General features: G+C 67.7%; 56 protein-coding genes (2 of these 56 cut by a window edge). 11 read left to right on the top strand and 45 right to left on the bottom strand.

Annotation, left to right across the window (positions count from 1 at the left end; genetic code table 11):
• Positions 1–195, top strand: partial view of an inositol monophosphatase family protein gene (locus ACIP5Y_RS18445; protein ID WP_400351450.1) — the end only. 597 nt of this gene lie to the left of the window's left edge; 195 of the gene's 792 nt are visible here — the last part of the coding sequence; its start codon lies beyond the left edge, outside the window; its stop codon occupies positions 193–195.
• A gap of 114 nt (positions 196–309) precedes the next feature.
• Here the strand turns inward: ACIP5Y_RS18445 and ACIP5Y_RS18440 are convergent, their stop codons facing one another.
• The 19 genes from ACIP5Y_RS18440 to ACIP5Y_RS18350 all read right to left on the bottom strand — a co-directional run bounded on the left by ACIP5Y_RS18440 (position 310) and on the right by ACIP5Y_RS18350 (position 19,180).
• Positions 310–708, bottom strand: a complete 399-nt coding sequence (locus ACIP5Y_RS18440) for a PPOX class F420-dependent oxidoreductase (protein ID WP_400351449.1) — start codon at positions 706–708, stop codon at positions 310–312.
• Between the two features lie 142 nt (positions 709–850).
• Positions 851–1,228, bottom strand: a complete 378-nt coding sequence (locus ACIP5Y_RS18435) for a cupin domain-containing protein (protein WP_400351448.1) — start codon at positions 1,226–1,228, stop codon at positions 851–853.
• A 228-nt stretch (positions 1,229–1,456) separates the two neighbouring features.
• Complete coding sequence (locus tag ACIP5Y_RS18430) at positions 1,457–2,401, bottom strand: alpha/beta hydrolase (protein WP_400351447.1); 945 nt, start codon at positions 2,399–2,401, stop codon at positions 1,457–1,459.
• Between the two features lie 28 nt (positions 2,402–2,429).
• Positions 2,430–3,098: a LuxR C-terminal-related transcriptional regulator gene (locus ACIP5Y_RS18425; protein WP_400351446.1), complete on the bottom strand. Its 669-nt coding sequence runs from the start codon at positions 3,096–3,098 to the stop codon at positions 2,430–2,432.
• A 121-nt stretch (positions 3,099–3,219) separates the two neighbouring features.
• Positions 3,220–3,948 (bottom strand): 4'-phosphopantetheinyl transferase family protein, encoded by a 729-nt coding sequence (locus tag ACIP5Y_RS18420; RefSeq protein ID WP_400351445.1) that lies wholly within the window; start codon positions 3,946–3,948, stop codon positions 3,220–3,222.
• A 13-nt stretch (positions 3,949–3,961) separates the two neighbouring features.
• Positions 3,962–4,840 carry a hypothetical protein gene (locus tag ACIP5Y_RS18415; RefSeq protein ID WP_400351444.1) on the bottom strand — a complete coding sequence of 293 codons (879 nt, stop codon included), beginning with the start codon at positions 4,838–4,840 and terminating at the stop codon, positions 3,962–3,964.
• Positions 4,841–4,844: 4 nt separating this feature from the next.
• A complete protein-coding gene (locus tag ACIP5Y_RS18410; RefSeq protein WP_400351443.1) occupies positions 4,845–5,099 on the bottom strand; it encodes an acyl carrier protein in 255 nt (84 codons plus the stop codon).
• Positions 5,096–6,403 carry a type III PLP-dependent enzyme gene (locus ACIP5Y_RS18405; protein WP_400351442.1) on the bottom strand — a complete coding sequence of 436 codons (1,308 nt, stop codon included), beginning with the start codon at positions 6,401–6,403 and terminating at the stop codon, positions 5,096–5,098. The genes ACIP5Y_RS18410 and ACIP5Y_RS18405 overlap by 4 nt, the downstream gene beginning before the upstream one ends.
• 13 nt (positions 6,404–6,416) lie before the next feature.
• Entirely contained in the window at positions 6,417–7,790 is a 1,374-nt protein-coding gene (locus ACIP5Y_RS18400) for an ATP-grasp domain-containing protein (RefSeq protein WP_400351440.1), read from the bottom strand.
• Positions 7,791–7,826: 36 nt separating this feature from the next.
• Positions 7,827–8,765 (bottom strand): 3-oxoacyl-[acyl-carrier-protein] synthase III C-terminal domain-containing protein, encoded by a 939-nt coding sequence (locus ACIP5Y_RS18395; RefSeq protein WP_400351439.1) that lies wholly within the window; start codon positions 8,763–8,765, stop codon positions 7,827–7,829.
• 98 nt (positions 8,766–8,863) lie between these two features.
• Positions 8,864–9,943, bottom strand: coding sequence for an alcohol dehydrogenase catalytic domain-containing protein (locus tag ACIP5Y_RS18390; protein ID WP_400351437.1), 1,080 nt, complete (start codon positions 9,941–9,943; stop codon positions 8,864–8,866).
• Positions 9,940–11,814 (bottom strand): beta-galactosidase trimerization domain-containing protein, encoded by a 1,875-nt coding sequence (locus ACIP5Y_RS18385; RefSeq protein WP_400351436.1) that lies wholly within the window; start codon positions 11,812–11,814, stop codon positions 9,940–9,942. The genes ACIP5Y_RS18390 and ACIP5Y_RS18385 overlap by 4 nt, the downstream gene beginning before the upstream one ends.
• The gene (locus tag ACIP5Y_RS18380; RefSeq protein ID WP_400351435.1) at positions 11,811–12,992 is read right to left on the bottom strand and encodes a DegT/DnrJ/EryC1/StrS family aminotransferase; all 1,182 of its coding nucleotides are present in this window, start codon (positions 12,990–12,992) and stop codon (positions 11,811–11,813) included. Before ACIP5Y_RS18380 ends, ACIP5Y_RS18385 begins: the two co-directional genes overlap by 4 nt.
• 38 nt (positions 12,993–13,030) lie before the next feature.
• A complete protein-coding gene (locus ACIP5Y_RS18375) occupies positions 13,031–14,323 on the bottom strand; it encodes a glycosyltransferase family 4 protein (protein ID WP_400351434.1) in 1,293 nt (430 codons plus the stop codon).
• Complete coding sequence (locus tag ACIP5Y_RS18370) at positions 14,320–15,306, bottom strand: NAD-dependent epimerase/dehydratase family protein (protein ID WP_400351433.1); 987 nt, start codon at positions 15,304–15,306, stop codon at positions 14,320–14,322. Before ACIP5Y_RS18370 ends, ACIP5Y_RS18375 begins: the two co-directional genes overlap by 4 nt.
• Positions 15,299–16,606, bottom strand: a complete 1,308-nt coding sequence (locus ACIP5Y_RS18365) for a nucleotide sugar dehydrogenase (protein WP_400351432.1) — start codon at positions 16,604–16,606, stop codon at positions 15,299–15,301. The genes ACIP5Y_RS18370 and ACIP5Y_RS18365 overlap by 8 nt, the downstream gene beginning before the upstream one ends.
• A gap of 9 nt (positions 16,607–16,615) precedes the next feature.
• On the bottom strand, positions 16,616–18,169 hold the full coding sequence (locus tag ACIP5Y_RS18360; protein WP_400351431.1) for a class I adenylate-forming enzyme family protein: 1,554 nt from the start codon (positions 18,167–18,169) through the stop codon (positions 16,616–16,618).
• 1 nt (position 18,170) lies between these two features.
• Positions 18,171–18,437: a phosphopantetheine-binding protein gene (locus tag ACIP5Y_RS18355; protein WP_400351429.1), complete on the bottom strand. Its 267-nt coding sequence runs from the start codon at positions 18,435–18,437 to the stop codon at positions 18,171–18,173.
• Entirely contained in the window at positions 18,434–19,180 is a 747-nt protein-coding gene (locus tag ACIP5Y_RS18350) for an NDP-sugar synthase (protein WP_400351428.1), read from the bottom strand. The genes ACIP5Y_RS18355 and ACIP5Y_RS18350 overlap by 4 nt, the downstream gene beginning before the upstream one ends.
• A gap of 216 nt (positions 19,181–19,396) precedes the next feature.
• Here ACIP5Y_RS18350 and ACIP5Y_RS18345 point away from each other — a divergent pair, with 216 nt between their 5' ends.
• Complete coding sequence (locus tag ACIP5Y_RS18345) at positions 19,397–20,800, top strand: aldehyde dehydrogenase family protein (RefSeq protein ID WP_400351427.1); 1,404 nt, start codon at positions 19,397–19,399, stop codon at positions 20,798–20,800.
• Positions 20,801–20,856: 56 nt separating this feature from the next.
• On the opposite strand, the gene uvrA is transcribed toward ACIP5Y_RS18345, so the two are convergent.
• From uvrA to ACIP5Y_RS18320, 5 genes are all read right to left on the bottom strand, one after another.
• Positions 20,857–23,646, bottom strand: coding sequence for an excinuclease ABC subunit UvrA (uvrA, locus tag ACIP5Y_RS18340; RefSeq protein WP_400351426.1), 2,790 nt, complete (start codon positions 23,644–23,646; stop codon positions 20,857–20,859).
• Positions 23,643–26,966: a condensation domain-containing protein gene (locus tag ACIP5Y_RS18335; protein ID WP_400351425.1), complete on the bottom strand. Its 3,324-nt coding sequence runs from the start codon at positions 26,964–26,966 to the stop codon at positions 23,643–23,645. Before ACIP5Y_RS18335 ends, uvrA begins: the two co-directional genes overlap by 4 nt.
• A gap of 143 nt (positions 26,967–27,109) precedes the next feature.
• Positions 27,110–28,108: a hypothetical protein gene (locus ACIP5Y_RS18330; RefSeq protein ID WP_400351423.1), complete on the bottom strand. Its 999-nt coding sequence runs from the start codon at positions 28,106–28,108 to the stop codon at positions 27,110–27,112.
• A gap of 39 nt (positions 28,109–28,147) precedes the next feature.
• On the bottom strand, positions 28,148–28,588 hold the full coding sequence (locus ACIP5Y_RS18325; RefSeq protein WP_400351421.1) for a hypothetical protein: 441 nt from the start codon (positions 28,586–28,588) through the stop codon (positions 28,148–28,150).
• 48 nt (positions 28,589–28,636) lie between these two features.
• Positions 28,637–29,530 (bottom strand): Scr1 family TA system antitoxin-like transcriptional regulator, encoded by an 894-nt coding sequence (locus ACIP5Y_RS18320; protein WP_400351420.1) that lies wholly within the window; start codon positions 29,528–29,530, stop codon positions 28,637–28,639.
• A gap of 165 nt (positions 29,531–29,695) precedes the next feature.
• Between ACIP5Y_RS18320 and ACIP5Y_RS18315 the strand changes: the two genes are divergently transcribed.
• Both ACIP5Y_RS18315 and ACIP5Y_RS18310 read left to right on the top strand, forming a co-directional pair.
• Entirely contained in the window at positions 29,696–31,138 is a 1,443-nt protein-coding gene (locus ACIP5Y_RS18315) for a hypothetical protein (RefSeq protein WP_400351419.1), read from the top strand.
• 320 nt (positions 31,139–31,458) lie between these two features.
• Positions 31,459–31,992, top strand: a complete 534-nt coding sequence (locus ACIP5Y_RS18310; protein ID WP_400351418.1) for a hypothetical protein — start codon at positions 31,459–31,461, stop codon at positions 31,990–31,992.
• 37 nt (positions 31,993–32,029) lie between these two features.
• On the opposite strand, the gene ACIP5Y_RS18305 is transcribed toward ACIP5Y_RS18310, so the two are convergent.
• Positions 32,030–32,848, bottom strand: a complete 819-nt coding sequence (locus tag ACIP5Y_RS18305) for a sugar phosphate isomerase/epimerase family protein (protein WP_400353795.1) — start codon at positions 32,846–32,848, stop codon at positions 32,030–32,032.
• Positions 32,849–32,928: 80 nt separating this feature from the next.
• Here ACIP5Y_RS18305 and ACIP5Y_RS18300 point away from each other — a divergent pair, with 80 nt between their 5' ends.
• Positions 32,929–33,669, top strand: a complete 741-nt coding sequence (locus ACIP5Y_RS18300; RefSeq protein WP_400351417.1) for an MBL fold metallo-hydrolase — start codon at positions 32,929–32,931, stop codon at positions 33,667–33,669.
• A 2-nt stretch (positions 33,670–33,671) separates the two neighbouring features.
• Here the strand turns inward: ACIP5Y_RS18300 and ACIP5Y_RS18295 are convergent, their stop codons facing one another.
• Positions 33,672–34,616 (bottom strand): amidohydrolase family protein, encoded by a 945-nt coding sequence (locus tag ACIP5Y_RS18295; RefSeq protein ID WP_400351415.1) that lies wholly within the window; start codon positions 34,614–34,616, stop codon positions 33,672–33,674.
• Positions 34,617–34,698: 82 nt separating this feature from the next.
• Here ACIP5Y_RS18295 and ACIP5Y_RS18290 point away from each other — a divergent pair, with 82 nt between their 5' ends.
• Positions 34,699–35,187, top strand: a complete 489-nt coding sequence (locus ACIP5Y_RS18290; RefSeq protein WP_400351414.1) for a MarR family winged helix-turn-helix transcriptional regulator — start codon at positions 34,699–34,701, stop codon at positions 35,185–35,187.
• Positions 35,188–35,234: 47 nt separating this feature from the next.
• On the opposite strand, the gene ligA is transcribed toward ACIP5Y_RS18290, so the two are convergent.
• Complete coding sequence (gene ligA, locus ACIP5Y_RS18285) at positions 35,235–37,226, bottom strand: NAD-dependent DNA ligase LigA (RefSeq protein WP_400351412.1); 1,992 nt, start codon at positions 37,224–37,226, stop codon at positions 35,235–35,237.
• Positions 37,227–37,329: 103 nt separating this feature from the next.
• On the bottom strand, positions 37,330–37,806 hold the full coding sequence (locus tag ACIP5Y_RS18280) for a TetR/AcrR family transcriptional regulator (RefSeq protein WP_400351410.1): 477 nt from the start codon (positions 37,804–37,806) through the stop codon (positions 37,330–37,332).
• Between the two features lie 21 nt (positions 37,807–37,827).
• On the opposite strand from ACIP5Y_RS18280, the gene ACIP5Y_RS18275 reads away from it, so the two are divergent.
• Positions 37,828–38,064 (top strand): hypothetical protein, encoded by a 237-nt coding sequence (locus ACIP5Y_RS18275; protein WP_400351409.1) that lies wholly within the window; start codon positions 37,828–37,830, stop codon positions 38,062–38,064.
• A gap of 102 nt (positions 38,065–38,166) precedes the next feature.
• Positions 38,167–38,862: an alpha/beta fold hydrolase gene (locus ACIP5Y_RS18270; protein ID WP_400351407.1), complete on the top strand. Its 696-nt coding sequence runs from the start codon at positions 38,167–38,169 to the stop codon at positions 38,860–38,862.
• Here the strand turns inward: ACIP5Y_RS18270 and ACIP5Y_RS18265 are convergent.
• The 13 genes from ACIP5Y_RS18265 to ACIP5Y_RS18205 form a co-directional block, all read right to left on the bottom strand.
• A complete protein-coding gene (locus tag ACIP5Y_RS18265) occupies positions 38,842–40,140 on the bottom strand; it encodes an acyltransferase family protein (RefSeq protein WP_400351406.1) in 1,299 nt (432 codons plus the stop codon). The two genes, ACIP5Y_RS18270 and ACIP5Y_RS18265, sit on opposite strands and share 21 nt — an antisense overlap.
• Complete coding sequence (locus tag ACIP5Y_RS18260) at positions 40,137–41,045, bottom strand: SGNH/GDSL hydrolase family protein (RefSeq protein WP_400351405.1); 909 nt, start codon at positions 41,043–41,045, stop codon at positions 40,137–40,139. Before ACIP5Y_RS18260 ends, ACIP5Y_RS18265 begins: the two co-directional genes overlap by 4 nt.
• 18 nt (positions 41,046–41,063) lie before the next feature.
• Positions 41,064–41,444, bottom strand: a complete 381-nt coding sequence (locus tag ACIP5Y_RS18255) for a hypothetical protein (RefSeq protein WP_400351404.1) — start codon at positions 41,442–41,444, stop codon at positions 41,064–41,066.
• Between the two features lie 77 nt (positions 41,445–41,521).
• The gene (locus tag ACIP5Y_RS18250) at positions 41,522–42,442 is read right to left on the bottom strand and encodes an SGNH/GDSL hydrolase family protein (protein ID WP_400351402.1); all 921 of its coding nucleotides are present in this window, start codon (positions 42,440–42,442) and stop codon (positions 41,522–41,524) included.
• A gap of 93 nt (positions 42,443–42,535) precedes the next feature.
• Positions 42,536–43,156 carry a TetR family transcriptional regulator gene (locus ACIP5Y_RS18245; protein ID WP_400351401.1) on the bottom strand — a complete coding sequence of 207 codons (621 nt, stop codon included), beginning with the start codon at positions 43,154–43,156 and terminating at the stop codon, positions 42,536–42,538.
• A 32-nt stretch (positions 43,157–43,188) separates the two neighbouring features.
• Complete coding sequence (locus ACIP5Y_RS18240) at positions 43,189–44,190, bottom strand: NADP-dependent oxidoreductase (RefSeq protein WP_400351400.1); 1,002 nt, start codon at positions 44,188–44,190, stop codon at positions 43,189–43,191.
• Positions 44,191–44,217: 27 nt separating this feature from the next.
• The gene (locus tag ACIP5Y_RS18235) at positions 44,218–45,453 is read right to left on the bottom strand and encodes an acyl-CoA dehydrogenase family protein (protein WP_400351399.1); all 1,236 of its coding nucleotides are present in this window, start codon (positions 45,451–45,453) and stop codon (positions 44,218–44,220) included.
• Between the two features lie 42 nt (positions 45,454–45,495).
• Positions 45,496–46,605: an acyl-CoA dehydrogenase family protein gene (locus ACIP5Y_RS18230; protein ID WP_400351398.1), complete on the bottom strand. Its 1,110-nt coding sequence runs from the start codon at positions 46,603–46,605 to the stop codon at positions 45,496–45,498.
• Positions 46,602–47,795 carry an acyl-CoA dehydrogenase family protein gene (locus tag ACIP5Y_RS18225; RefSeq protein WP_400351397.1) on the bottom strand — a complete coding sequence of 398 codons (1,194 nt, stop codon included), beginning with the start codon at positions 47,793–47,795 and terminating at the stop codon, positions 46,602–46,604. Before ACIP5Y_RS18225 ends, ACIP5Y_RS18230 begins: the two co-directional genes overlap by 4 nt.
• Positions 47,792–48,832 carry a phosphotransferase family protein gene (locus ACIP5Y_RS18220; RefSeq protein WP_400351396.1) on the bottom strand — a complete coding sequence of 347 codons (1,041 nt, stop codon included), beginning with the start codon at positions 48,830–48,832 and terminating at the stop codon, positions 47,792–47,794. The genes ACIP5Y_RS18225 and ACIP5Y_RS18220 overlap by 4 nt, the downstream gene beginning before the upstream one ends.
• Before the next feature lie 15 nt (positions 48,833–48,847).
• A complete protein-coding gene (fabG, locus tag ACIP5Y_RS18215; protein WP_400351394.1) occupies positions 48,848–49,609 on the bottom strand; it encodes a 3-oxoacyl-ACP reductase FabG in 762 nt (253 codons plus the stop codon).
• A gap of 81 nt (positions 49,610–49,690) precedes the next feature.
• On the bottom strand, positions 49,691–50,443 hold the full coding sequence (locus ACIP5Y_RS18210; RefSeq protein WP_400351393.1) for an SDR family oxidoreductase: 753 nt from the start codon (positions 50,441–50,443) through the stop codon (positions 49,691–49,693).
• Positions 50,444–50,631: 188 nt separating this feature from the next.
• Positions 50,632–51,459 (bottom strand): SDR family oxidoreductase, encoded by an 828-nt coding sequence (locus ACIP5Y_RS18205; RefSeq protein WP_400351391.1) that lies wholly within the window; start codon positions 51,457–51,459, stop codon positions 50,632–50,634.
• A 235-nt stretch (positions 51,460–51,694) separates the two neighbouring features.
• On the opposite strand from ACIP5Y_RS18205, the gene ACIP5Y_RS18200 reads away from it, so the two are divergent.
• Positions 51,695–52,627 carry an alpha/beta fold hydrolase gene (locus ACIP5Y_RS18200; protein ID WP_400351389.1) on the top strand — a complete coding sequence of 311 codons (933 nt, stop codon included), beginning with the start codon at positions 51,695–51,697 and terminating at the stop codon, positions 52,625–52,627.
• Here the strand turns inward: ACIP5Y_RS18200 and ACIP5Y_RS18195 are convergent, their stop codons facing one another.
• The 3 genes from ACIP5Y_RS18195 to ACIP5Y_RS18185 are packed head-to-tail and all read right to left on the bottom strand — an operon-like array spanning position 52,628 to position 54,240.
• Positions 52,628–53,131 (bottom strand): thioesterase family protein, encoded by a 504-nt coding sequence (locus ACIP5Y_RS18195; RefSeq protein ID WP_400351388.1) that lies wholly within the window; start codon positions 53,129–53,131, stop codon positions 52,628–52,630.
• Positions 53,128–53,754, bottom strand: coding sequence for a TetR/AcrR family transcriptional regulator (locus ACIP5Y_RS18190; RefSeq protein ID WP_400351386.1), 627 nt, complete (start codon positions 53,752–53,754; stop codon positions 53,128–53,130). Before ACIP5Y_RS18190 ends, ACIP5Y_RS18195 begins: the two co-directional genes overlap by 4 nt.
• A 6-nt stretch (positions 53,755–53,760) precedes the next feature.
• Positions 53,761–54,240: a universal stress protein gene (locus tag ACIP5Y_RS18185; protein ID WP_400351384.1), complete on the bottom strand. Its 480-nt coding sequence runs from the start codon at positions 54,238–54,240 to the stop codon at positions 53,761–53,763.
• 123 nt (positions 54,241–54,363) lie between these two features.
• Between ACIP5Y_RS18185 and ACIP5Y_RS18180 the strand changes: the two genes are divergently transcribed.
• The gene (locus ACIP5Y_RS18180; protein ID WP_400351382.1) at positions 54,364–55,083 is read left to right on the top strand and encodes an alpha/beta hydrolase; all 720 of its coding nucleotides are present in this window, start codon (positions 54,364–54,366) and stop codon (positions 55,081–55,083) included.
• Here the strand turns inward: ACIP5Y_RS18180 and ACIP5Y_RS18175 are convergent.
• Complete coding sequence (locus tag ACIP5Y_RS18175; RefSeq protein WP_400351381.1) at positions 55,058–55,909, bottom strand: alpha/beta fold hydrolase; 852 nt, start codon at positions 55,907–55,909, stop codon at positions 55,058–55,060. The genes ACIP5Y_RS18180 and ACIP5Y_RS18175 overlap by 26 nt on opposite strands.
• A 166-nt stretch (positions 55,910–56,075) precedes the next feature.
• Here ACIP5Y_RS18175 and ACIP5Y_RS18170 point away from each other — a divergent pair, with 166 nt between their 5' ends.
• On the top strand, positions 56,076–56,846 hold the 5' portion of the coding sequence (locus ACIP5Y_RS18170; RefSeq protein ID WP_400351380.1) for an alpha-amylase family protein. It continues 678 nt past the right edge of the window; only the first 771 of its 1,449 coding nucleotides appear in the window; the start codon lies at positions 56,076–56,078; the stop codon falls past the right edge of the window.

Raw genomic sequence — 56,846 nt, 5'->3', positions numbered from 1 at the left:
GACCTGCGCGACAGCGTGCATTTTGCAAGCGGAATCGCATTGTGCGAGGCCGCAGGATGCGTCGTCACCGGTTTGATCGGCCAGCCGATCGACGCGCCACCCTACGGTCTGGTAGCGGCAGCAGACGCGAAAACCCATGCCACGCTGGTCGAAATCATCGCCGGTCAGCTGGGCAGCAAGGCCACCACCCGCTGACCTCAGCGCATGACGGTGATATCCGAGATGGTTTCCGGGCGCCGCCTGCGCACCTCCGGTTTGCAGCACCGATACCGCCATCGCAGCAGTCAATGGCGTGCCCGCGAAGCGTGGCTATTCGGCGCCGCGACTGGTGAATTCGAAGGATTCGCTGTCGATACCCCAGGAGATAACCTTTTCGGGGTGGATTCGGATGATCGCGCGTTCCTGGGGCGGGAACGGCGGCTCCTCATCGTCGAGGGCCTCGGCCGTGCCGCGTACCTCGATGCCGCGAATCACGTACGGCTCCAAAGAAACCTGCTGATCGATAACGAACGACACCCGGCTTCCCGCCTCGACATTGCGGTACTTCCGGCTGCCACGCATCCGCATGCCTCCGATGTCGATCGTGCCGTCGGCGTTCACCCGATAGCTGGTCGGGTTGTTCTGCACAACGCCGTCGGGCGATACCGTGGCCAGTCGACCGATCCCGGCCTCCGCAAGAAACTGCAGTTCGTTAGCGGTGAAGGTCATGTCGATTACTCCTCAGTGAATCCGATATCCCTGGATTCTAGCGCCGCTAGAATCTGGAGCAAAAGTAACACCATCCCGCTACCTTGTCTAGCGTTGCTAGATTTCAGATCCGGCTACTCCGATGAACTCGAGCGGGCCGGGATCACTGAATCCACGGCGGGGTGGCGCCTGCCGCGCCGCCCGGGACGCCCGCCTTCGCTCCCGCGGGGGCTGTGACAATCGCGGAGAATCCGAGGATCGGGTCGCCGGCTACCTTCCGCGGTGCACCGGCCGGCATGACGACGGTGTCGCCCGCGGTGACGGACACGGTTTCGCCGCCGAGTTCGATGGTGGCGCCGCCCTCGACGAAGACCCACACCTGCTCGACGTCGAATACGTGCAGCGGCCCTGCGATATTCGCGCCGACGTCCACTCGCCAGAGCGCGCTGCCTGCGCCGCCCAGGGTGGGCGAGGCGAAGGTGGTCATGACGCCGGCGGCGGTCTCGGAACGGCGGGTTTCGGTGGAACGAATGACGGGCATGGAAGAAGTCCTCTCTGAGCTGAGCCGAGCTCAGCGACCAGCGGTGCGGGAAGCACTGGTGTGATCCCCGGATGAGTGTGCGAGACCCCGCCGTCAGAAGCGATTACGTGCGAGGTAACGAGAATGGTCATGACGGGTTGTCAGTCCGTCATGGCCTGAATACTGTCCGCCCGCGCTGGTATCGCACTGTCAGCCGCTGCCAGTGGTCCGAGGGTGCACCGGTCCGTATCAGTGGACGGGATCGGCGACGACTGCGGATCGGATTGTGGCGCAGATATTCTCAGCTGCTTCGCGGCCACCAGGGAGGAATTCGGTCATGGCGAAGAAGCTGTGGAACAGGCCCTCGGCGCGGTAGAGGTGCGTGGGGACGCCCGCCTCGGCGAGGCGGGCGGAGTATGCCTCGCCTTCGTCGCGCAGGGGGTCGTATTCGGCGGTGAGCACCATTGCCGGGGGTAGGTCGCGCAGACGCGGGGCACGCAGTGGGGAGATGTCCGGATGTGCTGCCGTGGCGAGGTTTCCGAGGTACTGGCGCTGGAACCAGTCGAGGTGGGCGGCGGTGAGGTAGTAGCCGTCGGCGTTCTCGTGGCGCGATGGCAGTTCGGACAGGAAGTCCAGCCAGGGGTAGACGAGCAGTTGGAATGCGATGGGCGGTCCGCCCTGATCGCGCACTCGCAGGCAAGTGACGGCGGCGAGATTGGCTCCGGCGCTGTCGCCGGCGAGGACCAGGCGTTCCGGATCGCCGCCGAGGTCGTGGGCGTTGGTGTGGGCCCAGTCCAGAGCGCGCCGTGCGTCTTCGACGGCAGCCGGGTACGGATGTTCGGGTGCGAGCCGGTAGTCGACGGCGATGACGATCGCGGGGACTCCGGCGGCCAGGGTGCGGCAGAACCCGTCGTGGGTGTCGAGGCTGCCGAGGACGAAGCCGCCACCGTGGAAGTAGACGATCACCGGGTGTGGCGCGGATTGTGTTCTGGGCCAATAGATCCGCACCGGCAACGGTGACGCACCCGGGATGGTGCGGTCTTCCACGCGCGGCAGCGGCATGGCCGGCGGCTGCTTCACGCGCGCGAGCAGTCGCCGGGCTTCGGCCGGATCGGTGACCGTGGCGCCGATATCGGGGTAGGCGGCCGTCATCAATTGCAGTACCGCTTCGGTCTGCGGATGCAGTCCGGTCATCGCTGCCTCCGATCGTGTCGCTGAGTTGTCAATGGCATTCGATGAGGCCATATTTCATCGCCGTGACGACCGCGGTGGTCCGATTCGGCGATCCGAGTTTGAGCAGAACACTGCCTACGAGCCGTTTCACGCCATGCTCGGATATCTTGAGCCAGCGCGCGATCTGTTTGTTACTCAAGCCCTGTGCGAGCAGGGTGAGCGTTTCGTTCTCGCGGGCGGTGAGGGATACCGGGCGCAAATTGTCGCCCGGTGCGGCGCGGCCGAGCAATTGCCGGGCGAGGGTGGCGGGCATGGGTATTTCCCCGACGGCCATCCGGTGCAGCGCGTCGTGTAGCGCCCGGGTGGAGAGTTCTTGCCGCAGCAGGAATCCGTCGATGGGCAGGGTGGCGAGCGGCCCGAGATTGGCGGCCTGCGGTTCGTCCAGCAGCATGAGTACCCGGGGCCGGGAGATGCTGCGCCCCAGGGCCCGTAGGCGTGGCGCTGCCGCGGCGGTGACGATCAGGACATCGATGCGTCCGGTGCGCAGGCGTCGTTCCAGTTCGGCCCAGTCCGCGCAGTGGTGGATGGCGCCGATGCCGGGTGCGCGACGCAGTGCGGCGCCGAGTTCGCGGCTCAATACTTCATTGTCGACGAGGAGGGCGTGAATTGTCTGGCCGCCCAGCGCGGGCCTGGTGTATTCGACGAAAGCTTCGGTCACCGTGATCCCCTATCCGCATTTTTCGCTGAATTTCAATTTAACAGCGGAACGGGGTGCCCGACTCTGCATAAATCTGTGCCGATCGGGACCGGCTGACGGCAGGACACTGCCGCCCGGAACGTCACGATCGTGCCAATTGTACGAATTGACTTGCGGATTCGGGCCCGGGTCGCCATGCGCGAGAAATCACGGTAGCGGGCCGCAGGCCGGCCAGTGCCACAGCGGCGGTGTACCCGCCGGGGACGTTCAGGTCGATGACCGTCCACACACCGGGGACGACCTGCCTCGGATCGCGCACGATAACGGTCCCGCCCGTACCAGCGACAGACAGCCGAAGCCCTTGAGCCAGGCGCACTCCGGCGGCCTTCACGCAGGCTTCCTTGCGAGTCCACAGCCGCGCGAACACCGGATACGCCGATCGCGCGGTGCGCACCAGCTCGGCCTCGGCGGACGGAAAGTAGCGGGCAGCGAAGGCGACCGCCGGAAATCCGCTGCGCGGAGCCTCGAGGTCGACGCCGACCCCGCATCCCCCGGTCACCGCCAGCAAGGCGAACTCTCCGGAGTGCGTGAGGTTGAAGCTCAGCACGCCCGCGCAACCATCGATCTCCGGTTTACCGGACTGTTCTGTGCGCCACAGCAACCGACGTGGCGGCAGATCCAGATAGGCCCCGAGGATGCTGCGGGTGGCCACCCGGGTCAGGATGAAGGTCTCCCGCCGGGTGACCTCCCCCAGGGCGTCCGCGCGTGCTCGCTCGTAGGCGGGTAGCGCGGCACGCAGTTCCTCGGTGGACCGCGCCGCACCCAGCGCGATGGTCCAGAGATGAACCTCACCGTCCGGCGGGGCGGACATCGTCTGCGCCGGTTCAGGATTCGGCCCCGCCGCCCGGCACCTCGATAGTGCACAGCGACAGATACCGCAGCACGGGGTCGTAGTCGATGAGCTCCACCCGCTGCCCGGTCTCCCGCCACTCCGGCAGCTGCTCGGCGAAAGCCGTCCACAACCCGGTGCAGGGCAGATCCGCTGCCGCCCAGCGCAGTTGCCCTCCCTCGCCGATACGGGCGTCCACGCCGGCTCCGGCGATGGTAGTGGTCGGGATCCCGGTGGCAGCCACGTCGCGCAGCCGGGCATCGACCAGTTCACGCGCCTCGGCCGCTCCCACATCGGCGAGATTGCGCGTCGTCACCGGCCCGAGCGCACCGCCCGGTTCGAGTACCAGCACCACCGCGGCGTCGCGCCCCGGCATCCGGGTGCCGACCGGCGGTTGCGCACTGGCGCCATTCCACAGGAAGCTCTGATCCAGGATCATCACCAGCCCGCGCCGAAAAGAGCTGTCGCGCGCGTATTCACGCGTCAGCTGCAATGCGGTGAACGGCGCGGTGACCCCTTGTTCGGACAGGGCGAAGGACAGTGTGTCGCCGCTCAAGGCCTCTGCCAGATAGCAAGCCGGGCGTGTGGGTTTGGCGTCGGGCGTGGTGTGCGCGATGACGGCGAGATCGTAGGCTTCACCGGGATATGTTGCGGCGGAGAGAATATCGGTCGCCATGGCGGTGAAGGAATTCGGCGCGGCCTGGGCGAAGTAGTCCGGGTGATAGGGCTGACCGAACTGCCCGGACAGATCTTCGAAGTAGTCGAGGAATTCGGGACTGTAGGGTTCGCCGCGCCCGAAGTGCCGGACTTCGATGCGCGCCAGCCCGAGTGGCGGCGCGCCGGTGGCGGTGGCGTGGGGCTTCGCGAGGTACACGCGGTTATCCGTCCAGTTGGTCGAGGGCGTAGCCGACCAAGGAGCTCACCGTTTCGAAGTGGTGCTGTTCGAGGGTGTCCTGGTCGAATTCGATGCCGGTCTCGTCCTCGATCTTCATGAGCAGTTCGAGTGCGCTGGTGGAGTCGAGTCCGAGGTCGTCGAAGAGCCGGGTGCCGGGTTCGAGGGTGTCCGGCTCGCGGTGCACCATCCCCGCGAGAATGAGGACGACCTTGTCCGCGATCGTGGTCTGCTGGCTCATTGTTCGGTTCCTTCGCTGGTGGGTCCGGGCACGGCGCGGGCCGTCAGGTCGTGCAGGTACTGGGGGCGCAGCAGGTCTTCGGCGGTGTCGCGCTCGCGGATCCGATACGCCCGCCCGTGGTGGACCAGCACTTCCGCGGGTCCGCCGTGTCCGAGGAAGAGCACCGGTGAGGCGGTGGGCCCGTACGCGCCGGACCGGGTTACGCCCAGCAGATCGCCGGGCCGCAAGGGCGGCAACGCCGCGTGTTTGGCGAGGGTGTCGTTGGGCGTGCACAGCGGTCCCGTCACGGTCCAGCTCTCGACGGGACCGGTTTCACCACCGGCTAGCACGCGCAGCGGAAAGTCCCGTTTGACGAAGGACCCGATGCCGACCGCCGCCATATGGTGATGCGTGCCGCCGTCGGTGATCGCGAACTGCTGTCCCAGTGAGGTTTTCACATACCGCACCCGCACGGCATAGGTGCCGGCGAGGGCGGTGAGGTAGCGTCCGAGCTCCATGACGAGCCGGGTCTCCGGATGCGCGGCCGTGAACTCGGCGATGATCGGTTCGAGTCCCTCGCCGAGCAGCGCCGGGTCGAGATCGCGCTCACCATCGAAGTAGGCGACCCCGAGTCCCCCGCCGATATCGACCATCTCGAGCGCGAATCCGAGCCGCTCCGACAGTCGTTGCGCAAGCGCGAGAATGCGACGAGTGTTCTCGGCGATCACCCCTTCGTCGAGAATGCGGGTGCCCATATACGCGTGGATCCCCATGAACCGCAGGTTTCGGTACCGGTGCACGAGGTCCGGAGCCGCGTCGAGCTGTACTTCGTCGATCCCGAATTGGCGTGGTTTGCCGCCCATGGTGAGCCCGGAGCCCTTGACCGCGAAGGCGGGATTGACCCGCAGCGCGACGGGCGCGATCAGCCCGCGCTCCCCCGCGATCCGATCGAGCAGGTCCAGCTCGCCGAAGGATTCGCAGATGATGGCGTACACCCCGGTGTCGAGGCACGCGGTGAGTTCGGCGGGACTCTTGCCGGGACCGGGAAAGATGATGTCGCCGGGTGCGACGCCCGCGCGAGTGGCGGTGACCAGTTCGGCGAGCGAGCACACCTCCGCCCGCGCGCCCAGCGAGTGCAGCAGCGCGCAGAGGCTGATATTGGGATTTGCCTTGAGGGAGAAGAAGATCTCCAGCCTCGGGTGCAGATGTTCGCGCAGCCGCCGGTATTGGGATTCCAGCACATCGCCGTCATAGACGAACAATGGTGTGCCGTGCTCTCGGGCCAGGTCGGCGAAGGTGAGGCCCTGGATCTCGGTGTCGCTCATCGGTTCTGCCTCTCTACAGCGCCGCCAGGCGGATGCTGATCTCGGTGTCGATGGCCGCAAGCTGATGCGGGTCACGGGCCAGCACCAGTCCGTAGAGCCGGCCGTCGTACCCGCCCGCAGGCATGTCCCCGGCCGGTGCGGCGGCATTGACGGTGGCGAAGTTATTGATCAGCAGCCCGCTGTCGCTGTCCCGTTCGAGCAGTACGCCTTTCAGGGCGCGGCGCAGGTCGGCGAAGGCGAGCGGGGCGCGCAACCGCACCGGATAGTGCCGGGCGAGCACCGGATTCCCGCCCGTGCCGAGGGTCTCCTGGATACGGGCCTGATAGGTGGACATATTGTTGCGGGCGTTGATCTCGATCATGGGATACAGCCCGCCGTCGGGGTCGAGCAGGGCGTCCACACCTGCCACGCCGAAGTAGCCGTCGGCCGCGAGCGCCGCGCCGATACGCTGGGCGCTGTCGCGCACCCCGGCTTCCTGGGCCGCGGTGAGCCCGGCCGGGAACCGGTGTCCTTTGTGCACACCGGCTTCGGTGATCGCCTCCTTGACGAAGTCGAAGTGCACGGCGCCGTCGCGGCCGATCGTGAACTGGTAGTTCAGGTCCGTGTGCTTGGCGACCCATTCCTCGACGACGAGTCCCGCGCGCCGATGTCCGGCGCGCTCGGCACGGCGAATCGCCATGCGCTGCAATCGATCGAGGCGTTCGACGGTGGCCACGACGGCGATCCCGCGCCCGGACACCCCGTAGGCGTCCTTGACCACCACGGTGTGCCCGGCGGCGAGCAGCAGCCGGGCCCGCCCCACGGCCTCGTCGAGTTCGTCGAGGGTCTCCGCGGCCCATCCACGCGGGCGCCGCAAATCCAGTTCCTCGGCCAGCCGACGACTGTAGATCTTGCTGTTGACCCGCTTGCAGACCGCGGCCGCCGGTGCGGCCAGCGGTATTTCGCTCGTCTCGGCGAGTTGTTCTTCCAGGTCCGAGACACCGTGCGGGAACAAGCGGGCGCCGCCGCGCGCGAGCCGCCCCAGCGCGGTCCGGATGGCCGGATCGGCGAGGATATCGGCGGTGACGGTGCGCTGCGGGTCCTGGCGGCCGATCGCGAGGATGCGCGGCGGAGTCAGTCCGAGTTCCCCGAGGTAGCTCAGATACCCCGGATCGGGTGCGGCCTTGAGCACGACATGGTCGTCCGGACCTGCCAGTAGCAGCGTGAATTCGTCCATCCGGTTCACCACGGCCCGTCCCGCGGGGAAGCTCACCCCGGGCAGGCCGGGTTCGCCCATGGCCCACCGGTCTTCGATCTCGAAGTTGCCGAGAAAGACCAAGGGAGTGCCGGGTGTGCCGGTGACGGCGACCTTGAGCCGGGTGCCGAAATCGTCGGGCTGTGCGCGCATGGTTCGTCCTGGCCTGTTCTCGAGGGCGGAAGCTGCTCAGTGGCGGAAGACCATGGCGGAGAAGGTCGCTCCGAGCCCGACCGACGCCATCATGTAGTGGTCCCCCGGCCGCAGCCGCCCGGTCTCACACGCGGTGCGGTAATTGAGGAACGGGTCCGCGCAGAAGCAGTGCCCGGTGACGGGCAGGTTCTCGAGGAAGATGCGCCCGATCGGAAATCCGATCTGCTTGGACAGCCGCTTCCACGAGTTCTGATTCACGTGGTGCGGCAGGATCAGCGCGATATCGTCGAGCGTGAGCCCGGCATCGTCGACGGCGGCCCGCAGGACTTCCGCGAGGGCCTCGGGGTAGAGCCGGTCGAATTCCCGTGCCAGTTCGTAACTGAGCCAGGGCGCCTGATTGAACTGCCCGTGCGTGCGGGTGGCGTAGGACAGTATCCGGTCGTGATCGCCATTGCGCCGCACCAGGATCGCGGCCATGCCCTCACCCATGACGGCGGTGTCGACGATGAACTGCTGCGAGTAGGCGTTGTAGGCCTTTTCCCCGGTGAAGACCAGCGCCAGGGCCTCGGGATCACTGTCCGCGGCAAGTAGCCTGCCGCACACGTCGAGGGCGAGCAGTCCGGTGGCGCAGGCGTGCTGGGTCAGGCAGAAGGTGGCGGCATGGTCGAGCCCGAGTGCGCGGCGCACCTCGTGCACGGGATTGGTCGGGTAGGGCGCGGCGACGGGCAGGGTGAGGGCCTGCACGATGTAGCGGACCTGTTTCTCACGGCCGCGCAGTTGTTCTTCGAGTCCGGCCGCGGTGCTGAGCATCTGGTCGGCCAGCCGGGCCTGACCGTCGCGGCGGATGTGGGAGAAGCCGTAGAAGCGCCGGAACAGGCGGATCTGCGTGTCGCTGACGTCGAGTCCGGCCAGGGCCTCGTCGATGGGGATGCTGCGTGGCGGCAGATAGGTGGCCACCGCTTCCAGGCAGGTCATCGCGTGTCATCCTGCTTTCTGGGCTCGAAGGGTCTGGGAGAGAGGATGATTCGACTATCACCGATGGCGCGCGGCCGGATAAGACTCCGACGGGCGCCTCATCGGCCCGATCGAACGGTCATGCCCGTTGGGCCGGTGTCCGCGTCGGCGGTGAGGACCACCTTGAAGGCCTCGCGCCGGTCGAACAGGTCGTAACCGTGGCGGGCCTGGCTCAGGGGCAGGCGGTGCGAGATCAGGCGTGCCGGATCGATGACGCCGGTGCGCATGAGCTCGATGGCCTTGTCCCGGTGGCGAATCGGGTCGCCGACGGTGAACCGGAGGGTCAGTTCACGGGTGAAGGCGAGTCCGCTGGGAAAGGGCATGGCGGTGGCACTGTGCGCCCCGACAACGGCAATGGTGGCGCGAGGTCCCGCGCTGTGCATGGCGCATTGCAGGGCGGCGTCGGTGCCGACGGCTTCGAGAACGGCCCGCGCGCCGTACCCGGGTGCGGCCTCGTCCAGTGCGGCAGCCAGTCCGGTCGGGGCGACCGCGCGGATGCCCAGCGCCTCGGCGGTGGCGCGCCGGGCCGGATCGGGATCGGCGATGACGACGTGCGCGGCGCCGAGGGCGCTCGCGCACAGCGCGGCGAGCAGCCCGACCGGTCCCGCGCCCACCACACCGGTCACGGCGCCGGCCTCGATGCCCGCGTCGGCCGCCGCGGCATACGCGGTGGTGAGCACGTCGCCCGCGAACAGCGCTTGCTCGTCGGTGAGATCATCGGGCGTGCGAGCGAGCACCGTGTCGGCGAAGGGAATTCGCACGAATTCGGCTTGCCCGCCGGGCACGGGCGCACCGACGACAGTCGAGTAACCGAACAGGCTGGCGTGCGCGCAGTGATAGTGCCACCCGCGCGCGCAGATCGGGCAGCGACCGCACGCCACGAGATCGGAGGCATACACCCGCTCCCCCGCCGCGAACGGTACCTCGCTCCCGGCATCCACAACGACACCGGCGAATTCGTGGCCCAGGATGGTGCCCGGTGCGAAGTCGGGAATCTCGCCCCGGTACGGGTGCAGGTCCGAACCGCAGATGGCGCTGCGGGTCACCCGCACCACCGCCGCGCGCGGCCCGTCCACGCGCGGCATGGGCACCTCGTCCACGCGGACCTGATAGGGCCCTTGGTACACAACGCCTTTCATCGGCGCTCCTCGTCGCTGTGCGGGTGCAGGATCGTCCAGTCCTTCGGCCCCAGCTCGATCCGGTCCTTCTGTTCGCTATCGCTGTCCCACCGAATATCGGTGACGCGTGCGGTGTCCCCGTGGTTGATCACGATCAGCCGGTCGGTGTCGTGATCACGGATGAGTTCGAGGTCCGGATCGTCGCAGTCCGCGGTTGCCGCGATCCCCGCCAGCGCGGCGATGCGCCGGTAGAACTGCTCCCACGGCGCGGCGGCAAGTCGTCCGGGCCGGTCCAGCTGACGTTCGAAGGGTGTGTTGGTGAACAGGACCCGCCCCTCGCCGATCCGATTGCAGACCAAGGCCGGAGTGCCGTCGCGGTAAGAGCCGAGCACCTCGGCGGCGGTCGCGCGCAGCGTGGTGGCCCGGGTGGGCGCGGCGCTCCAGTCGATCTCCCACTGCTGGCCGTCCCATTCGAAGGCGGTGTGCCCGGCGGAAGGCGGTGCGTAGTCGATGATCTCCGCGCCGACGAGATCCGCGCCCGGGAACCCGTGCAGATGATCTCCCAGCGAGCAGTACACGGTGCCCCCGCGTTCGGCGACACCACGCAGAGCACGCTGATCGGACAGCGTGAGGTGGGCCGGTGAGGGGCACAGCACCAGGTCGTAACCGTCGAGATCGCCTGCCGCGATCTCGAAGTCGAGGTGCGCGCGCGTGAGCAGCAGATGGCAGAAGAACGCGCCCAGCGTCGCGACACCCGTGTCGAGGTAGGAAGCACTCGCCTCGCGCCCGCGCCGAGGTAGATACACCGCGATCCGGGGACGTCTCCGCGTACCGGTGCGGTCGTCTGCCATGCGGGTGCACGAGCGCGTCACGGCGAGCTCACCTGCGGCGCGAGCGATCCTGCGGAACTCGTGCATGGCGGGTTTCTCGGAGCCGTCGAGCCGGCGCAGTCCGGCGCCCCGCTCGCCGGGCCGATCGAGGTACGGCGCGGTCTCGGCGGCAATGTCCTGCCAGCACCATACGAACAGGCCATTGGCGCCGTTGGCGATGGCCGAGGCCGCGGCGGCCCGCAGATAGGCCGCGGCGGTATCGTCGGCGACGCCGTAGCTGCCGAGTTCATCTACCAGCGGAACACCGTATGCCGCAGCATATTTCACCAGGAAGGCAGGCAAGGTGGTGGCCTTGTATGACAGTGTGGATTCGATCGATCCCGGTGCCCACAGCGGGAATCCATGGATGCCGATCAGGTCGAGCGGTTCACTGTTGTCGGGCCCGAACGGCGACGGACCGAGCACGCCGGAGGCGTCGTTGGCCTGCAACACCAGCACATCGGGCGCTTCCTCGCGCAGTGCGGCGGCCAATCGCACCTGCCAGCAGGCGATATCGTCGGCGGTCAGGGCGGCGGCCTCGGCGGGATCGATGCAGCCGATCTCGTCGCCGAGATCGAAACCGAGCAGACTCTCGCGCCGCCCGACCGCACGGGCGACGGTGCGCGCGAATTCCTCCTCCCGGTCGAGCATGCCGGGATCGCGCCAGAGGCTGCGCCCCTCCCGCCACGACAGGTCCAGGCGCTGCCCGTTCATCCAGATGGTGAACAGCGAGACCACGCACACCAGTCGCGCACGCTCGGCCGCGGCGAGGACCGCGTCGAGCCGATGCAGCATGACCGGATCGATATGACCCGCCGCGGGTTCGAAGTCCCGCCAGAACACGAACAGCCGCACGGTGTTCAACCCGGCCGCCGCCATGCGGGTGAAGTCGGCCTCGATGGCGAGCGGATCCCAGTCCGTCCAGATCCGGCACCCCGCGACCGACGGGTGATAGTCGACGCCGACGGCGAGGAAGGGTCGACCGTTGCGATGCAACCCGCCGTCACGCACAGCGAAACTCATGAGACGGTCCTCCCACAGGCGCGCAGCACGCTCTCGGCCAGCGCATCGGCCACGAACGCGGGATCGTCATCGGTCATCCGCGCGTGCAGTGGCAGCGACAGCAGCCGAGTGGCGATGGCGTCGGTCACCGGCAGCGGCCGCCGATCCGAGCCGAAACGTGCCCGGTAGTAGGAGAATTGGTGAGTCGGCGGATAGTGCACGGAGGTCTGTATCCCCGCATCGCGCAGGCGTGCGCGCACGATGTCCCGATCGGCGCGCACCGGCAGGATCACCGCCATCAGGTGCAGTCCGGTGTCGTCGTCGTAATCGGCGAAGGGCACGATCAATTCGGGAATCCGGGCCAACCGGTCGCGATATCGGCCGATGAGCGCCCGGCGACGGCGCCGCTCGCCCGCGAGCTTGCGCAATTGGATACGCCCGATGGCCGAGCTGATCTCGGTGGGCCGATAGTTCAGGCCGACATCGGGCACGTCATAATCGGCGCGCCCGCTGCGATCACGATCCCAGGTGCCGGCGGACAGGCAGTGCGAGCGGGCGGCCCGCACCTGTCCGAGCAGCACCGGGTCCTTGGCCACCACCATGCCGCCTTCGCCGGTGGTGAGGTTCTTGGTCGCGTAGAAGCTGAAACAGCCGATATCGCCGATGGTTCCGAGCATGCCGGTCCCGGGCGCGCGCACGATCGGCGCGTGGGCGGCGTCCTCGATCAGCGCCAGCCCGTGCTCGCGTGCGATACCCGCCAGGGCGACGAGGTCGGCCGGGTAGCCCCCGTAGTGCATGGCCACGATCGCCTTGGTGCGTGGCGTGATCAGCTTGCGCACATCACCCGGATCCACGGTGGGATCGCTGCCGGAGCGGACGTCGGCGAAAACCGGTGTGCCGCCTGCCAATACGGTCATGGCGGCGGCGGACACGAAGCTCAGCGCCGGCATGATCACCTCGTCACCGGGCCCGATCCGCAAGGCGCGCACTGCCAGGTGCAGGGCGGCCGTTCCGCTGCTCACCGCGACCGCGTCCGGGCACCCGAGCACGGTGGCGAAGTCCTGTTCGAAGGCGCGGGTGCGTGGTCCGGGTGACAGCCAGCGCGAGCGCAGTACCTCGGTGACCGCGGCGATCTCCTCCTCGTCGATGGTGTTGTCGGCGAGGGTGACCTTCCACTCGGGTGGTGTCGGGGTGGGCATCGAAGCCTCCTTGTGGTGAGTGGCGACCGGCTGACCGGTCAGGTGGTACCGCGAATCTCGGCGTACCCGGCGGCAACCCGCTCGGCGACGCGATCCCAGGTGAAATCGGCCCGGACCCGCGTCTGCCCGGCGCGGCCCATGGCCCGCCGGGCCGGTTCGTCGGTGAGCAGCCGCACCAGCGCGGCGGCGATCTCGGTGGGCCGCGGCGTGACGACCAGCCCGTCGACCCCGTCGGCGACAATGTCGTGCACCCCCGGGAAATCGCCGGTGACCACCGGTATTCCGGAGGCCCACGCCTCCAGGAACACGAGCGGGAACACATCCGCACTGGTCGGCAGGCACAGCACCGCCCCGGCGGCGAGGACGTCGCGCTTGGTCGGCTCGTCGACCACACCGAGATCCAGGATCCGCGGATCGGCATGCGCCCGAAAGGTTTCCGCGGCGGCGGGATCGCCATCGGGCCCGAGGAACACGAACCGCGTTTCGGGCAGCGTCCGCCACACCAACGGTGCCGCGCGCAGCAGTTCGGCATATCCCTTCGAGGGAATCCGCCGCCCGGCGAACACGACCACCGGCCCGCCCAGGCACAGCCGATCGCGGATCCGATCCGGCTCCGGCTCGCCGCACAGATCGGGTGCGTGCGGAATCTGCCGTATGCGTGCGGATTCCGCGCCGAATCGCCGCAGTTCCCCGGCTTCGGCCTCGGTCAGCGCATAGATGATCCCCGCGCGACGGCACGCGATGCGCCCGAGCTCGCGATCGGGCCACAGCTCGGGCGCGGTGGCCGGAGTGAGCGCCAGCCGCGCACCACAACGCCCGGCCAGCCGCAGCGCGCTCGCGATGTGCCGGGGCTTGGCCAGGTCATAGGCGTGCACGATATCGGCTCGCCAGGCCCGGTCCGGGTCCTCCCCGCTGTACCGGGAGCCTGGGAAACGCTGCCCCCGCTCGCCGAGATCGGCGCGAATCGACCTGGGATCCACCTCGCCCTTGCCACGATCGGTGCGCAGCGACCGCGGATCCAGATCGTTCTTGCCGCGATCTGTGCGCGGCAACCGCGGGCCCGCATCGCCCGCACCCCGATTCGTGCGCGGCAATCGCGGATCCGGGTCACCGCCGCCGCGATCGGCCTGCACCGGCCCCGGGTCCAGCTCGCTCTCGTCGCGGTGAATGTGCACCAACGCCGGGTCCAGGTCGTCGGGCGGCCGGGAGTCGGTGAGTGCGTGTACGCAATGTCCTTGTCGCGCCAGGTGTTCGCTGGTCCGCCAGGCCATTCGCTCGGCCCCGGCGTGGGTACCGGCGTAGCCGCCGAAGGTGACGAGTACGGCGGTCATCGTGGCCCGGCCTCGGTGCCGGCGGGGCGATGGCGGGCGTACCAGTCGAAGGTTTCGCGCAGCCCGGTGTCCAGGTCGGTCTTCGGTTCATAGCCGAGAACAGTGCGCAGGACCGACAGTTCGGGCAGCCGCCGATCGGGCGACCCGGGCGGTGGCCGGTGGACGGTGATCTCGGGCCGGGCCGCGGCCAGGTCCAGCACCCGCTGCGCGAGGTCGCGGATGCGGATCTCCTCGCGGTCGTTGCCGATATTGGCGATGATCGGTTCCGCGCCGCCCAGGCGGGTCAGCCCGGTGGTCGCGTCGACGGCGTCGTCGATGTAGCAGAAGGCGCGCGTCTGCGCGTCGCCGTAGATGTCGAAGGGATTCGCACCGGACAGGGCGCGTTCGATGAATTCCGGGATCACGTGCGAGCGGCCCATGCGCGGTCCGTAGATATTGTGGTAGCGGCCGATCCGTACGCGCGCGCCGGTGTCCTGTTGCAGGAACAGGGTTTCGGAGACGATCTTGCTCAGCGCGTAGGACGAGCGCGGCGCGCGGGGATCCGTGAGCACGAACGGCAGCGCCTCCGGTGACGGGAAGGCGGACAGGCCCGCACGGAGGGCCCCGTCGGCGACCTCGCTGGTCGAGCTGAGGAACAGCGCGCCCGGTGGGTGGGCGCGACACCAGTCGAGCAGATTCAGGGTGGCGAGCAGATTCGTTCGCAATACCCGTCCGGGCTGTTCGTTGGCGCGCTGCACGCCGACCACCGCCGCCAGATGGTAGACGGCATCGAAGTCCTTGCCGGGCAATCGGTCCGGGAGCGGTGTGGTCAGGTCGTGGGTGACGACGACCGCATGCCGCCGGATCTCCGCGAGGTCGGCGTCATCCGCGCCGCGTGAGAAGTCGTCGAGCAGCACCAGGTCCGCGCCGTCGCGCAGCAATCGGCGCGCGAGGTGCAGGCCGACGAATCCGGCGCCGCCGGTGATCAGGACGCGTTCAGGCACGGCCGAGCCTCCGATACTCGATGCCGGGAACCCCGGACAGTGCACTTTCGAGCAGGCCCCACATATCGAAGACGATGGCGGGCTTGCGCATTCGAGTCAGCAGGAACTCCGCGTCGAGCACGCCGTAACGAGGGTGATCGACCAGCAGCAGCAGCGCGTCGGCGTCGGTCAGCCCCTCCTCGAGACTCATGGGCTGCGCACCTATCTGCGTGATCCGCTCCGCGCCGACCACGAAGTCGTGGCCGCCCAGCACCGCCACCTGCCCGCGCAGATCCGCGACGATCTCGACGGCCGCCGACCCGCGTACATCATCGGTCTCCGGCCGGCCCTTGTACGCGATCCCGCCCAGCAGGATCTTCGCCGACTCCAAGGATCGTCCGTGCGCGGCAAGGGTTTTCACCACGGTATCCAAGGCATGGCGGGGCACCGCTTCGTTGACGGCGCGGGCCGCCGCGACCATGGGCGGCGCATACCCGGCGTGCTCGGCGCTGTGGATGAGCAGGTAGGGATCCTTGATCAGGCAACTGCCGCCGACGAATCCGGGCTTCGAGAGATCCGGCCGCGGATAGCGCAGGTTGGCGGCCGCGATCACCTCATTGGCGTCGATGCCCAGCGCCGAGGACATGAGCGCGATCTCGTTGCCGAACCCGTAGATGAGGTCGGTGTGCGCATTGCACACCAGTTTCACCATCTCCGCGGCTTCCAGGTTCGACACCGTCACTTGGTCGGCCGCGATCGGCTTCAGCAGTCGCCGAGTACGTTCCAGCGAACGTTCGTCCAGCGCGCCGATGATCTGCGGCAGTTCCTCGAGCTCACGCAGCGCCTGCCCCTGAATGATCCGTTCGGGGCACATGGCCAGCAGCGGCGCCTCGACCCGCCGGCGCAGCAGCGGCAGCACCACATTCCGGCAGGTGCCGACGGGCACGGTGCTGCGGACGACGACGAGCGTCTCCGGCGATATATGCTCCGCGACCAGGGTCGCCGCCGCGACGAGGTGGCGCAGATCGGGCTCATGAGTCTCCGCGTCGACCGCGGTGCCCACGCAGATGATGATCTCCCGCGGCGGTTCGTCGGGCAGCCGGTCGGTCACGATGAACTGTTCGGGCCCAACGGATTCGAGCAACTCCGGAAGTCCCGGCTCCAGAAATCGGGGCGCCCCGGCCGCGAGCGCGGCGCGCACGCCGGGATCCACGTCGACGCCGATCACCCGCCGGCCGGCGCGAGCCAGCGACAGCGCCAGCGGCAGGCCCACATAGCCGAGTCCGATGACCGCCACGGTGTCGTTCACAGGCTGGTTCATATTCCACCTTCACTGAGGGTCCGGGCGGGCGGCCGCACGGTCGGCGGCGGTGCCACGAAGAAGTTGGCCGAGCGAGACCTTCCCGAGCGCGCTGCGCGGCAGCTCGGCGACGACATGTACCCGATGCGGAATCTCGTACGGCAGCAACCGGGTCCGGCAGAACCCGACCACCTGCTCGAGATCGGCATCCCCGGCGAGCACCACGGCGGCATGGATCTCCTGCTCGGCATCGTCGTCTCCGCCGCCGTAGACGAATATCTCGCTGACACCGGGACATTCGCCGATCAGCCGCTCGACCCGGCGCGGGTTGATCTTGCGTCCACCGACATTGATGAAGGTGTCCTTGCGGGCCAGGACGAACAGATTCCCGTGCTCGTCCACTCGCACGAGATCGCCGGTGTCGTGAAAGCCGTTGCTGTCGTGTGGATCTCCACCTTCGCCGAAGCCGTCGAACATGGTGCCGGTACGCACGCGCAGCCGCCCGACGGTGCCGTCTACGCTCGTCTGCGCTGCCGGAGCGCCCGGTTCGGCGACGGCGGTGTCGTCCGCGGTCCCGGCCGGGGCGGACGCGTCCACCCGCCATTCGACACCGGGCGCGAAGGTTCCCACCGATCCTTCCGGCCAGGGTTCGGGCCGCTCGTAAGTGCAGGCGACGAGCCCGGTTTCGGTACTGCCGTAGATCTGGTGGACACGCACGCCCAGCCGCTGCCCCGCGGCGGTTGCCACTCGCTCCGAGAGCGGGCCGCCCGAGGACAATGCCACCCGCAGCCGATTGCCGCCGGTGCCCGGGGCCGAGGCGATGAGCTCGTAGCCCAGCGGGGTGCCCAGCAGCACGGTGGCGTCGCCCAGACCCGCCAGCAGCACACGCAGATTGAATTGCGTGAGCGTGCGCAGCCGCGCACCGGAGACGACGGCGGCCGCCAATCCCCCGACCAGGCCGAAGGAGTGCGCGAGCGGAATGCTCACGAAAACCGTGTCGTCCGTGGTCAATCGGTGAATATCGCGGTAGATGCGCCCGCCGCGCACGATATTGTCCGCGCGGTGACGTGCGATACGTTGCTCGCCGGTCGATCCGGAGGTGAGCTGGTCGATCGATGCGGGCGGCGCACTCTCCGCAAGCGCCGCCGCCGGTCCGGCCGTGAGTGTCCGGAACTCCATATATCGCAGGCGATCCGAGACCTGGTCCGCGAAATCCGCCGGTCCGATCACGCAGCGCGGCGCGGCGGCGACCACCGCCGACGCCTCATCGCCGAGATATGAGTTGGGCCATTCGACCAGCAGCAGTTCGATCCCCGCGGCAGCCAGCCCGATCAGCACCGCGACGCACTCCACGGTGTTGTCGACAACGACCACCACCGGCCCGCCACCGGGCACAGCCGACCCGGCACCACCGGGCAGTACCGGTGTGCGGCCCGCCACCGTTTCGGCCAGTTCGCGCAGCTGCGACCAGCTCACCGAGGTCCAGCCCTGTGGCGCACCGGAACTCACCGCGATCGCGTCGGGAGCCCGCTCGGCGTGCCGGCGCACATGGTCGAGGAGTGTGGCTTCCCGTTCCGTGCCCATGTCAGTACCGTCCGAATACGATGGCCAGCGCCTGCGGGGTCCCGGTATCGAACATGGCCAGCACCAGCTCCTCGTGCAATCGGTCCGCGAGCTCGGTGTCGCGGGGGCGGTAGCGGTCCAGCAGTTCCGCGACGACCTGCATGGCGCGATGCGAGTCCCCGCCTTCGCGGAAGAAGTCCTCGGTCGCCGCGAGCGGGGATCGCGTCAGCGCCCGGCCCATGAATCGGCCTATCGTCGTGAGGAGATCGGTCATGGTCGTCTCGCTCATCGGGCCTCCAGGACCGGGTGTCCGTCGCGCGGCCGGTCGGCGGCGGTGAGGTAGTGCTCCGGATCCGCCAGGAATTCACGTTCGGCGGCCGCGTAGCCGGCGGGTGTGCCGATGTCGTGCCAGGCGTCGGCGAAGCGGTAGGCGTACACGTCTTCGCCACTGTCGATGAGCGATTCGATGAGGTCGGGCATGTCGACGGTGACGCCCGCGGGAATGAGTTCCCGCACCACGGGGTCGATCACGTACATGCCGGAGGACACGTCGACCGCCAGCGTGGGCTTCTCCCAGATGGCGCGCACCTGCCCGGCGGCGACATGCAGCACTCCCAGGTCCATGGGCACCTCCCGGCGCCGCACCGCAACCGACAGCAGACAGCCACTCTCCACATGGATGCGATGCAGATGAGCGAAGTCGACCGCGGTGAGGATGTCGGCGTTCATCACCACCGCCGGCGTATGCCAGTCCGGCACCTGCCGCAGCGGGGCGGCCGTCCCGCAGGGCGGCTCGTCGATGCAGTAGTCGATGGCCAGCCCCAGCCGCGCGCCGTCGCCGAATTCGTCGCGGATCATGTCGCCGAGGTGCGCGATACACAGTGTCGCGCGCTCGAATCCGCACGACCGCAAGCGCCGGAGCAGGATTTCGAGGATGGAATACCTACCCAGCGTCATCAGCGGTTTGGGCCGGTTCCGGGTGTAGGGCAGCAGCCGCGATCCCCTACCCCCGGCCAGAATGATGGCGTGCACAGTCTCTCCTGCCCCGGAACTGCTGGAACGGTGTCCCGAATTCTTTTGCAGTGCACCGAGTATCGGCAGTAGCGACGCCGGCCGGTAAGTCCCGGACGCGCGCGCGACCGACCTGGAAACACGACCATGCTCGAACGGTCAGCGACCGTGGACGGGGACGAGGGGCACTTGCTACCAAGGAGTCGGGGGAATTCGCTACCACCGGTGGAGCCGTGCATGGAAACGACACAGATGACGATCGGCGGCCGGAAGGCCGCGGTCATCGATACCCTTCCCGTCGAGAATCCCGCTGACGCCGAGGTTTTCGCGACCGCCCCGGCGGCGACGGCCGAGCAGGTGGAGGCCGCGGTCGCCGCCGCGCGGGCCGCGCACCGGCGCTGGGCGGCGCTGGGGATCGATGCGCGCCGCGCGCACCTGCGCAAGTGCGGCGCGGCGTTGAGCACGGCGACCGATGAGGTTGCGGCGCTATTGACCCGCGAGCAGGGCAAGCCGCTGGCCAAGGCCCGGGCCGAAGTCGAGTTGTCCGCGACCTGGTTTTCCGACACCGCCGGGCAGGACCTCGCCGTCGAGGATCTCGGTGACGCCGACGCCGATATCCGGCTGCACCACAAGCCTTTCGGTGTGGTGGCGGCGATCACCCCGTGGAACTATCCGATCATTCTGGCCGTATGCAAGCTGGCGCCGGCCCTGCTGGCCGGCAATACGGTCGTGCTCAAGCCGTCGCCGGAGACCCCGCTATCGTCACTGCTGATGACCGAAGTGCTGTGCGAGGTGCTCCCACCGGGCGTGCTGAACGTGGTCGCGGGCGCGGGCCCGGTCGGTCGTGTTCTGGTGGAACACGCAGGCGTGGACAAGGTTTCGTTCACCGGCTCGGCGCAGACGGGCCTGGCTATCGCGGCGGCGGCAGCGCGGCGACTCCAGCGCCCGACCCTGGAGCTCGGCGGCAATGACGCGGCCGTGGTGCTATCGGACGCGCCCATAGCGCAGATCGCCGAACGCCTCTTCTGGGCCGCGTTCGAGAACAGCGGCCAGTACTGCACCGCTGTCAAACGCATCTACGCACACCGCACCGTGTATTCCGACCTGATCGAAGCGCTGCGCAGCCACGCCGAACAGGTCGTGGTCGGCGACGGCATGGACCCCGCCACCCAACTCGGCCCGCTGGTGAGCGCCCGACAGCGCGATCGGGTCGCAGCCCTCGTCGAAGACGCAGTGGCAGGCGGCGGGCGAATCGTCACCGGTGGAAGCCGCCTCGATCGCCCCGGCCACTTCTACGCACCGACCATTGTCGCCGGCGCAGCGGCGGACAGCCGCCTGGTACAGGAGGAACAGTTCGGCCCGGCCTTACCGATCCTGCCCTACGACGACGTCGAAGTGGCAGTGGCCCAGGCGAATTCGACCTCCTTCGGTCTCGGCGGATCGGTCTGGGGCACACCCGAGCGCGCGACCGAGGTCGCGGCCGAACTCGATTGCGGCACAGCGTGGATCAACACCCACGGCGAGCTGCGCCACGGCGTCCCCTTCGGCGGCTACCGATACTCGGGGGCGGGCGTGGAATACGGCGCCCTCGGCCTGCTGGAGTACACCCGCCCGCGAGTCACCCACGTACGCCGGTCATAAAAGTCATCCCCGCCGCGCCGGGCGTGCGGACCAGCCGCACACGCCCGGCATGCGGGTCACCCACGCACTCCCGGTGCGAGGACCGCCGGCGCGCGACGCAGATACGGGGCGAGCGCGCTGGCGGGATCGTCCGCGATGTCCTCCGGCGTGCCCTGCGCGACGAGCTGCCCGCCCGAGTCGCCACCGCCGGGCCCGAGGTCGATGACCCAGTCGGCGGCCGCGATCACGTCCACATTGTGCTCGATGACCACGACCGTATCGCCGCGGTCGACCAGCCGGTGCAGCAGGTCGATGAGCAGTCCGACGTCGGCGGCGTGCAGCCCGCTGGTGGGTTCGTCGACGATGTAGAGGGTGCGGGCGGCGTCGATATCGCGCAGTAGTTCGCGGGAGAGCTTGAGCCGCTGGGCTTCTCCGCCGCTCAGGGTCGCGCAGCTCTGCCCGAGCCGCAGATGCCCGAGCCCGACCTCGTCGAGCATGCGCAGCGCCCGCCCGATCTTGGGGCGATCGCCGAGGACGTGCATGGCCTGGGTCACTTCGAGATCGAGCACCTCGGCGATGGTGACACCGTCGAGCCGGACCTCGAGTACATCGGCGTTGTAGCGTCTGCCCCCGCAGACTCCGCACGGCACCACCACATCGGACAGGAAGTGCATCGGCATCGACAGTTCGCCCGACCCGCGGCAGGTCCAGCATTGCCCGGCATCGGCATTGAAGGAGAAGTGCGCGATGCCCCAGCCACGCTGTACCGCCAGCGGCGCCCGCGCGAACAGCTTGCGAATATCGTCGAAGATGCCGATATAGGTCGCGGGTATCGAGCGGTTCGACCGGCCCATCGGGTCCTGCGCGGCGCCGATCACCCGATCGAAGACCTCGTGGCCCCGCAGTCCGCGCAGTACTTCCGGATTCGCCGGTTCGCCTTTGAGCGCCGCGGCCACTTCGGGTTCCAGGATGCCTTTCACCAGTGAGCTCTTACCGCTGCCGCTCGGCCCGGTCACGCAGGTCAGCACATCCCGGGGAATGGCCACGTCGAGATCGCGCAGATTGTGCAGCCGCGCCCCGGTGAGCACGATCTGCGCATCCGGTGCCGGAATGCGCCGCCGGGGTTGCCGCCCACCCGGCACGAACTCCCCGCGCAGGTACCGCGCCGTCGCCGACAGCGGCTCCGCCGCAACCACTTCGGGTGGTCCGGCCGCGACCACCCGGCCCCCGGCATCGCCCGCGCCCGGCCCGATATCGATGAGATGGTCGGCGCTACGCATGATGTCGGCGTCATGCTCGACGACAACCACGGTATTGCCGCTCTCCCGCAGCCGCGCCAAGCTCTCGATGAGCCGGCCGGTATCCCGCGGATGCAGGCCCACCGACGGCTCATCCAGCACATACACCACCCCGACCAGCCCGCACCCGAGCTGCCGGGCAATGCGCAACCGCTGCCCCTCCCCCGCCGACAGCGCGGGCATCTGCCGATCCAGCGACAGATAGTCCAGGCCGACCTCGCTCATATGCGAAAGTCGTTGCCGCAGTTCGGCAATGATCTCCTGCGCGGCCTCGGCCACCACGTCGGGCAACGCCAGCCGCGATACCGCATCCAGCCACGCGGGCAGCTCGGCGATCGGGAGCGCCGAGACCTCGGTGATATCCAGTCCTTCCAGCCGGACGGCGCGCGCGTCGGCGTTGAGCCGCGCACCGCCGCACTCCGGGCATGGGGTGGCACTCATGAGCTGGTGATAGTTGTGCCGCCGGTCCTCGGAGGCGGCCGCGCGCGCGAGCCGATCGATCTGCGGCACCAACCCCGCATCGGTGCGGCGCGGCAGATAGGCGGCGACGTCACCGGGCACCGAATGCGACGTTTCGCCATAGATCACAATGTCGCGCAGCGCGATCGGAAGGTCGCACCAGGGCGTATCGAGGGTGGCGCCGAACAGCTCGAGCAGCTTCGGCACATCCCGCACCGGCCAATAGGTCTTCTTGGGTTCACGACGGCGATCCCCATAGAAGGCCAGCGCCCCCGCCCGTATGGAGGCGTTCGGATCGGCCACCATCCGCGCCGCGGAGACCGTGATGCGGGTACCCAATCCCTCACATTCGCGGCACATTCCGTCCGGTGTGTTCGCACTGAAATACCGCGCCGAGATCGCCGCGGCCTTGCGCCCGCAGTCCGCGCACACATGCCCGGTCGCCAGATACAGCGGATGCGTCCCCGCCCGCTCGATGACGAGGACCCGATCGTCTTTGGGCCGCACCGCCTTGACCCGAGCCCGAAGCCGCCGCGCGACGGACTCGCCACCGCCCCCGGCCTTGCCGAGCGATTCCACGTCGACCGCGTAGTTTTCCCCGAGCGGGGCCACGCCCTCGCCGACCGGCAGCGCCCACTGCGGGACCAGGCCCGCGCGCATCGCGTCCCCGGCTGCGGTCGTGGCCTGTTCCAGCAGCTGGTCGGTGCTGCGCCCGACCACATCCGCACCGCAGTAGCGGCAGGTGTGTATCCCGGCGCGTGCGAACAACAGCCGCAGCAGATCTCCCGCCTCGGAGACACTACCCACCGTGGAGCGCGGATTACGGCCCGGTACATGCTGTTTCACCGCGATCGTGGGGCCGAGCCCGGTGATGGTGTCGACCTTGGGCCGGGGCAATCGTTCGAAACCGCGCCGCAGATACGGCGACAGGCTCTCCTGGTATTGGCGCTGGCCTTCCGCGTAGAGCGTGCCGAAGGCCAGGGAGGACTTCCCGCTGCCGGAGACACCCGTGACGACGGTGAGCGCATTGCGCGGGATCTCGACATCGATCGATTGCAGATTGTGCTCCCGCGCGCCGCGTACCCGGATCACCTCGGGCTCCGGGCTCACGCTGTCGCCCCGCGCACGGCCACATGCTCGGCGGCGCCGCGCAGCGTCGGCCGCATGAGGAATTGCGCCAGGCCCAATTCGACCCCGAACTCGCGCAGCACCGCCGTCAACATGGTGGTCACCGCGAGCGAATCCCCGCCCAGTGCGAAGAAGTTGTCCTCGGGCGCGGCGAGTTCACCGTGCAGTACGTCCGACCAGATCTTCTGCATGCGTCGCTCCTCCGAGGAGATCTCGTCCGCTCCCTGCGCCCGTGCCGTCTCGTGCCGGGCGGCCTGCGCGGCCACCGCGGTGCGGTCGAGGGTGCCGTCCGGGCGCAGCGGAAGCGTATCGATGACGGTCACCCGGCTGGGTACCATGTAGGAGGGGATGCGGTACTGCACCGTCGAGCGCACATCGTCACCCGAAAGCCGTTCGCCCCGTTGCGGAACGACCGCGGCCAGCACCCGGTTCCCTGCCGGTGAGGGTTCGCTCCAGGCTACCGCCGCCGAAACTCCTTCCGCCGCACGGAGCATCCGTTCGACATAGCCGAGCTCGACCCGGCACCCGCGCACCCGCACCTCCCGGTTCGGCGGCCCGGCGGACACGAATTGCCCGGTGGCGGCGAGCCATCCGAGGTCTCCGGTGTGCCGGCGGCCATCGCCGCCCGGACCCGTACCGACCGGTGTTCCCGCTACGACCAGTTCGCCGATCACCCCGGTCGGCACCGGTTCACCGGCATCGTCCACCACCAAGATCCTTGCGCCACCGATCGGCCTGCCGATGGGCACATCCGCCGGACCGGAGTGCGTACTGACGTCGGCCCACGCCGCGTCCGTTGTCACTGCGGACGCACCGTAGAGATTGATCAGCCTGCACTCCGGCAGGGCCGCTCGTGCCGATGCCAGCAGGTCGGCATCGAGGGTCTCGTCACCGAAAACGCACACCCGCACGGTGGCCAGCGCGGCGGACGCATCGGGGACGGTGTGCAGCACCGTCCACATCATCGAGGGCGTCACGCGCAAGCGGGTGCCCGCGCAGCTACGAACCCACGCCGTCAACGCGGCTGCGTCCAAGACCGATGCAACCGGCAGCGGAGCGAGCGCGGCACCGGCCAGCAGCGGAGCGAATGCCGAAGTGACAGTGTTGAATCGGCCGTGTGCACCGGCGGTCACCACCACCTCTCCCGTCGTACCGAACGTCTCCGATTCCCAGGCCCAATGTTCGAGAATCGCGCGATGGGTACCGGTGACGACGCGGACGGCACCCTGGCTGTCGGTGACAGCGGCAAGCCAGGCGGGATCGCCCGGTGATCGGTGCACCGCCGCGGCCGGTGATTCCGCAGCTGCCGCAACGTCTTCGGCGGTGATGACCGCCGGTCCCGATTCCGCGACTTCGCGCACCCCACCGACCATCACGGTTGCCCCGCAGGCGCGGATCTGCCCGGCGGGTCCTGGTTCGGTACGCGTGTCGATCATTGCCACGACCGCGCCGAGGGACCAGGTCGCGAGCATCGCAGCCAGCGACAGCGCCGAGAGCTGCGCATCCACCGCGACCACATCACCCGGTCCGATTCCGTAGCGGCGCAAGCAGGTCCGGATCCGATCACGCCGGCGCGCGAGATCCCGGTAACTCGATCGGCCGCCGGGTTCGTGCAGCGCGACGGCGTCCGGCTGCCGGGCGGCAACGACCTCGAACGCCGCGCACACACCGAGGTTCACGGCGCCGCCCCGCACCGGGGTGTTGACCTCGCGCAGGAGCGCCAGTTCGGCCGGGTCGGGCCGCACCAGCTCGCGCAGTGTCACCGCCCCGTCCTCGGGCAGCGCGCGAGCGATCCGCTCGAACCCTGCCGCGATATCGGCCGTTTCCTCGGCCGTCAGCACCTGCGTGGCGTACTCCCAACTCAGGTGCAGGATTCCCGACACCGCGATGGCTTCGAGCATGAGGTCGAACTTGGCGGTCCCGGTGTGCATCCACAGCGGCTCTGCCACACAGTCATCGAGCATCAACGGCACATCGTCGTTGTTCTGCAACACCATGACCACGTCGATCAGGGGCGTGCGCGACGGATCGGGCGCTCGGCGCGTGCGCACCGCGAGTTCTTCCAGCGGCACGCCCTGATGCGTGAAGACATACCGCCATTCGTCCCGCAGCACGGCGATGAGGTCCTGCAGCGTGGAATCCGGTGTGGCGCCGACCCGCACGGGCACCGTATTGGTGAAATACCCGACGGTCTCGTGATCCTGCGGCCGGCTGCGCCCGGCCACGACGGTGCCGATCAGCGCCTCCCAGCGCCCGGTCCGGCGCGCCAGGCTCACATGCAGAATCGCCAGCAGCACAACGAACAACGAGGTACGCGCCGCCGTGGCCAGACCGGTCAGCTTCGCGGTGATCTCCGGCGGCAGATCGGTGTAGAGCACCGTCCCCTCGAGGTTGCGGGTGGGCGTGCGCCGGCGACCGTCACCGAGATCGATGCGATCCGGCAGCGGCAGCAGCCGTTGTGCCCAGTTCTCCGCCTCCGTCTCGACACCCGCACCGATCCGCTGCCACTGCGCGAAGTCCCGATAGTCGGCGGTTTCGCCACGCCCGGGATCCGCGCCCGCGTAGAGGGCCGCGAGCTCACGGTAGATGATGTCCATCGACCACCCGTCGATGGCGATGTGATGGAAGACGAACTGCAACAACCATTCCCGCTCCCCGGTGCGATAGGTACGCAGCCGCAGCAGCCGGCCGGCGGTCAGGTCGAACGGAACCTGAATATCCTCCTCGGCGAGCTGCTCGGCCTGCGCCCAGGGCATGCGTGCCCGGTGGTGGATGATGTCGACCGGGGCGACGACCGGGGTCGCGGGTTGGACCGCGGGCCGATCGGCGGCGTAGCGAGTCCGCAATGCCGGATGCCGGGCGACCAGAGCCGTGACCGCCCGATCGAGTACGTCGAGGTCGAGCGCTCCGACCACCCGGAATCCGCCCACAGTGTGGTACGTGGACCGCTCGCGCTGATACTCATGCGCCATCCACAGCCGTTCCTCACCGAAGGACAACTCCCGCGACACCGGCGCGGCCGCCACGGTGACGGCCTCCTCGGCGAGCGAGTCGACCAGCATCCGGGTGAGTGCCTGGGCGGTCACACCGTCGAGCAACGCCTCCAGCACACTCCCGTCCACCGCGGCCGCCGTATCGAATTCGAAAGCGATCCGCCCGGCCACCTTGAGCGCGCGCAACGAATCACCGCCGAGTTGATGGAAACTCGCGCCGGGATCCACATTCCCGGCGCCGAGCACCTCCGCCATGATCCGCTGTACGGCCTCGAGCGCGTCGGATTCGGTCAACGCAGTATCTGTCATGCCCAGCACCCACCGTCGTACGTTCGAGCGAACTTCCCGATCCGTCGAGTATCGAAGCGGCCACCGTCCCCGATAAGCCTCGGACGAGCGCCCCATCGACCTGGATGAACGGCTATGGCCTTGCGCCGCCCCGCATTCCGCGCTCAGTGCTGCCGCGCGTTCACCACCGCGCCGATCGCACTGCCCAACCGCGAATAGGTCGGTGCGAGCGCCCGCAGCACCGCGGCGGCGCCGGCATCCTCACCCACAACGAGTGCGCGCTGCAATGACCCGATGAGCCGCGCCTGCTCCCCCACGATCCCCGCCGCCTCCCCATACCCGGCCCGCGCAAGACAACTCGCCGCATCGGCGGTCCGCCGAGCGCCCGCCCGCACCGAAAACCCGGTCAGCAGCCCCCGCAACCCCGGATCGCACCCACTATCGAGTGTGCGCGCCAGCCCGAGCGCCGCACCGGCGTCGGCATTCTCCACCGGCTCAGCGGTCAGCCGCCGATGCGCCGCAGGCAAACACGCCGTCACCGCCTCCGCCTCACCCACGTCGCGGACGCGCACGAAGTCGGTATACATCGTGAACGGCTGTCCATAGTCGATACTTTCGGCCCGCCAAGCCGCAACCAGATCCCCGAGAGCAATGCGAGTAAACGGATACCCCTGCGGATCGTGCGCTGTCACGCCTTCATCATCGACCTCGAGCACAACAATGTAATGATCCGCGCCGATCGGCCCGTTCATCCCCGGCTGATGCCGCAAATGTCCCATCTCCAACGGCCCGATCACCACCGGCCCCCGCCCGCACGCCTCCCGCAGCCGCGCAACCGCCTCGGCCTCCGGGGCCCCCGAGGTCTTCGTCACCGTCCACCCGAGCGCATCGAGCGCCTCATCGATCCCGATCTCGGGCGTCCACCCGTTGGGGTCGAAAAACAGTGCGTCACCGAGGATCTGCATACCGAACGGACTACCCGTCACCGTCTCGAGCAACCCGATCGCGGGCGCCCCCTCCCCCATGGCCATCGCCACACTGTTCGCATAGCAATAGGGCCCCGACCCCAAATACGTTGCCGGAGTATTCACCTCGCGCGTCACCGGTTCGCTCTGCATGAGCCCACGCTTCCAGCCCTCGCCCGCGAACACCACCACCGACACGGCATAGCCCCGGCGTGTCCGACTTCCGGGCGTGCCGCACTATCGTTCGAACTCGTAGTTCCCGACCGCCTCCACGAAGGCCCGGTACTCCGCACGGTCGAACAACAGCCTGGCGCTTCCGGCCGACTCCCGGCGCGCGGGCGCGGCGCTGAATTCATAGCATCCGTCGGATTTTTCTGTGATGACCAGGAATTCGCCGACGGGTGCGCCCGCGCGTAGCGATTCCTGAATGGCCTCGAACTGGTCATGCTCGAAGCTCAGGCATTGCCCGAGCGGCACAGCGGTGCCGGCGGATCGGCCGGCGGCGAGTTTGTCGTCCCAGAGCAGCGTGCGGTGGTCATCGCGGTAAACCATTACGCAGGCCTGCTGGGGTGAACTGGCTGCCGCTTTGCGGAACTGACCGATTATCGGTGTCGACAGCATGGGGTGGATCCTTTCGAACTGCGCCGGCGCGCTGGCAGACGCATCCTGCAGCGACACATGTGTCATCGCGATATGACTGCCGGGCGCAACCGCGTCGCGCAGACGCTAGCGATGAACGGCGGGCCGACTGCGCAGACCACGCGCGAGGTGCTCCATGAATTGCCGTGAATCGGCGGGATCGAGCGCAGTCATGCTGAGCCGGTTGAAGATTCGATCGCGGATGGCGACGGCGGGCTTGTCGTCGATATAGCGGATCTCCCCCTGCGCCTCGATCACCACCATCTCGAGATCCCCGGCCGCCCCGGGCGATGGAACCCGCACGAGAATGTAGCGATCCTCGGTCCCCGCCCCCGGCGCCTGATGGGTGAAGGGCATGATCTGGATCAGGATATTGGCGCGCTGGGACAATTCGATGAGGTGATCGATCTGGTCGAGCATCACCGCATTCCCGCCATAGGTCCGCCGCAGGCACGACTCGGACAGGATCGCGTGGAATTCCGGCGCGCCGCGCTTGAACAGGATCTGCTGGCGCGCGATCCGGGCCTCCACGTAGTCATCGACGGTCACGGCGTCCGGATCGTCCGGATCGGGTTGCAGCGGTTCGTGCAGTGCTCGAATGTAGCTGGGGTGCTGGAGCAGACCGGGAACGATCTCGGCGCCGGTCTCGCGCAATCGATCGGCGACGTCTTCGAGATCGACCAGCAGGCGTAGCTCGTCGATATAGGCGCGCCGGTAGCCGGAACTCCAGTAGCCGCGGCGATGATTGTCCTCGCGGAGATCGAGCAGGATCCGGATGTAGGCGTCATCGCAGATGCCCAGTTTGCGGGCGAGTTCGTCGATGGCGGGCGCGGTGAGATTCCCGGTGCCCGCGATCGCCGCCGCGATCCGGGACTGACTGACTCCGATCAGTTTTCCCGCGTCGGCCTGAGTGGTCCGCGCCCGCCGCAGGATTGCGTCGATTTCCCGTCCCAACAGCACTTTTCGTGCGGTTCTCGCCATGGCTCCCCACCATATCGGGCGATGCTCGCACCCTTCGGTGTTCCGCAACCCTGATTATCAGGATAGATTATCAGCCACGATTATCGGACGAAGCGGACCACGCGGAATGCGTACCGTGTTCGCCCCGTTGGGATTTCGGCGAACTGCAGAAGGGCGGGGCCGCTCATGGACCTCACCGGCCCGGACAGTGAACGACGCGGCCCGCACACCGGCGCCGCCGACGACTGGGGCTCGCATCTGCGCAGCTATCGCCGCACCCAATTAGGGGTGAGCCGTGGCGATTTCGCCGAGTTGATCAACGAACAGGCCCGCCGCCAGCGCATCAATGTCTCCTGCTCGGAACGGCACGTCGCACGCTGGGAGCTCGGCGAGGTGCGCAAGCCGAGCAAGACCTACCGCCGGCTTCTCGTCAGCATCGGGGCGCCCGATCCCGACGCCGATATCGCTGCCGGGGCGGCGATCTCGAATGTCATGCCCGATGTCATCCCCGACACCGGGTACACATCGGCAATCGCCCACCGTTCCGACAGCCGCGGTGTCACCCTGCTCGAGGCCCTCGCCGCCGCCATCGTCGGTTCTCCGGACATCCTCGCGAGCTGGCTGCCCTACCCCGAGCCGGACGCACCGCGCCGCGGGACCCGCCCCGATCTGGACTTCGTGCGCAACGCCACGGTCAGAATGCGTGAGATCGATCAGCACCACGGCGGTTTCGCCGTCGCGCACGCTGCCGCCGAACTGCTCAGATCATCGACGGCCACGCTGGGACACGACCGCGGCCAGCACGAAGACCAGATGCTCATCGCCTGCGCCGATCTCGCGCGGCTGGCCGGCTGGGCCTACCACGACGTCGGCGACCAGCAACGCGCGCGCCGATACGCCACCATGGCACTGGTTTTCGCCCGTCGCGCCGGCGCCGACAGCCTGGTCTCCGCCAGCATGTATGTACTGGGCAGGATCAGTCTGATCGAACGTGATCCGCGCACGGCACTGCGGATGTTCCAACTCGGGCAACTCCCCGCCCAGGACTCGGCCAGCGGCGGCGAATCCGCGCGCCTGTATGCCAATGAGGCCTGGGCACACGCCATGATGGGCAACGCCGGCCGGATGGAGTCGGCGCTCGCGCGCGCCGAGGAGGAAATCTCCCGCGTCGGCGAACGGATCGATCCCTGGACCCGGGTCTTCTTCACCCCCGGTGAATTCACCGGCATCCAGTCGGTGATCTACCACGAGTACGCACTGACAGCGCCCGGACCGGCCGCCGAACGCTACACCACCGCGGCGGTCGAGCGGGCCCGCGCCTCGGTGTCCGCCTCCGAACCGGGCCGCCCCGCACGCAGTGTGCTGTTCGACAACATCACCATCGCCACCGCGGCCTTCCGGCTCGGGCAAATCGATGACGCGGTGTCCTTCGCCGGCGCCGCACTGGAATTGAGCAGCCACGTCGTCAGTGCGCGCGCCGACGGCCGACTACGCGCGATGATGCACACCGCGACACTGTCCTCACCCCGCTCGGATGTGCGCGACCTCTGCCACGCCATCGGGCAGGCCCTCGACGCCGGGGCGCATCCGACGCGTTCGGCGATCCGCTACGAACTCGCGACCGCATGAAAGACCACCCTGACATCGCACGGTCGCGATTCGTGACCCGATGTCAGGTTCGAGCGCCGATTCGGGCCGCAACTGCCATGCCCGATGTCATTGCCGCAGCGCGTGTTCAACGATTGACTCACCACGAAGCCGGATGATCCAGAGGTGTCTCACCACCGCAGATCCCACCGGCTCCCGCAGATATCGACGTTCGACCGAACCGGCCAGGGGCTCTTTCGCATGTGGTTGCCGCACAATCTCCCGCTCTCGACGAAGACCGGACGCCCGGCCACCGCACGCCGCCCCGATATCGCCCCGGACAGCCCGCTATGAGGGCACCGATGCGCACCGCCTGCACCCCTCTCACCACCATGGACGACACCCGCGACGGTATGCACACCTACGGCACCGAAGGCCTCCTCGAAGCGCGCCAACTCATGCTGGCCATAGCCGGAAACCTTTCCGGCCGTTCCCCCCTCATCGAATGGGCCCGCGAGCTCGCCGACCTGCACGCCACCCTCATCACCGCCTCGGTCTCGATAACCCGCCGCCCCGCCGACTTCGACGACACCACCACCCGGGCCCGGATCCGCACCGTGATCGCCCTCATAGACGAATGGTCGGCCCGCCACCTCCCCCACCCCACCACCGGCCGCCGCCACACCCACTCCCTGGGCGAAGTCATCAGCCACGTGGCCGACACCTACGCCCAGGTCCAGCGCACCCTCCGCCACACCACCGCCGCCGAACACCAGCACGACGCCGCCCTCCGCTTCGCCCAGGTCCAAGAGGGCTACGCCGACCTCATCGAGGATATCCGCGCCCTCCGAGTCCGCCTCCCCCTCGGCCGCCACTCCACCCGCCCCGCAATGTAACCGGACGCTGCGCTCGCAACGACTGTTCTCGCAACGACTATGGCGCTACCGCGGTCAGCAAGGCGCGTGCCGCCTCGACGCACGGGCGGAGCCGTTCGGCAGGCTCGACGCCGGCCAGCGCCGATGATCGCTGCGGGACTTCGAGCCCGATCACCACGTCAGCGGGCAGCGCGGCGAGAATATCGCCCAGCGGCAGTTCGCCTTCGCCGGGAATCATGCGTTCGTACATGGCTTCCTCGGCGTAGTTGCCGGACCGCGGTTCCAGTGTGGTGTCGCTGATTTGGGCATAACCGATGAGGCGAGGGTCCACGGCGGCGAGGTCCGCGGCGCCGGAACCCGACCGCACCAGGTGCATGGTGTCGATCAGCAACCGGAAGTCCGGTCTGCCAACGTATTTCACGGCGGCCAGCGCGGTGGACAGGTCGCCGACCGTCAGCCCGGGCACCGGTTCGACCACCGACCCGAGACCGCGCTGCGCCGCCAGTTCCGCCAGCGCGGCGAACTGGTCGAAGGTGTGATCGCGATCCGGATCGAGGCTGACCACATTGACGCACGGCACACCGAGCTCGGCCAGCATGTCCAGATCGCCCCGGAAAGAACGCATATCGGCGCCCGGCAACACCAGAAACCCGTCGCCCAGCGAGATACTGACCCCACGGTGTTCCATTGCGGCCACCAGGTCACGTCTCAGTGCAACATCGTCCTGCAGCGAAAACGCCGGATACCCGAGTGGAACCCACCCCAGATTCTGCAGCAAAACCGTGATGTAGCGGCACCCGAGATCCGCGGCGAGATCAACGAATCCCACCGGCGGCAATCCGAACACGCTGAGAGCCTCGATACCGAGCCGATCCATACCCTGCGACCATCCTTTCCCGAACATGTCGACGGTATCGGCATAATCGAACACCACATCCGGAATCGAGTGAGGCGCCCATGAAGATCGAGCAGGTTTCCGACTCCGTCTACGCGGTGGCCGGCACAAACGTCAACTGGGCCTTGGTCAGTGACGGCTCCGGCGTCACCGTCATCGACGCCGGCTACCCCTCCGACACCGCCGACGTGCTCGCCTCGGTGCAGCAGATCGGCCACCAGCCGGCCGACATCGCCGCCGTACTCATCACCCATGCACACCTCGACCACATCGGCGCGATACCCACGCTGGTCGACCGCGTGGGCATGCCCGTCTACACCGGCGCCGAGGAAGTCCGGCACGCCAAACGCGAATACCTGCAACAGATCACCCCCGCCGGCATGATCAAGCAACTCACCACCCCGCGCGGCCGCCGCTGGGTCACCCATACCCTGCGCGCAATCTACGGCCACATTCAGATGACCGTCCCCACAGCCACTACCGGCGAACCGTCCGCCCTGGCCGCCCTCCCCGGCGCGCTCATCGCGATCCCGACGCCCGGCCACACCACCGGCCACACCGCTTACCTCATGCCCTCGGAAGGCGTCCTCTTCTCCGGCGACGCCCTGGTCACCGCTCACCCCCTGCTGCGTGACTCCGGCCCTCAACTGCTCCCCCCGGTCTTCAACCACGACGAAGCCCTGACCCTCACCACCGCAACACAACTGGTGACCCAGCCCGCACGCACCCTCGTCCCCGGACACGGCCGCCCCATTCCCTTCGACGCCGACCGGATCACCGCCGCGCTGGCGGGCCGGCCGTAGCATCAGTTGTCGATGCCGAGCAGTGCCTGCGCGTTGGCGTCGAGAATCAGTTTCGCGGCGGCGGGGTCGATGGATGGATCGTTGATGTACTCGATCGCGCGCACGAAGATGTCGCCGGCTTCGTAGGGGAAATCGGTTCCGAGCAACAGGCGCTCGGCCCCGAGCGAGTCGATGGCGGCGCGCAGCGCGGGCACGTGACCGTGCCCCACGGTGTCGTACCACATCCGGCGAGCGGCAATACTGGGCAACTCGACAGTTTCCGGCGCGGCCCAGCGATATTGGTTGTCGAGTCGTTGCATCAGCATCGGCAGTGCGCCGCCGAGATGCGAGTTGATGATCTTGACGTTCGGGTAGCGGGTCGGGATGCCATTGGTGATCAGCTGCACCACCGAGATCGTGTCCTCGACCGGGGCGCCGACCATCCAGGTCTGGTGGTGGTCCGCGATCAACGGAGTGCAGGCACTGTTGCCCGCCGGGTGCAGGTAGAGAACGGCGCCGCGTCGATCCAGTTCGGCGAAGATCGGCGCGAACTCCGGTTCCACCAGGACCCGATCGAGGACGGTGGTATTCAGCACGACGCCGGCCATGCCCAATTCGTCCAGGGCCCGGCCCATTTCGACGATCGACTCCTCGACATGGGGCATCGGCAAGGCGGCGAAGGCGCGGAAGCGATCCGGCCGGGCGGCCGCCACCGCGGCGTATTGGTCGTTGACGAACCGTGCCGTCGGTACCGCCTTCTCAGGTTCGGCGAAGTGTGGCAAAAGCGGTGCGGCAGACAGGATTTGCATGTCCACGCCCGCGCGGTCCATCAGTCGTAGCCGGGCATCCAGCTCGGCGCCGCCACCGGCGCCCTGCCCGCGTTGCGCGTCCGTATCGGTTCTGCCGAGGTCGACCAGCAGGTCGAGGTAATCGTCGGTCCAGTAGTGCGCGTGTACGTCGATTCTCATGTCCATACCCCTTCGCAGCGGATGCAATAGCTAGCTCAGTATTAGATAGCATGCTAGCTATTGCAAGTGTTAGTATCTTCACGTGGCAAAGGAATCAGCGGACACCCTGGAGAACGAGACCGGTCCGGAGGGCTTCGACCAGTTCGTTCGCGCCTCGCACGAGCTTTTCGTCGCGATGCGCCGCAATCGCGGACGCCTGGCCCAGGACCGAAGCGGCCTCACCCCCGCCCAGCTCGGCCTATTGGATGCCGTCGCCGATCGCGGTCCGATGCCGGTCGGCCGAATCGCCACCTACGCGGGTGTGGCCGGCCCGACCGCCACCCGAATGCTCAAGCAACTCGAAAGCGACGGGGTGGTAACCCGGGAACGTTCCACCGAGGACGAGCGGCGAGTCGACGTCGCGCTCACCGACCACGGCCGGGAACTCGTCGACCGCCAGCGCCGGAGTCTCCGCGAAGCTCAACGCCGCCATTACGCAGCATTGAGCCCGCGGCAACGAGCGGAATTCGTCGATGTCCTGCAGCAGATGGCCGCCTGGCTCGAGCAGGGCGTGCCCGACGACCTGGAATAAGCGACCGAGCGAGACACATTCAGCCGCAGGGGTTTTCGATTCCGCCGCTAGATGATGTTGGCGGCGATCAGGAGGTTCCAGATCTCGCCCTGGTCGACGACCTCGACGCCGAGTTTCTCCGCCTTGGTCAGCTTGCTGTCACCGACGCCCGCACCGGTGATGAGCAGGTCGGTGTTCGCCGAGACGGAGGAGGCCGCCGTCGCACCCGCCTTCTCGCAGAGGCGCTGGAACGTTGGGCGAGCGACCTTTTCGCCGGAACGGGGGTCACTGATCGCGCCGGTGATCACCACCGTTTTACCTTCCAGTGGCGCGCCGGCCGCGATCACCGGGGGAAGGTCTTCCTCGCGCACATCGAGGGAAACACCGTTCTCGCGCAACCGCTCCAGCTCCGGACGCAGGCGGGTGAGATGTGCGACCAAGGAGGCGGCGACCTTCGGGCCGATATCCTCCACTGCCACAAGGCGTTCCTCACCCGCGTCGGCGACCTCCTCCAGGGAGCCGAATCCGGCGCGGGCCAGGCGTGCGGCCGTGCCGTCGGAAGCCATGGGGATCGCGAGGCCGATCAGGGCGCGGCGCAGGCCGACCCGGCGGCTGGCATCGATCGAGTCGATCATGCGCGCGGCCGAGACCTCACCCATACGGTCGAACTCGAGCAGGCGCTCCTTGGTCAGCGTGTAGAAGTCCGAAGGGTTCTCCAGAATCCCTGCCTCGGCGAGACGTTCGATCCACACCTGCCCGATGGCGTCGATATCCGCCGCCGCGCGCGAGGCCCAATGGATCAGCCGGCGCACCGTCTGTGCGGGGCAGGAAACATTGGTGCAGAACAGCTCTCGGCTATTGCCCTGCTCGATCACCGGCTGCTCGCACGAGGGGCAGACGGTGGGCGACACGATGTCCTGCTCCGCGCCCGTGCGCTTGGAGGCATCGAGCACGCCCGCCACGAACGGGATCACATCGCCCGCGCGGCGCACCAGCACGGTGTCGCCCACCTTGATGTCGCGGGCGCGGATCACTTCCTGGTTGGCCAGCGTCGCCTTGGTGACGGTCGTGCCGCCTACGAACACCGGCTCCAGCCAGGCGACCGGCACGATCTTGCCGGTCTTGCCGACATCCCAGATCACCTCACGCAGCAGCGTGGTCTTCTCCTCGGCGGCGAACTTGAACGCCAGCGCCCCACGCGGGGAGTTGGACCGAGTCCCGGCCGCCGCGTACGCATCTCGATCCGCCAGGCGAAGCACCGCGCCATCGAGGTCGTAGTCGAGCTCATTGCGCCCTTGCTCGATCGCGGTGATCGCCGCCTGCGCCTGCTCGGCATCGGCGCAGTGCGCCATCTGCGCACCCGCGATCCCCAGCGCCTGCAGCCCGTCCTCGAGGTCGGCCACGGCGTCGCCATCGGAGATATCCAGGTCGAAGCCGAAGAACTGCAAACGCCGCTCCGCCACAGTCGCCGGATCCTTCGCCCGCAGCGTGCCGGCCGCAGCGTTGCGCGGATTGATCAGCGGCTTGTCCGGATGCGCCGCGTTGTAGGCGCCGAAGGTCGACCGCAACATCACCGCCTCGCCCCGCACCTCCACCCGCCCCGGCATATCGATCCGCGCCGGAACACCATCGACCAGCGCCCGAACCAGCTCGGTCACATCATCCCCGGTAGTCCCGTCCCCTCGGGTCACCGCCCGCACCAGCCGCCCCTCCTCGAACACCAGCGCCAGCGACAACCCATCCAACTTCGGCATCACCACCACCGACTGCCCCGGGAACCGCTCGAAAAACGCCGCTACCTGCTCATGCTTCGTCGCCTTCTCCAGCGACAACATCGGCCGCGAATGCCGAATCGGCGCATGCAGCACATTGGGCGCGCCCACCTGCTCCAACGGATTCGGCTCGGGCGCCAGCTCCGGATGCGCCTCGATCAACCCCCGCAACTCATCCTCGACCGCGTCATACTCAGCGTCCGCCACCAGCGGCGACCCCTGATAGTAGGCATCCCGCAGCGCCACGATGCGGTCGGCGAGTTCTCGGATACGTTCCCCTGTTTCCACAGCACAAGACGCTACCGAAACCCACCGACACCGCGACCTACGGGCACTGCGTGCCCACCCATGGGAATCCTGCCGGTGACGACCCAGCACCGACCTATCGGATTCATTGCACGGTGATCAACTTCCGGGCGCTGTACCGAAACGAGGCGATGGCCACGTCTGCTGTCATGCGCCCGGACGACACCTCGGCACCCGCCGCATGACCGAGCGCCATAACGGCCGTCAACAGCCATTCTGGTGCACATCGGGCATCGAATTCGCCGGCCGCCTGGCCGCGGCGGATCAGCCGGCCGAGCGGACCCAGTACCGGAGCATGTGCATCGTGCTCGTCGACGGGATCGGCCGGAGGCAAGTGCAGCAGCATCGGATAGCGCTGCATGATGCGCCAGCAGAGTTCGAGGAACCGTTGCAGGGCTTCGGTTGCCGAGCCCTCGTCGAGCCGAGCCGCATCGATGTCGGCGACTACGTCGGTCGTGATACGAGCGACGGCAGCCTGGATCAGTGCGTCTCTGGATGAAAAGTGGGCGTACACCGTTTGCCGGCTCACACCCCCGACATCGTCTGGCTCAGCGACGGCCACCCGATGGACCGGAACCGATTGGTGGCACACGCGAAACCGAGCCGCAAGAACGTCACCCACTGTCAGATCGACGTCACGAACGCCATCACCTCGGGCGAGCACGTCGCAGCCCGCTACACGGTCACCGCCACGATGCGCACCGGCTCCACGATCGTCACCGAGGTCTACATGTTCGGCGACCTCGCCCCCGACGGCCGCCTGCGCCGGGTCGACGCCATCACCCGCGACCTATCATCCGCGAAAGATGCTGCATCATAGAATGTTTCCAGCCCGCGCTGGCAGCGGCTGCCAGCGCGGTATCAGCAGTGTCGGGAAACGTGAATGACCATGACAGGACCAGAGCGACAGACGGATCCACCGATGACACCGATCCTGTTCCTCAGCGGCGCAGGACTTCCGGCCTGGATCTGGGACGAAGTACGAGCCTGCTTGCCGGTCGAGTCGGTCGTGGCGGCCTACCCGAAGCGGGTCGACGCGACCCTGCGCGACTACGTCGACACCGCTCTGACGCAGGCACCGGATGGCGTGTTCACAATCGTGGCTCACTCGATCGGCGGTGTCGTGGCCAGTGAGATCGCAGCGACCGCGCCCGAACGCATCGACCGACTACTCGGCATCGCAGCGTCCTTTCCCGCCGCCGGAACCTCATTCCTGGCGGCATTGCCTGCGCCGCAGCGTATTTTCACCGGGCTCATCATGCGGCTTGCCGGAACACGGCCGCCGGAGAAGGCGATCCGCTCAGTATTGTGCGCCGGCCTCGAAGAGGATGACATCGCGCGTGTCGTAGCAGATTTCGAGCCGGAATCGCAGCGCCTCTACCGGGATAGGGTGTCACCACGAACGTTTCCGACGCGCACCGGATATGTCGAGACAACCGCCGACCCACAGCTCCCCGCAATGCTGCAGCGCAAGAGTACAGCCGAGCTCGGCACCGGCTTCTACCGTGAGATGCCGACCGGGCATTTGCCGATGCTGCAGGCACCCGCTTCCCTGACGGCACTTGTGGAGGAGTTCATTGCCCTGCCGCCTGCGGCGTTAGGGAGTTCGGCGCGCTGAGATCGCCGGGCGGGCGCGGGCGAAGCGGCGCATGATCGGTACGTCGATCCATTGGTAGAGGATCGCGCCGAGTGCGGTGGAGATCAGTAGGCAGAGCAGGGCGAAGCCGGCCCAGCCGAGGATGCCGAATTCCTTTCCGCCGATGAGGTATCGGGTCACGAGCGTCATGACGGGGAATTGGATCAGGTAGAAGGCGAAGGAGATATTGCCCAGCCAGATCATGCGCGGATGTGCGTTGAGCCCGCGGATTCCTTGCAGATCGCGGGCCGCCATGGTGGCTACCACCGCTGTCATGGGGACGAGCAGCAGGACCGACATCTTGTAGTTCACCGGGACCACCCAGGTCGCCGCGTAGGTGAGGGCCAGCGACAGCAGCGGGAGGGTGAGACTCGTATTGCGCCAGCGGCCCTCGAGGACCATGCGGGCGGCCAGGACGCCGAGGAAGAATTCCGGCAGTCGCGAGGGCGGGAAGTTGTAGCTGAGCCAATAGGAGGGCGATACCGGGATATTCGGTTGCGCGAACCAGGCCGGTGAGGAGTGCAGCTCGAAATACGGCGAGGTATTACCCGGGACCAGCCGGGGCGCAAAGGTATTCGCAATACCCTTCGGGCCGTCCACCCACAGGAAATACGCGGTATGCATCGCGACGATGCCCAGGAACAGCAGCCCCATCGTGAGCAGCAACCGGTTCGGCGGAATCCGCCGGATCACGGGCAGCAGCAGCGGAAAGCTCAGGTAGAAAAGCATTTCCGAGGCCAGTGACCAAGACGGGACGTTCAGCCCGCCGACGGTGGTCCATTTCGGCACCCAGGTGTGTATCAGCAGCAGATTCGGCAGCCACACCACCAGGCGGTGCAGCGGCACGCTCGCCACCACGATGAAGGCCGCGGCCGCCAGCAGGTGGGTGGGATAGATCTTCAGCACGCGCCGGCGGTAGAAGGCACGCAGCGTCGTCCCCGGCCGGAACGACCAGTAGATGATGAAGCCGGACAGCACGAAGAAGAACGTGACGCCCAAGGCGCCCAATTGCATCGGCACCCATTCATGGATGTGCCGGAACAGCTCCGATTTCTGGAACGGGTACACCGGCAGAAACACCAACGCGTGCAAGACGAATACCGCGAAGGCCGCCCACCAGCGCGCCCCGGTCAGCGACGGCAGCGCGGGCCGCTCCCGCAAGGCCCTGTCCGCGGAAAATGCTTCCGGCGCATGGAGATCGGGCGGCGGTGCGGCGGTATCCGCGCGCACGTCGGGGCGCACTTCGGGCGGGCGGGTCATCGCACGTACCTTTCGTAGAGCGCATCGGCGACCACCGCATCACCGGTGGGTGACGGATGGAACGGCAGCCCGCCGATATCGGTGCCGGGATCGAAAACCCCGTTGACCCATGGCTGCGGCGAGCACAACCCGTGCCCCGCCGTGAGCGCACGCGCATCGAGGAAGTCCACATTCAACAGCTGCGCGGCCTCCCGCTGTGCCTGGTCGATGTGGTTGAAGTAATCGACGACAGTGCGCCCACGCGGCTGAGTGAACGGCACGACGCCGAAGAAGTCGAGGCACACGCTGTCCTGGTCCGCCGGAACCACTTCCGGATAGCCCACGAGAACGATGTGCGCATTCGGCGCGTAATACCGGATGTAGGTCACCACATTGCGTATCCGGTCGGCATACGCCGCACCGGAAACCGCACGCGCATCCGGCATGCGCCCGGCACCGACCGCGTCGGTCCCGCACCCATCGGCCAGATCGAAGACGCATTGCTGCATTGCGTCCCAGAGACTTCGGGTATTACTCCCCCAATGGTCGTTCAGACCGAACTGCAAGGTCACCAATTGCGTCCGCGGCCCGAAGGCGCCCGCCTGGTCCGCGTCCTTCGCTTCGAAGCCCAGCGTGTATCCCGGACCGCTGTCGATCGACGCGCCCGGGCAGGACGGGTTCGCCACCTGATCGGTGCCCTCGATGCCCATCCGCGCACTCAACTGTGCGGGCCAAGCCGTCGCGCCCCGCGCGCACTTCTGGTCCGCGGGCATCAGGTCCAGGGCGTTCGCGGTGAACGAATCACCCAGGACCACAAGCCTTTTCCCCTCGGGAGCGGACTCCGCGTTCGCTCCCGCCGCCACGGTGGTGGCGGCCGCGACGGCCGCCACCGCAGCGCACAACCACCGTCCGCTGTTACCCGACACCCGAATTCCCCGGCTTCCTCAGTAACCGGCGTGCGGTTCGAACCCGGGCACGTCCAGGGTCGGCGGCGCCTGTTTGGTCTGCGGTGCGGGTTTGGGGGCGACCGGCTGTTCGGCCGGCGCTTCCACGGTCGCGGGGGCCGGTTGCGGTTGCACCACAGGCGCTTGCGGAGCCTCCGGTGCGGGGGCCGGCGTACTGGGGACGAGCGCTGCCGCGCTGGTCACCGGGGGCGGCGGCGTGGTGGTCGCGGGAGCTGCGACGGTGGTGGTCGGTGTGGTACTCGGCGACCCGCCGGTCGCCTTATCGCTCCCGCACGCTGTCGCCGCCGCGATCAGCAGGACGCCTCCGGCCACGGCTGCCGTGGTACGCAGGACGGACACCCCAGGGGTGCGAAACTTCATTGAATCCTCGAATCATGAACTGAAGTGTGAATCTTTCACTTCGGCGGGAGTGTACAACCACCACCCCGCGCAAAGTGTCACTTTCCGTAGCGGTCGTAGATCGCATCCGCGACGACCGCATCCCCCTTGCTGGAGGGATGGAAGAACAAGCCGTCGATATCGGTCCGCGGATCGGCCACCCCGTTCAGCCACGGTTCGGCCGAGCAGAGTCCGTGTCCGGTGGTGAGCGCGCGGGCGTCCAGGAAATCCAGGTTCAGCAGCTGGGCCGCTTCCCGCTGCGCCTGCTCGATCCGATCGAAGTACTCGACCACCGCACTACCGCGCGGCTGCACGAAGGGTGCGACGCCGAAGAAGTTCAGGCATACGACATCCGTTCCGGACGGAAACAATTCGGGATATCCGACCAGCACGATGTGCGCGTTCGGCGCGTAATACCGAATGTAGGTCACCGCATTGCGCATGCGGTCGGCGAACAGCGCGCCGGACACCCCGTTGTAATCGGTCATGCGTCCTTGCGCGACCGAATCCGGCCCGCACCCGTCGATGAGGTCGAACACGCAGCCCGGCAACGAATTCCACAGCGTCTGCTTCGATTGCCCCCAGTGGTCGTTGAGCCCGAACTGCAAGGTCACCAGCTTGGTATTCGGCCCGAACGCACCCGCCTTATCGGCTTTCTGGGTCTCCTGAGCCAGGGTCCACCCCGGCCCACTGTCGATCGACGCCCCCGGACACGATGGATCGACCATCTCATCGGTCCCGTACACACCCATCAATCCACCCAGCTGCGCCGGCCAGGCCGTCTTCCCGTGGCGCAGGCAGCTGTTGCTCGGATCCATCAGGTCCCACGCGTTCGCCGAGAACGAATCACCCAGTACTACAAGCTCTTTCCCGCCGGAAGCACTGTCGGCTCCCGCCACGGACGCTCCGGTCGCCGAGACCGAGAGGGCGACCACGGTAGCGCACAACCACCGTCCGCCGTTGCCGAACACAGACTTCATCGAGACCTTCTGATCAGTATCTGAAGTGTTGACTTTCCACTTCAGCGGGGAGTGTACAAACCACTCCCCCTGATCCCGCCCGGAATCGGAAAACTAGGCCTCCGACGGCGGCTCCGGGTGTTTCGCGCCGACTATCCGGAGAGCCAGATCGACGTAGTAGTCGCCGAGGTCTTCCGGGGACCAGGCGCCGTCGTCGCGATACCAGCGGGCGATGTCGATGCCCAGGGACAAGAGCGCGACGGCGGCCATGTGCGGGTTGGGGTTGTCGAAAGCGCCGGTGGCCACGCCGTGTTCGATGAGGGTGCGGACCTCGGCGTCGATGGTGTGGCGGAGATCTTTGATCGCGCGCTGGTGTTCGGGGCTCAACGCGGACAGTTCGTAGTTGATGACGCGGGCGACGGTATGGGCGCGGGCGTGATGGATGGCGAAGTCCCGCATCAGCGCGACGAGCTGCTCGGCGGGCTCGCCCGAGGAGGTGATCGCCGCGCGGATGAGTTCCAGGGTGTTCTCGTGGCCGGTGCGTGAAATCTGGTAGAGGAGTTCCTCTTTCGAGCGGTGGTGCACGTAGATCGCGGCGGTGCTGAGCCCGGCAATCGAGGTGACGTCACGCGTGGTGGAGCCGTGGAAGCCGCGCTCGGCGAACGCGGTCACGGCCGCGTCGAGCAGCCGTGCCCTGGTCTCGTCCGCTCGTGAGCGGTCCTCTGGTTCGGTCACCGGGTCAGTCTCCCATCCGCTCGGGCCGGGCCTCAGACCGCCAGCACGAGCTTGCCGGTATTGGCGCCGCTGAACAGCATGTTCAGGGTCTCGCCGAAGCGGGCCAAGCCACCTTCGACTACGTGCTCGCGGCTCTGCAGACGACCCTCCGCCAGCCATTGCGCCAGCTGCGCTCCGGCTTCCGGATAGCGGTCGGCGTAGTCGAAGACCACGAACCCGATCATGGAGGCGCGGAAGACCAGCAGCGACATGTAGCGCGACGGTCCGGGCGGCGGCTTCTCCTCGTTGTAGGCCGAGATCGCGCCGCACAGCACGACGCGCGCGCCGCGACGGAGATTGGCCAGTGCGGCGTCGAGGATCTCACCGCCCACATTGTCGAAGTAGAGGTCGATGCCCTTCGGGGCGGCCTCGCGCAGCTGCCGCAGCACATTGCCCTCGCGGTAGTCGATGGCCACGTCGAAACCCAGCTCCTCGGTGAGCATCCGGCACTTCTCCGCGCCGCCCGCGATGCCGATCACGGTGGCGCCCTTGGCTTTCGCGATCTGCCCGGCCACGCTGCCGACCGCGCCCGCGGCCGCGGACACCACGACGGTGTCCCCCGCTTGCAGCTTCCCGACTTCCAGGAGCCCGAAATACGCTGTCATACCGGGCATTCCGAGCGCGCCCAGCCAGGTCGGTCCGGGTGCGACGTTCAGGTCCACCTTCTGCACGCCGCGGCCATCGCTGATCGCGTATTCGGTGACGCCGAAGGTGCCGCTCACCGAGTCACCGACCGCGAAGTCCGGATGCGTGGACTCGACGACCGTGGCGATATCCAGCGACCGCATCACCTCCCCGATCCCGACCGGCGGCAGGTACGAGCGCACATCGTTGAGCCAGCCGCGCATGGCCGGATCGAGGGAGATGAACGCGATCTTCACCAGGATCTCGCCCGGTTCCAGGTCGCGCAGTTCCGTGGTGGTGAGCGTCCAGGTACTTTCGGTGGGCAGACCGGTGGGCCGCTCCGCCAGGAGTATCTGCTGGGTCTTCGTCATAGGGGACTCCTTCTCGGCAGGTCGAATTCAGTTGTCCGGTAGGGCTTTCCGGCCCCAGGACGGATCACGGCGGCGCAGTTCACGTTGCGCGATGGTGCGCTTGTGCACCTCGTCCGGGCCGTCGGCCAGCCGCAGCGTGCGCACGTGCGCGTACATGCTGGCCAGGGGGAAGTCGTCCGAGACTCCGCCGCCGCCGTGCACCTGGATGGCCCGGTCGATCACCTTCAGCGCCACCTGTGGCGCGGCGACCTTGATGGCGGCGATCTCCGTGCGCGCGTTCTTGTTTCCGACGGTGTCCATCAGGTAGGCGGCCTTGAGCGTCAGCAGCCGTGCCATCTCGATATCGATGCGCGATTCCGCGATCCAGTCCTGGATATTGGCGCGGTTGGCCACCGGTTCACCGAAGGTGGTGCGCGACTGGGCGCGATCGATCATCAGGTCCAGGGCCCGCTCGGCCATGCCGATGGCGCGCATACAGTGATGGATGCGCCCGGGGCCCAGCCGGGCCTGGCTGATCATGAACCCGTCACCCTCGCCGGCCAGCAGCGCGGTCCGCGGCACCCGGACGTTCTCGAAGACGACCTCCGCGTGGCCTTCCCGATCCTGATAGCCGAAGACGGGCAGGCCGCGCACGACGGTGACGCCGGGGGTGTCGAGCGGGACCACCATCATGCTCTGCTGCCGATGCACGGGCGCGTCGAGATCGGTCTTACCCATCACGATCAGCACCTTGCAGTTCCGATGCAGGGCATTGGACGTCCACCATTTGCGCCCGTTGAGCACGTAGTCGTCACCGTCGCGATCCATGCGCAGCTGGATATTGGTGGCATCGGAGCTGGCGACGGCGGGTTCGGTCATGGCGAAGGCGGAGCGGATATCACCGGCGAGCAAGGGCGCCAGCCACTCCCGCTTGTGCTCGTCGGTGCCGAAGAGCGTCAGCACCTCCATGTTCCCGGTGTCGGGCGCACTGCAATTGGTGGCTTCCGGCGCGAGATGCGCGCTGCGGCCCATGATTTCGGCCAGCGGCGCGTACTCGGAATTGGTCAGGCCCGGACCCCATTCCGGGTGCGGGTGGAAAAGATTCCACAGTCCGCGTTTGCGTGCCTCGGTCTTGAGTTCCTCGATGATCGGCGGCTGGAAGTGCGGGTCACCGGCTTCCGCCATCTGCGCTTCGTAGACGGATTCGGCCGGGTAGATGTGCTCGTCCATGAAGGCGAGCAGATCGTCCCGATAGCGCTGGGCCTTCTCCGAGAGCTCGAACATCTCTACTCCTGTTCGTGGTTTCGTGGTGCGGCACATGCGATATCAGTCGCGGCCGAGGGGCAGGTCGACGAGCTCGGCCAGTACGGATCGGTGATAGGCGGGACTGCCCAGCCCGATCTGGTCGGCCTTGGCCCGCTTCAGGTACAGGTGCACCGGATATTCCCAGGTCATACCGATTCCGCCGTGCAGCTGCACGGCCTCCTCGGCGGCATGCACCGCGATCTCGCCGCAGTACGCCGCGGCGACGGCGGTGGCGACGGCGGCGTCCGGATCCTCCGTGGCGAGGGCGCCAGCGGCGTATCGGGCTGTCGCACGGGCCGATTCGAGCTCCACATACAGGTCCGCGAGGCGGTGCTTGAGCGCCTGGAATCCGCCGACCACGCGCCCGAACTGCCGCCGCACCTTCAGGTACTCCACGGTCGTGTCCAGACACCAACCGGCGACGCCGGCCTGCTCGGAGGCCAGCAGCGCCGCACCGGTCGCCAAACCCGTACGCAGCGCGGGCAATCCGGCCCCGGCCGCCACGACGACCCTGCCGGGCACCGAGTCGACGGTGATATCGGCGAGGGGCCGCGTCATATCGAGGGAGACCACCGGCTCGACCGTCACGAGCGAAGTCTCGAGGGCATGCACCTCGGTCCCCGTCGGCGTCTGGACCGCCGCGAGCAGCACATTCGCATCCAGAGCACCGGCGACGCTGGTGATCCGACCCGACAGCCGCCCATCGCCATCCTTGACCAGAGCAGGAATCTGATCGACGGTCGCCGCCGAGAACGGAGCGAGCAGGGCCACCGTGGTTTCACCCGTAGCGAGTTCTCCGACCAGTTCGGAGTCACCCGCGAGCAGTACGGTCGCGGCGATCACACTGCTGGTCAAGAACGGCACCGGCGCGACGTAGCGCCCCAGCTCCTCCAGCACCACCGCTGCGTCACGTGCGGAACCGCCTGCACCACCTCGGTTTTCGGGGATCAAAAGTCCGGCCAGTCCGAGCTCGGTACTGATCGGTTTCCAGAGCGCCCGGGTCAGCGACCGGTCCCCCGCGTAAGCCGCGAGCACCGAAGCCGGATCGCAGCGCTCTGCCAGCAGGCTGCGTACCGCCGCGCGCAGCGCCGTCTCGACATCGGTGTCGAGCAGCAGGATGTCCTCGCTCATCGGATGAGGTCCTTCCAGGCGATGTCCTTGTCGGCGCGCGCTTCCGGTGGCAGGCCCAGCACCCGTTCGCTGACGATATTGCGCATGATCTCGGACGTGCCGCCCTCGATCGAATTGCCTTTGGCGCGCAGATAGCGATACCCGGCGTCGCGTCCGGCGAAGTCGACGCGGTCGGGCCGCACCATGGTCCAGTCGTCGTAGCGCAGGCCGTCCTCGCCGAGCAGTTCGAGTTCGAATCCGCTGAGCTGCTGGTTGATTCGCGCGAACGGCAGCTTCAGGGCGGAGGTCTCCGGTCCCGGTGCTCCGGCCGCGACGCGCTGCCGTAGCCGGGTGCCGGCCAGTCGTGCGGCCTCGGCCTCCACCCACAGTCGCAGCAGCCGGTCGTGCAGTTCGGGGGTGTGCTTGTCGGCATTGTTGCGCCAGGTACGGGTGACCGCGCCCAGTATCCCGCTCTCGCGAGGCATCGGCCGTCCGCCGATGGCGACGCGCTCGTTATTGAGGGTCGTGTTCGCCACCCGCCAGCCCTCGCCTTCCTGGCCGAGCCGGTTGGCATCGGGGATGCGCACATCGGTGAGGAAGACTTCGTTGAATTCGGCCTCGCCGGTGATCTGGCGCAGCGGCCGGACATCCACTCCCGGATCGGTCATATCGCAGATGAAGTACGTCAGGCCCGCGTGCTTCGGCCGGTCGGGATCGGTGCGCGCGACCAGGATGGCCCGCTGCGCCTTATGCGCGACCGAAGTCCAGACCTTCTGCCCGTTGACGATCCAGTCGTCGCCGTCGCGCACCGCGCGTGTGCTGACCGCGGCCAGATCGGATCCGGCGCCGGGCTCACTGAACAGCTGGCACCAGATCTCCTCTCCCGCCCACAGCGGCCGCAGGTAGCGCCGCCGCTGTTCCGGTGTGCCACAGGCGAGAATGGTCGGCGCGGCCATACCGAGCCCGATGCCGTTGGTCTCGGCATTGTTGCCGGGCGCTCCGGCCTGCTCGAAGAGAGCGTCGACGAAGGGTTGCAGTTCCCGGTCGGCGCCCAGCCCGCCGAGCCCCTCCGGGTAGTACACCCATGCGAGACCGGCGTCGAAGCGGGCGCGGTGGAAGGTGATCGGATCGGTGGTGGCCGGGTCGTGTGCGGTGAGCAGGGCGGTTACGCGGCGGCGCAGATCCTCGCGCACCGCTTCGGAATTGGTCATCGATCGTTCTCCTGCAGAGCGGCGATTCCGGCGCGCAGGAGTGGATCCACCATGTCCCCCACGCCGTCGAAACCGGAACCCACGGTCTGGCCGTGGATGAATCGGTAATAGATGCCCTCGGCGATCACCGCGAGCTTGAACGAGGCCAGCGCGACATAGAACCCGATATGGGTCAGGTCGCGCCCGGCCAGGCGCGCGTACCGGTCGAGCATCTCGGTTTCGGGCAAGAAGCCCGGCGCCGCGGCGACATCGGTGACGCCGGGTATGTGGCGTTGCCCCATGCGCTGGTAGACGAGCAGCAGGCCGATATCGGTGAGCGGGTCACCCAGGGTGGCCATCTCCCAATCCAGCACGGCCGCAACCCGATCCCGGTCGTCGATCAGGACATTGTCGAGGCGGTAGTCGCCGTGCACGATCCGGGCGGCCGATTCCGGCGGTTGCCGTTCCGCGAGCAGCTCGTGCAGTTCGACGGCCGATGGCAGCTCGCGGGAGTACGAGGCGTCGAGTTGCTTCTTCCAACGCCGCACCTGACGTTCCAGGAACCCCTCGGGCCGCCCGAAGTCCCCGAGCCCGACCGCGGCCGGGTCGACGGTGTGCAGGGCGGCGAGGGTATCGATCAAACCGGTCGACACCGTTGTCGTCCGGTCCGCTCCCAGCTTCTCCAGCTGGGCAGCCGTGCGGTAGGGCGTCCCCACCACGAGTTCCATCAAATAGAAAGGCGCGCCGATGATTTCGATATCTTCGCACAACGCGTAGGTATCGGGCACCGGCACGTCGGTCCCGGCGAGGGCGCTGATCACCCGGTGTTCCCGGGCCATATCGTGTGCGGTCGCCAGCACGTGCCCGAGCGGCGGCCGGCGCAGCACGAATGCCGTTGCGCCATCGCTGATCTCATAGGTCAGATTGGATTTGCCACCGGCGATGAGGCGCCCGCGCAGTGGCCCCTTCGCCAGATCCGGCCGTTCCACGGCCAGCCAGTCGGTGAGCTTGTCCAGATCCAGGCCCGGCAGCTCGCTCGCCGTGTGTGAACCGCTCATCTGGTCCTTCCCGATTCAGTTCTTGGGTCCGCCGGCCACGTAGATCACCTGGCCGGAGACGAATCCTGCTCCCTCGCTGACGAGGAAGGAGATGGTGTGCGCGATGTCCTCGGGCTGTCCGGCGCGGTTCACCGGAATAGTCGCCACCACAGCCTTTTTGAAGTCCTCGAACGGGACGCCCACCCGGGCGGCGGTGGCCGCGGTCATCTCGGTCTCGATGAAGCCGGGGGCGACGGCGTTGGCGGTGACGCCGAACTTGCCGAGTTCGAAGGCGAGGGTCTTGGTGAAGCCCTGCAGACCGGCCTTGGCGGCGGAGTAGTTGGCCTGACCGCGGTTTCCGAGCGCGGAGGTGCTGGAGAGGCTGACGATGCGGCCCCATTTCTGGTCGATCATGTGCTTCTGCACCGCGCGCGACATCAGGAACGATCCCCGCAGGTGCACGTTCATGACGGTGTCCCAGTCGTCGACGGACATCTTGAAAAGCAGATTGTCGCGCAGTACGCCGGCATTGTTGACCAGAACGGTGGGTGCGCCCAGTTCGGTGGCCACCCGGTCCACGGCCTGTGCGACGGCGGCTTCATCGGCGACGTCGGCGCCGACGGCGAGTGCGCGGCCGCCGTGCTGCACGATCTCGTCGACGACCGGCTTGCAGGCGTTTTCGTCGAGATCGATTACGGCGACGGCCATTCCGTCATCGGCGAGCCGGCGTGCCACGGCCGCGCCGATTCCGCGTGCTCCACCCGTGACGATCGCGATCCGCTCCGGCTGGTTGCTCATTGCTGCCTCTCCTTCGAGTGATGTTCGGGCTGAATGATGTTCGGGCGCTGCGGCAGTTCGGCCACGGCGTGGGACTGCGACTCAGACGCCGCCGGTCAGCGTGACGCCGCCGTCGATGACCACGAGCTGCCCGGTCAGCCAGCTCGCATCCGCGGAGAGCAGGAAGGCGACCACGCCGCCGATGTCCTCGGGCACGCCGAGGCGCTTGAGCGGATAGGGCGCGGCCACTTCGTCTTCGCGGCCCTCGTAGAGCGCGCTGGCGAACTTGGTCTTCACCACGGCCGGAGCAACCGCGTTCACCCGGATGTTCGGGCCGAGTTCGACCGCGAGTTCCTGCGTGATGTGGGTCAGCATCGCCTTGCTGGAACCGTAGAACCCGATTCCCGGTGCGGGCTTGAGGCCCGCGACCGAGGAGACGTTCACGACCGCGCCGCCGTGCTCGTTCATCCAGGCCTTGTAGATCTGCTGCACCCACGACAGCGCGGCCAGGCAGTTGACGTTCACGATCTTGCGGGCGGCGTCGAGGTCGAGCTCGACCATCGGCCCGAAGACCGGGTTGATGCCGGCATTGTTGACCAGCAGATCGGCGCTGCCGAAGGTGTCGATCGCCAGCCCGATGGTCTCCACCTGATGCGCGATATCGTCGGCCTTACCGGCGACGCCGAGGGCGTGGGCGGGACCACCGAGCTGCGCGACAGCCTCGTCGAGGGCTTCCTTCTTGCGCGCGGTGATCACGACCTTGGCGCCCTCGTCCACCAGGCGCTGGGCGATGCCGAGCCCGATGCCCCGGCTGGCGCCGGTGACGATCGCCGTCTTGCCGTCGAATCTGTTCACAGAGTGGTCCTTTCGGAGCTCGGGCAGAACTTACTGAGCGCTTAGTAATTACAGGCCACCATGCTCGACACATGCCTCACAGGTCAAGGGCGTCGACGCACGACTTCAGTGTGACTCGTGACACATCGAAGCTCGAGCGCGGCCCCCACCAGGCACTACGTGGGTGTTGTCGAATCCGGATTCAGGTTTCAGGCGTCGGGGGCACTGTCCAGCAGATGCTGCTGGTAGCGGCGCATACCCGATAGCCAGCGGTCGTAGTCGTCGCCCTTGCGCCGATACATCTCCAGGACCTCCGGGTGCGGCAAGATGAGGAACCGCTCCTCGTCGAGGGCCGCCATGACCACCTCGGCGACCTCGTCGGGGGTCAGCACCACGCCCGCCGAGGTGACTGCCCGGGTCGCCGCCTCGCCGAGGGCGTCGCCGGAATTCTGGCCCGCGCGCAGCAGCGCGGTCTCCACACCCATGGGGCACAGGCAGCTGACCCGAATGCCGCGGTCGCCGTAGGTCACCGACAGCCACTCCGCGAATCCCACGGCCGCGTGCTTGGTGACCGAGTATGCGGCCGAACCGATCTGGGTGAGCAGTCCGGCCGCGGACGCGGTGCCGATGAAGTAGCCCTCGCCGCGCTCGAGCCAGCCCGGCACCAGCAGTCGCGCCGCACGCACATGCGCCTGCAGATTGACGTCGATGGCGGTCAGCCAGTCCTTGTCGTCCTCGCCCAGGCCGACCGGCCCGGCCACGCCGGCATTGGCGAAATACAGATCGACCGGGCCGAATTCGACCTCCGCGCGGGTGAGCAGCGCCTCGATCTCCGCGGCGTCGGCGACATCGGCGCCCACCGCGACGGCCGCGCCGGGACGGTCCGCGTCGATGGCCGCCACGACGCGCGCGGCGGCATCACCATCGAGATCGGCGACCACGACCTTCGCGCCGTCGCGCACCAGCCGGGCCGCGAGCGCGCCGCCTATGCCCCCGCCGCCACCGGTGACCACCGCAATCTTCCCCGCGACCTGCACGAGTTCTCCTTCCGAGCCGAAGACCCGGATCCGGCTGCGGATCCGAGTCGATGATGTCGCCTGTCTACTCGCCCCGGACACGGCATTCAAGGCCCCGAACTTCGGCGCGTCGGCTGCGGTCGGCGAAGATCAGTGCCGCGCTGCGCCTTTCGTCTCGTAGTTGAACTCGGCGTCAATTTTGCATACCGTGAGCCCCATCCCGGACCGAGCACACGGCATGCGACGTGGAGGAAACGTGACCGCACGAGATCTGCTCGCGGACTGGCAAGACCTGGGCAGCCGTCAGGTGCCCGCCAATGGCATCGAATTGCGGGTCGTCGAGCACGGCGAGGGTGCGCCGGTGGTGTTCTGCCACGGCTTCCCCGAACTCGGATTCTCCTGGCGGCACCAGGTTTTCGCGCTCGCCGACGCGGGCTTCCGCACCCTGACCCCGGATATGCGCGGCTACGGCGGCAGCTCGCGGCCCGAGCGCGTCGAGGACTACGACCTGCTGACGATCAGTGCGGATCTCGTCGGACTGCTCGATGCCGCCGGGCTCGAGGATGCGATCTTCGTCGGGCACGATTGGGGCGCTTCGGTTGTCTGGCAGCTGGCGCGCGCCTACCCCGATCGCGTGCGCGCGGTCGCCGGGCTGAGCGTGCCGGCCACGCCGCGCTCCTCGGCCCCGCCGGTGCCGATCCTGCGTAAGCGCCTCGGCGAGGACTTCTACATGGTGTGGTTCCAGGAACCGGGCGTCGCCGATCCCGTACTGGACAAGAACGTCCGCCACACCCTCTTGCAGGACGATGTGCTCAGCGCCCGCAACTTCCTCGACACCGACAGCCCCGAGCCGCCCTTGCCTGCCTGGCTCACGCCCGCCGAATTCGACTACTACGTCCAGGCTTTCACCGCGACCGGGTTCACCGGCGGTCTCAACTATTACCGCAATCTGGACCGTACCTGGGAGCTCACCGCGCACCTGGCCGATGTGAAGGTCACCCAGCCGTCGCTGTTCATCGCCGGTTCCACCGATCCGGTCATCCGGTTCACGCCGCTCGCGAAAATGCCGGAGATGCTGACGGATCTGCGCGGGTCGCTCATTCTCGAGGGCGCCGGCCACTGGATTCAGCAGCAGCGGCCGGCGGAGGTCAATGCCGCCCTGATCGATTTCGCGCGCGCGGTCGCCTGATCAGACCGCGGGCGCGGTCCGCAGTTCCAGGACCCCGTATTCCGGGCCGACTCCGGCGGCCGCGGTCGCCGCAATGCGCGCGTCGAGTCGTTCGGCGATATCGTCCGGGAACGGCGCCGGGCGGCGCGATTGCAGATCGACGTTGACGGCGAGGAATTCGAACGAGTTCGCGACCTCGCTGGTCGACAGGTTCAGCAAGTACGAGATACCGTGCAGTGCTTTGCCGGTCCGCCCGAGATGGCCGACGTGTATCGAAACCTCGTGCCCGACAAGTACTTCCCGCAGGTATCTGACGTGCTGTTCCTTGGCGAAGGAGCCGAATTTGCCGGCGTGCGGTCCGTAGCCGAGTTCGCGATGCATCTGCCACAAACCCTCACCGTGCAGCCCGTAGTAATGCATCACGTTCATGTGACCGTTGCCGTCCTCGAATTCGGGCGGGATGACCCGGTCGAAGGAACGCAGTAGTTGGTGTGCTTGCGCGAAGGACGGTAGAGCCGCAGTCATGAATTCTCTCCGGGTTTCAGCTGCAGCCCGTTGATCCACAGCTGGGTCAGTGTCGTCACCAGCTTCTCGAACGAGATGCGTTGGTTCTGAACGAAAACCATATACGCCATACGACTCACCATCGCGGACAAGGCATGCGAAGTGATCATCGGATCGAGATCGGCGGCGGCCTGCCCGGATTCCTGCAGCGTGCGGATCAGCCGCGCATTGCGTTGGGCGAAGGCCCGGCCGCGCTCGACCCGCATGCGCCGGAAATTCTCGTCGACCTGCGCGACCTGCTCGAACAGGGCCATCAGGCGGGCATTGCGCTTGTAGGACAGCAGATAATCGCGGTTCGCGGCCTCGATGAGCGCCCGCACATCGGTGGTCCCGCTGCGTTCCCGCACATGCGGATGCAGCATCTCCTCCGACACCTGTTCGACCAGGGCCGCGAAAATCTCTTCCTTGCTGTCGAAGTAGGTGTAGAACGAGCCGGACGCCATGCCCGCGGCCTTCGAAATGTCCGCGATCCGCGCATCCAGGTAGCCGTCGCGTTCGAAGACCTCCCGCGCGGCCGAGATCAGCGCAGCGCGAGTCCGCACTCCCCGCTGGGTACGCGGCGCCACTCGACCGGATTCGCTCACAACCAGCTACGGTACAACGGTGACCGGCCAGCGCCCGGATCGCACCAATCGCACGGCCACCGAGCCGATGAGCCGATGTCCCGCCTGCTGCGAGGCGCCCACCACCACCGCATCGGCGCCGAGTTCGTCGGCGGCCTTGGCCAGTTCCGTATACGGATCACCGCGCCGGGTCAGGAATTTCCAGCGGATGGTGAAGACGTCCTCCACCCGCTCGACCGCCTCCCGGATCTCCTGTGCCAGTTCGTCGGCGATATCCGAGGTGAGGGCCTGCACGTCCGCGCCCATGGCGGTCACCATCGGCATCCACGGTTGCACGTACACGACGGCCAGTGTTGCCCGCTGCCGGCGCGCCAGACCGCCCGCGTAAGCGGCAGCCCGCCAGGAGGATTCGGATCCATCGACGCCCACCACGATCACCAGTGGACCGTCGGTACCCAATTCGAAGCCGGACGCGCCCTGCGCGCCGGGAGTCGTAGGTTCGGCCACCACTTCACCCTAGTCGGAACAACTCACCGGCCGCATCACGCGACGTCATCCAACCCGGTCCTTGTTCGCGCGGGCCCTGCAAGACTGATGGGACCCATCGATGACAGCAGAGGAGTCCACCTCATGTCTCAGCCGACCTCCCCCACCGTCGTACTCGTGCATGGCGCTTTCGCCGACGCTTCCGGCTTCGGCGGCGTGATCCGTGAACTGCGCACCGCCGGGCACACCGTGATCGCTCCACCGAATCCCTTGCGCAGCTTGGCCTTCGACGCGGCTTCCGTGGCTTCGCTGGTTGCCGCGATCGACGGGCCGGTCGTGCTGGTCGGGCATTCCTACGGCGGCGCGGTGATCACCCAGGCCTCGGCCGGCTTGGACAATGTGACCGGGCTGGTGTACCTGGCGGCCTTCGGCCTCGACAACGGTGAAAGCTGCGCCGGCGTGCAGCAACCGTTCCCGCCGTCCCTGCTCGCGAGCACCTCCCGCCCGACCGCCTACGACGCCCCCGGCGCACCCAGCGGACCCGACCTCTACATCGAGCGCGACCGCTTCCGGGAAACCTTCTGCGCCGACGTGCCGGTCGATGTCGCCGACATCATGTTCGCCACCCAGCGCCCGCTCTCGCTGGCCGCGCTCACCGAGAACGCCACCGCCGCGGGCTGGAAGACCAAACCGTCGTGGTACCTGGTCTCCGAGCACGACAATGCGATCCCGCCGGAGGCCGAACGATTCATGGCCCAGCGCATGGGCGCCGACACCAAATCCATCGACGGCTCCCACACCGCCTTCATCGCCCAGCCGGTCGCGGTCGCGAGCTTCATCACCGAGGCGATAAACAAGAGCTGAGCTGCTCGATCGCACCGATGACGACGTCCGGGCGGTCGAGGGGAACGTCGTGAGAGCTGTTCTCTGCCAAGATAAGCCGGCGATTCGGGGCCTCGCCGACGAAGTCCGCCTGGGCATCCTTCCACAACCGGGCGTCGTCGGGGGTGTCGAAAGGAGTTGCGGCGGAGACGATTGCAATCGCCGGGACGGTCTGCGGCCAGGACATCTTGTGGTATGCGAGGTGCACGGGGCCGTAATCGGCGGCTTCCGCGAGCAGTTGACGGGTTTCCCTCGTCGAGGGCTGGGCTTGTAGTGCGGCTATCTGCGATTCGTTCGCGGCGACGATCTTGGCTGTCTCGCTCTCGGTGAAGAATTCGGGCAGGTCGGCGTCGACGAGCACCGCACCGGCGACCTGGTCCGGGTGGTCATCGACGAAGTAGGTGGCGACCTCGCCGGCGAGTGAGTGCGCAACGAGAATCACCCGCCCCGCGACGCCCAGCTGGGTCAGGCCCGCCTCCAGATCCGAGGCCGCGTCCTGCGCCTTCCAAGGTCCGGGCACCTCATCACTGCGCCCGGCGCCCGCGCGGTCGTAGGTGATGATCTCCGAACCGGTTCGCGCGGCCAGCGCCGGCGCCAGCTGTTTCCAGTACGACGCGTCGTTCCCGCCACCCGCATCCAGCACGATCGCGGGCAACCTTCCAGGAGTCACGTAGAAGGCGAGCCGATGTCCGTTGTTCGAAATCATCTGCGGCGCTTGCGCTGCCGCAGCTCCTGCGGACAGGGTCATCAGCGCCGCGACCGCGATGACACCGACACACCGCATCAGCCCGGTCCGGTATTCAGCCATGAACATCACACTGCCCACCGGCACCATGCGACGGACAGCTACCGCAGTAGCAATGCGCACCGATACCGGAGTAGCGCCGCACGAAGTGTGGGCACCTCGATCCCATTGTGGTGAAGGCCGAGGACCGGTGCGGCTTTCGTAGATCGCGTACCGGATAATTCGCGCTGTGCGCCGGGTCCGGGTCATCGTGCAGGTCACGCTGTTGGTCGCGGCGTGTCTGATTGTGTTGTCCCCGGCTGCGACCCGATCCGGCCCGGATGCGCGGCTCGCGGGGCGGGACGTGATCGCGCAGATGTCCGGCTGGAATTGGCGGTCCATCGGCCGGGAATGCCGCGAAACGCTCGGCCCGCTGGGATACAGCGCCGTGCAGACCGAACCTCCGCAGGAACATTCGGTCCTGCCGGATCAGGGCTTTCCGTGGTGGGAGAGCTACTCGGCGGTGTCGTACCGACTGGACAGCCGTTGGGGTACCCGGGCGGAGTTGGCCGAGCTGGTGCGCAGCTGCCATTCGGCCGGGGTGCAGGTGTACGTGAATGTCGTCATCAACAATATGTCCGCCTTGGCCGGCTGCGGAGTCGGCAGCGCGGGCTCGCCGTACTGTCACTACAGCTATCCGGCAGTGCCGTACGGCGACAACGACTTCCACCATTGCGGCACGCCCGCCGACGACATTCAGGACTACCACAATCGCTATCAGGTCTTCAATTGTCAGACCTTCGGTGCGGCGGATCTGGCGACGGAGACCGACCGGGTCCGCGATCGAATCGGCGGCTACCTGAACGATCTGCTCTCCCTCGGCGTCGACGGCTTCCGGATCGACTCGGCGAAATACCTTCCGCCCGCGGATATCTCGGCCATCGAGCGACGGTTGACGCGACCGGCGTTCGTCTATCAGGAGGTCCTTTACGACTATCAGGGGCCGGTGCAGCCCCAGGAG

Source organism: Nocardia sp. NPDC088792 (assembly GCF_044750615.1).
Taxonomy (GTDB): domain Bacteria; phylum Actinomycetota; class Actinomycetes; order Mycobacteriales; family Mycobacteriaceae; genus Nocardia.
The sequence above is the reverse complement of the archived record's forward strand: the minus strand, read 5'-3'. Positions and strand labels throughout refer to the sequence as shown.

Coding starts and splice junctions, on each gene's coding strand:
- ACIP5Y_RS18270 (WP_400351407.1), top strand. CDS start 38,167: ATGACACCGATCCTGTTCCTCAGCGGCGCAGGACTTCCGGCCTGGATC.
- ACIP5Y_RS18430 (WP_400351447.1), bottom strand. CDS start 2,401: ATGACCGGACTGCATCCGCAGACCGAAGCGGTACTGCAATTGATGACG.
- ACIP5Y_RS18360 (WP_400351431.1), bottom strand. CDS start 18,169: ATGGGCACGGAACGGGAAGCCACACTCCTCGACCATGTGCGCCGGCAC.
- ACIP5Y_RS18230 (WP_400351398.1), bottom strand. CDS start 46,605: ATGAGCGAGGACATCCTGCTGCTCGACACCGATGTCGAGACGGCGCTG.
- ACIP5Y_RS18320 (WP_400351420.1), bottom strand. CDS start 29,530: ATGGCGAGAACCGCACGAAAAGTGCTGTTGGGACGGGAAATCGACGCA.
- ACIP5Y_RS18305 (WP_400353795.1), bottom strand. CDS start 32,848: ATGGATCGGCTCGGTATCGAGGCTCTCAGCGTGTTCGGATTGCCGCCG.
- ACIP5Y_RS18355 (WP_400351429.1), bottom strand. CDS start 18,437: ATGAGCGAGACGACCATGACCGATCTCCTCACGACGATAGGCCGATTC.
- ACIP5Y_RS18420 (WP_400351445.1), bottom strand. CDS start 3,948: ATGTCCGCCCCGCCGGACGGTGAGGTTCATCTCTGGACCATCGCGCTG.
- ACIP5Y_RS18385 (WP_400351436.1), bottom strand. CDS start 11,814: ATGAGTTTCGCTGTGCGTGACGGCGGGTTGCATCGCAACGGTCGACCC.
- ACIP5Y_RS18180 (WP_400351382.1), top strand. CDS start 54,364: ATGTCTCAGCCGACCTCCCCCACCGTCGTACTCGTGCATGGCGCTTTC.
- ACIP5Y_RS18390 (WP_400351437.1), bottom strand. CDS start 9,943: ATGAAAGGCGTTGTGTACCAAGGGCCCTATCAGGTCCGCGTGGACGAG.
- ACIP5Y_RS18240 (WP_400351400.1), bottom strand. CDS start 44,190: ATGACGAAGACCCAGCAGATACTCCTGGCGGAGCGGCCCACCGGTCTG.
- fabG (WP_400351394.1), bottom strand. CDS start 49,609: ATGAGCAACCAGCCGGAGCGGATCGCGATCGTCACGGGTGGAGCACGC.
- ACIP5Y_RS18195 (WP_400351388.1), bottom strand. CDS start 53,131: ATGACTGCGGCTCTACCGTCCTTCGCGCAAGCACACCAACTACTGCGT.
- ACIP5Y_RS18295 (WP_400351415.1), bottom strand. CDS start 34,616: ATGAGAATCGACGTACACGCGCACTACTGGACCGACGATTACCTCGAC.
- ACIP5Y_RS18250 (WP_400351402.1), bottom strand. CDS start 42,442: ATGAAGTCTGTGTTCGGCAACGGCGGACGGTGGTTGTGCGCTACCGTG.
- ACIP5Y_RS18365 (WP_400351432.1), bottom strand. CDS start 16,606: ATGAACCAGCCTGTGAACGACACCGTGGCGGTCATCGGACTCGGCTAT.
- ACIP5Y_RS18310 (WP_400351418.1), top strand. CDS start 31,459: ATGCGCACCGCCTGCACCCCTCTCACCACCATGGACGACACCCGCGAC.
- ACIP5Y_RS18255 (WP_400351404.1), bottom strand. CDS start 41,444: ATGAAGTTTCGCACCCCTGGGGTGTCCGTCCTGCGTACCACGGCAGCC.
- ACIP5Y_RS18265 (WP_400351406.1), bottom strand. CDS start 40,140: ATGACCCGCCCGCCCGAAGTGCGCCCCGACGTGCGCGCGGATACCGCC.
- ACIP5Y_RS18335 (WP_400351425.1), bottom strand. CDS start 26,966: ATGACAGATACTGCGTTGACCGAATCCGACGCGCTCGAGGCCGTACAG.
- ACIP5Y_RS18380 (WP_400351435.1), bottom strand. CDS start 12,992: ATGCCCACCCCGACACCACCCGAGTGGAAGGTCACCCTCGCCGACAAC.
- ACIP5Y_RS18375 (WP_400351434.1), bottom strand. CDS start 14,323: ATGACCGCCGTACTCGTCACCTTCGGCGGCTACGCCGGTACCCACGCC.
- ACIP5Y_RS18435 (WP_400351448.1), bottom strand. CDS start 1,228: ATGCCCGTCATTCGTTCCACCGAAACCCGCCGTTCCGAGACCGCCGCC.
- ACIP5Y_RS18410 (WP_400351443.1), bottom strand. CDS start 5,099: ATGAGCCAGCAGACCACGATCGCGGACAAGGTCGTCCTCATTCTCGCG.
- ACIP5Y_RS18235 (WP_400351399.1), bottom strand. CDS start 45,453: ATGTTCGAGCTCTCGGAGAAGGCCCAGCGCTATCGGGACGATCTGCTC.
- ACIP5Y_RS18225 (WP_400351397.1), bottom strand. CDS start 47,795: ATGACCAATTCCGAAGCGGTGCGCGAGGATCTGCGCCGCCGCGTAACC.
- ACIP5Y_RS18395 (WP_400351439.1), bottom strand. CDS start 8,765: ATGACCTGCCTGGAAGCGGTGGCCACCTATCTGCCGCCACGCAGCATC.
- ACIP5Y_RS18345 (WP_400351427.1), top strand. CDS start 19,397: ATGGAAACGACACAGATGACGATCGGCGGCCGGAAGGCCGCGGTCATC.
- ACIP5Y_RS18220 (WP_400351396.1), bottom strand. CDS start 48,832: ATGAGCGGTTCACACACGGCGAGCGAGCTGCCGGGCCTGGATCTGGAC.
- ACIP5Y_RS18405 (WP_400351442.1), bottom strand. CDS start 6,403: ATGAGCGACACCGAGATCCAGGGCCTCACCTTCGCCGACCTGGCCCGA.
- ACIP5Y_RS18315 (WP_400351419.1), top strand. CDS start 29,696: ATGGACCTCACCGGCCCGGACAGTGAACGACGCGGCCCGCACACCGGC.
- ACIP5Y_RS18400 (WP_400351440.1), bottom strand. CDS start 7,790: ATGCGCGCACAGCCCGACGATTTCGGCACCCGGCTCAAGGTCGCCGTC.
- ACIP5Y_RS18175 (WP_400351381.1), bottom strand. CDS start 55,909: ATGGCTGAATACCGGACCGGGCTGATGCGGTGTGTCGGTGTCATCGCG.
- ACIP5Y_RS18440 (WP_400351449.1), bottom strand. CDS start 708: ATGACCTTCACCGCTAACGAACTGCAGTTTCTTGCGGAGGCCGGGATC.
- ACIP5Y_RS18300 (WP_400351417.1), top strand. CDS start 32,929: ATGAAGATCGAGCAGGTTTCCGACTCCGTCTACGCGGTGGCCGGCACA.